Origin of the sequence: Salinisphaera orenii subsp. halophila YIM 95161, assembly GCF_003732545.1 — a bacterium.
Taxonomy (GTDB): domain Bacteria; phylum Pseudomonadota; class Gammaproteobacteria; order Nevskiales; family Salinisphaeraceae; genus Salinisphaera; species Salinisphaera orenii_A.
Genome location: NZ_AYKF01000065.1, coordinates 1 through 54,563 on the forward strand (window position 1 = coordinate 1; position 54,563 = coordinate 54,563).

Below are 54,563 nucleotides of genomic sequence, written 5' to 3' on the forward strand. Positions count from 1 at the left end.
GGGCGTTATGCTGTTGGTCCCATGCGTTTCGAAATACGGCTCGGAATATCGCGATGTCGAAGACGCTGATCATCGTCGGCCTGCTGGTCGTGGCCGTGGGCCTGCTGTGGCCGTGGCTCGGGCGCCTGCCGCTGGGCCAGCTGCCGGGCGATATCGTCATCCGCCGGGAGCACTCGACCTTCTACTTCCCGATCACCACCATGGTGCTGGTCAGCGCGGTGATCTCGCTGCTGCTGTGGCTGTTCGGCCGTTAGCGGCGGGCGAGGCGGATGGCGCCTGCGGAGAGCCGGCGCGCCGACGGCCGCAGCCATGTCGATAACGGCGCAGGGCCGCGTCGTCGCCCGGCCCGGGTGACGCGTCGGTGCGCCGTATTCACTCCGGCGTTTCGTGGCCGTGGCAGCGCCGGTGCAGGGCGTGCACGGCCGGGGCGAGCGTCGGATCCGGCCCGTCGACGGCCACGCCCGGCGCGATCTCGTTGATCGGCAGCGGGCGTACGGGCGGGCGCGCGACGCCCAGGGCGTCGAGCCACGCGACGAGCTGGGCCGCGGAACTGGCGTAGACGATCCGGCCCAGACCGACCCAAGCGTGGGCGGCCGCGCACATCGGGCAGTGTTCGCCGGAGGTGTAGACGGTGGCGCCCGCGCGCGTCTCGATATTTATATGCGCCGCCGCCCAGCGGGCCAGGGCGAATTCGGGATGGCGCGTGGCGTCGCCGCCGGCGATGCGGTTGCGATCCTCGGCGCGCACGGCGCCGCTGGCATCCACCAGCACCGAGCCGAAGGGCTCGTCGCCGGCGGCGACCGCCTCGGCGGCCAGCGCCACGCAGCGCTGCAGATGGTGGCGGTCGGTGGCGTCGATCATGCGGGTCCGGGCCGGTGTGGCCACGTTACGATAGCGTCGTCACGCGAGCGCTGCAGCCGCTTCATTTCCCGGGCGGCGACCACTCGGGGCTGGTGCCGCCGAGGGCCGGATGCACCATTTCGTCGCCGGCGTGCTGGGTGAACTCGACGTTGACGCGCATCGGATCCAGGCCGAGCGTGTCGGCGCAGACGGCGATCAGGCATTCGGCCAGGGCCAGGCGCTGCTCGGCCGGCCGTCCGCGCCGGATGTCGCACATCAACATCGATACCGGAGCCGGCTCGCCGTCGATCATCCGCCAGATGCCGCCCTCGCCGGCTTCGCGCACCGCGACCGTGATACGGCGGATGTCCGCGTCCATGCGCTCGGCATAGGCGCTGGCCAGGCGAGCGGCCAGTTCGCGTTTTTTCGCCGCCGGATGGCGGCCGTTCACATCCAGTTGCAGATACGGCATTTGGCTCCCGGTTCGAGGCGGTCAGTCGGCGCGGGCCGCGCTTGCCAGCGGCGTGTCGCGGATCGGCCAGTGCAGCGCGGCCGCGATCAGCGCCAGCGCGAGCGAGGCCAGCCACGCCTGATCGTAGTCGCCGGTGACCGTGTAGGACCAGCCGGCCGCCCAGGCGCCGAAGAAGCTGCCGAACTGGTGCGACATGAACACCACCCCGAACAGCAGCGACAGATTGCGCATGCCGAAGATCTCGCCGACCAGGCCGCTGGTCAGCGGCACGGTGCCGAGCCAGAGAAAGCCGATGGCCGCGGCGAACAGCAGCGCGCTGGTGGCACCGAGCGGCGCCAGCAGGAACAGCGCGATCACCGCGGCCCGGGCCACATACAGCCAGGCGAGCACATGCTTCTTGCGGTAGCGATCGCCGCAGTAGCCGAAGAAGTAGGAGCCGAAGACGTTGAACAGCCCGATCACCGCCAGTGCGGCGGCGCCGATGACGGCGTCGACGCCGCGATCCGACAGATAGGCCGGCAGATGGGTCGACAGAAAGGCGATATGAAAGCCGCAGACGAAAAAGCCCGCGTTCAGCAGCCAGAAGCCGCTGTGTCCCGCCGCCGCGCGCAGGCCGAAGCCGGCGCCCGGTGCGGCCGCGTCGGGTGCGGCCGCGCGGCCGGTGACGCCGCGCGCCAGCACGACCACGAGCAGCATCAGGCCGGCGAGCACGTAGAGCGTGGCGCGCCAGCCCAGCCCTTCGATGAGCGTCTGGACGACAGGCACTACCAGACACTGACCGACCGAGCCGCCCGCGGTGACGATGCCGAAGGCGCGTCCGCGTCGCTCGGCGGGCACCACGCGGCCCACCGCGCCGAGGATGACCACGAACGTGGTGCCGGCCAGCGCCAGTCCCACCAGCACCCCCAGCGATACGTTGACGCCGGCCGCACTGCCTGCCGTCGCGGTCGCGGCCAGGCCGGCGGCATAGACCAGCCCGCCGGCGGCGATGGTGCGGCCGGCGCCGTAGCGGTCGGCCAGCGCGCCCACGCTCGGCTGGACCAGCCCGAACAGCAGATTCTGGATCGCGATGGCGAGCCCGAAGGCGGCGCGGTCCACGCCCACGTCCTGGGCCATGGGCACCATGAACAGGCCGAAGGCCTGGCGCGCGCCCATCGACAGCGTCACGATCGTGGCGCCGCAGGCGACCAGCAGCCAGGGCGAGGCTCGCCGCCCGATGCCGGGCACCATCATGCCGGCATCGCCCGCAGTGCCGATGTCTCGGCCGCCGTGGCCGATCCGGTCCGTCGCCGGCCGGCCGGGTCGGCGCGCGGTATTCCCGGTGTGGCCTGGAAGGCCCGCGCCAGGTCGCCCTCGATACTCACGCCCTGCATCGCGACCGGCCGTTGCGCGCCGCCGCGGGTATGCCGGTATCGGGGTGCGCGGGGGGCCGTCAGCGCCGTGTCCAATGCGCCTCCAGATCGGCGGCCAGACGCGCGACCAGCGCCCCGGCGCTCTCGGCGCGCGCCATGCCGGCGGCCTGGCCGGCCCACAGCGACATGAACTCCGGCCGGTCGCGGGCGCCGGCCGTGGCGCGGATGTCCTTGGTCCAGGCGTTCTGGACCGGATAGTCCGGCAGCTCGTGCTCGAATGGGCCGAGCGTGTCGATGAAGCGATTGCGCAGCCCGCGCGCCGGCTTGCCCGAGAATGCCCGGGTGACGGCGGTCGGGGTGTCGCCGGCGACGAGCACGGCCTGCTTGTGGGCGGGTTTCGCGCCGCTCTCGTCGCAGGCCAGAAAAGCGCTGCCCATCTGCACCGCCTCGGCGCCCAGTATGCGGGCGGCGGCCATGCCGCGGCCGTCCATGATGCCGCCGGAGGCGATCACCGGGACCGAGACCGCGTCGACCACCTGCGGCACCAGCGCCATCGTCCCGACGAGCCCGTCCGCGGCGTCGCCGAGGAAGGTGCCGCGATGACCGCCGGCCTCGGCGCCCTGGGCCACGATCATGTCGACGCCCGTGGCCTCGAGATGCCGCGCCTCGACGACGGTGGTGGCGGTGCCGACGACGCAGGTGCCGGCAGCCTGCAGACGCTGAATGCGCGCGGCGTCGAGTGCCCCAAACGTGAAGCTGAACACGGGCACGCCCGCCTCGATCACGGCCTCGAACTGATCCTCGAAGTCGGGCGCGTAGCGGGCGGGCGTGTCCGGGCGCGACAGGCCGAGTTCGGCGCGGAATGCGTCGAGATGGCCGTTGGCCCGGTCGATCCGTGCGGCATCGGCAGTGAACGGCTGCGGGATGAACAGATTCACCGCGAACGGGCGGGCCGTGCGCGCCCGGGTCTCGGCGATGGCCTCTGTCACGGCCGCCGGGCTCAGATAGCCGGCGCCGATCGACCCCAGGCCGCCGGCCTCGGCGACGGCGGCGACGAGTGCGGGCGTGGTGGTCCCGCCCGCCATCGGCGCCTGGATGATGGGATGGGCGATGCCCAGGATGTCGGTCACACGGCTGGCGCTCGCTGTCATGCGGGTCTCGAACGTTGAATCGGCGCCCCGGATGATCGCGCCTCGGCGCCCTCAGCGCCAGTGCACGACCAGTCCGCCCGCCGCGCCGGCGACCGGGTCCGACGCCGGTACGCCCAGCGCCGCGATGCGCGCCCGCGCCGCGGCGGGCTCGGTCTCGCCCGGCCGGCAGAGGTCCCAGTCCTGCTGATCCGGCGGATAGGCCGCGGCGAGACCGAAGTCGGCCGTGGCGGACAGCCGACAATGGCCGGTGCCGGCGGGCAGGATCAGCACATCGCCGGCAGCGAGGTCGACGACGCGCCCGGCCTCGCCACCGAGCACCAGCCGGGCCGCGCCGGCGTGGACCGCCAGCGCTTCGTGCGAGACCGAATGATAATGGTGGAAGTCGAAGACACCGCCACGCCATTGCGGCGGCCAGCCGTTGGCGGCGAAAAGCCGCTCGAAGCCCGCGGGATCGACGGCGCGGGCGGCGCCGGACCGGTAGTGCAGGACCGGCCAGCGGCCGTTCGGGGTCCGCCCGTCATCGTCGAGCCGATAGGTCGCCGGTTCGGGCGGCTGCGCGCCGAATACAGCGGCGTTCGGCGCCGTCGAGTGAGGTTGTCGCGGCATGGCGAGATGGCTTCAAGGCGATGGGGTCGAGCCTGCCGCAGACGTGACCGCCGGTACAGCCCCGCGGCCGGCTGGTGGGCCGGGCTCGAAGTGCGGCCACGTCGGCGGCCGTCGCCATGCCGCCCGTCGGCCCGGCGTAGCGGCTTGCCCTGATCCGCTGCGCCGCGAGCGCTGCATGCGCCGCCGGGCGCGGTGATTGGCCGATCGGGCGCCGATACAACGGCACGTGGACTCACCGGAACGTCGCATGCGAAACGCGCGGGGCTCGGATAGTATGAATGCCGACAACGTCGCGAGGGGCGTCGCGCCGCCAAGGCCGACGGGCGAGTCGAATGGGCCAGGAACAGGCGACGCCGATGGATCGGCAGGGGCATGGTTGGTCCCGGGCGCTGCGCGTGCTGCTCCAGGCCGTGCATTCGCCGGAATATCTCGACGCCAAGGCCCGGGATTTCGGCGCCTTCACGCTCTGGGCCCTGCTCATCACCGCCGTGTTCGTGCTGGGCATGATCCCCTGGGACTATGCGATCGACGCGACGCGCGCCTGGCACGTCGTCTGGCTGCGCGTGATGCAGTGCGGCGCGCTGCTGTTCTGGGCGATCGCCAGCGTCCGGTATGTGCACGGCCGCGCCGCGCGCATCGCCGCGCTGGCCGCGCCGCTGTTCATCGAGGCCACCTTCATGGTCGTCCTCGACCGCCTCGACGGCGGCACCTCGTACGGCATGGGCGGCTTCCTGTATTTCTTCATCTTCGCGCCGTTTCTGCTGCTGGCGCAGCCGCTGGGGCTCGCCGCGCTGGTGCTGACGGCGATCACCGTGTTCCCGCCGCTGGCGGCGTGGTTCGGGCTGCAGACCGGACTCGACTGGTGGATCTATGCCGCCTACATGGGCACCGGGTTCGTGCCGGTGCTCGCGATCCGGCTGCTGCTCGAGGTCATGTACTGGCACGTGTTCCGCTATCGGCGCGAGGTCGAGCACCAGGCCCTGACCGACGGTCTCACGCGGCTGCCCAATCGCCGCCAGTTCCTCGCCGCGGGGATGCGCAGCCTCGACTCGCACGGCGAGAGCGGCCAGCCGGCGAGCCTGTTGTTCATCGACATCGACCGCTTCAAGGGCATCAACGACACCCACGGCCATCGCACCGGCGACGCCGCCATCTGCCACGTGGCCCATGCGCTGCGTGCCCTGTGCCGCGAGGAGGATCTGATGGCGCGCTATGGCGGCGAGGAGTTTCTGGTGCTGCTGCCACGCACCGGTCCGGCGGCCGCGGCCGAGATCGCCGAGCGCCTGCGCAGCGCGGTCGTCGCCGCGCCGTTTCCAATGCCGGATGCGCGCGCCTCGCCGCTGGGGCTGACCGTCAGCATCGGCATCGCCAGTTACGATCCCCACGACCTCGGCGATCTGACCGATATCGATCGGCTCATCCATGCCGCGGATCGGGCGGTCTATGTCGCCAAGCGCGGCGGCCGCAATCGGGTCGTCAGCGTCGGCGACGGGCCGGCGCCGGACGATGTGTCGGCTCAAGGCCGATCGTAGCACTCGGGTGCGGGCGCCGCGCCGAAGGGCGGCGTGATCCGTGAACGGTAGTAAACGGGGCCCGTGGACGCCGCCACCCCGCGCAGGGATGCAGCGAATCGTCGGCGTTCGAACGCCCGTTAGCGCCAGCGCCAGCGCCAGCGCCAGCGGCCTGGCTTGAGGTGCGCCTGCCGGGCGTGGATGAGCGCTGTCCGGGCCCGGCCCGCCGCGATCATTCGCGGCCGACGTTTGCCAATTCGCGGCACGCGCCGCCGCGAGCGCTGACGCGCATGCCCGGCCCTCGTGCCCGTATCGACGGGCGCCAACGGTGCACGCATGCCACGCCACGCCACGCCGACACGCCGGGCCCGGCCGCGCGGCGAGCGCTCAGCCGTCGTTCGCCGCGGTCAGATCCAGCGATGAATAGACCGGCCCGGTCATGGGCTCGCTGACCGTCAGCTCGCCGCGGGTCCACAGCGTGTCGCCGTCACCGTCGGCCACGGTGGCGCTGAGCGCGTACTGGCGGCCGTCTTCGAGTTTGCTGCCGTCCACGGTCAGCTCGTAGGACACCGGGCCTTCAGTGACCGAACCGAGCGCCTTTTCCGCCACGAGCTCGGGATCGCTGTAATCGCCGCTGACCTGCACCAGCGCGACGCGTGCGGTCCCGTCGTCCGGCCACTCGGCTTGCGCTGGGGCCTCGAGTTCACCGGTGAACATGGCCTGCTGGCTGTCGTCCAGCGCGAACGCGGCGCCCGCACTGGCGAGGGCGATGAGTCCGGCGCCGGCGGCCGCGAGCGTCGATTTCGGGGCGAAGCGGGGATGGTGTGGCATCTCTCCTCCCGGTTGTCGATTGGGTCTGGTTTCTGCGCCGGGCGCGCTCCGGCACCTGTTCCGGGACGTTGCAATCGGGCCGCGGCCGTGGTCGATTGGGGGCATGAGCGAACCGTTTCGTTACCGTTTCCGTGTGCGCTACAACGAGTGCGACGCCCAGCGCGTGGTCTTCAACGCGCGTTACGCCGACTACGTCGACCTGGCCATGACCGAGTTCATGCGCGCGCTGGGCTGCGGCTATACCGAGCTGCTCGCCCGCGGCCTGGACAATCAGGTGGTAAGGCTGACACTGGACTGGCGTGCGCCGGCGCGCTTCGACGAGGTGCTCGAGGCCCGGGTCACGGTCGCGCGTCTCGGCCGAACCTCGTTCGAGCTCGGCCACGAGATCGTGCATGCGGATGATCGCCGCACGCTGTGTACCGCCACCGCGGTCTACGTGCTCATGACCACCGATCCCTTCGCCAAGACGCCGCTGCCCGAGGATCTGCGGACCGCGCTCGCCGGCGGCGCCCGGGATCGGGTGATCGACCAGAGCGGCCGCGGCTGACCCGCACGGGCTCGGCTGCGGCGTGGTGTCGTCGCGGACTGGCATTCAAATTGCTTTTCGATCCGGCAGGTCAGACCAGCGCGGGACACGAAGCGATGATGCGAAGAGCGACATCCGGCCGGGATGCGGCGCTGCCGGGGCGATGAGCCGTACTGCCGCCACGCGCCTGGCCATGCGGCCGCCGAACATGACCGCGCTGGCGTTGACCGCGGGCGGTTCGCGCGGGGCCTATCAGGCCGGCGTGCTCCAGCGCATCGGCGAGATTCCGTCGCTGGCCGAAGGGCCGGCGCCGTTCGACATCATCACCGGCGCCTCGGCCGGGGCGATCAACGGCGCCGCGCTGGCCGGCTATTCCGCGCGGCTGCAGTACGGCACCGCCCGTCTGGCCGGGCTGTGGGCGGGGCTGACCGCGGATCGGGTCTATCGCACCGGCCTGAGCGCGATGGCACGCAACGCCCTGCGTTTCGCCGGCGACGCGGCCCTCGGGCGGCTGCTGGGCGGTGGCCGCGTCCAGGCCCTGCTCGATGCGGCGCCGCTGCGCGAGCTGCTCGCGCGCGAACTGCCCCTGGCCGGCATCGGCCAGGCCGTCGCTCAGCGGCGGCTGTACGCGCTGGCGGTGACCGCGACCGGCTATCACTCCGGCAAGTCGTACACCTTCATCCAGGGTCGGCCCGGGCATCCGCTCTGAGAGAAGAGCCGGCGCATCGCCCTGCCGTCCACGATCGGCGTCGACCATGTCTGCGCCTCGGCGGCGATACCGCTGGTGTTTCCGCCGGTGGCGCTGGCCACCGGGAATGCGTCGGCGTGGTTCGGCGACGGCGCCATGCGCCTGACCAACCCCCTGAGCCCGGCGATCCGGCTGGGGGCGAAGCGCGTGCTGGCCATCGGCATCCGTTGCCCGGACAGCGCCCGCGCGCTCACCGACGCCGAGTTCGCCCATGCCTCGGCTTCGGCCGCCTGTCTGCCGCCGCGGCCGCCGCTGGCCCAGATCTGCGGCACCTTCCTGAACGCGCTGTTTCTGGATCATCTGGACGCCGACATCGATCATCTCGAACGCATGAACGACCTGGTCGCCGCCTACGGCCGCGGCGCCGACGCCGGGCCGCCCAAGCACACCGTCGCCGAGCCGATGCGCGTCGTCCATCCGCTGGTGATCTCGCCCTCCGAGGATCTGGCGGTGATCGCCGCCGATCTGGCCGATCGCATCCCGGCGTCGGTGCGCTTTCTGCTGGAGACGCTGGGCACGCCGGACGCGCGTAGTGCGGATCTGGCCAGCTATCTGCTGTTCGACCCGGCCTATACCCGCGCGCTCATCGACATCGGCTATCGTGATGCCGATGCCCGTATCGACGAGATCGAGGCCTTCCTGCGCGGCGAGACCGCCGACGCCGCCGCGGTGGCGCGTTAGCGCCCCGGTCGTCGGCCCGCGCGCGCTGTACGAGACCGCCCGGGTGGGTCGCCGGATACGGCGGGCGCCGTGACGGTCGGATGTCTCGATCGCGCGGATTTGCGGGCCTACGGAAGGCAACGTCGTGCGCGGCGATCGGCGCGAACGCAGTCTGCGTTCCGCTCGGGCCGTACGCCCGATCGACGGGTCTGGCGCCTATTCGCCCGTGGCTCCGGACGAGGGTTCGGCGTCGCCGCCTTCGCCGCCGGCGTCGAAGTAGTTGAAGGTGCCGCACAGCGCCGGTTTCTCGCCGGCGCTCAGCGGGTCGCGCGAGAAGGCGGCGAGCTGGAGCGTGGCCTGACTCGCGGTGCCGGTTTCGGCCAGGGCAATGTAGCGGGTTTCGCCGTCGCGGCACAGGCCGCCGTTGGGGGCGTCCGCGCCCACCTGCTCGCTGTCGACTGCGCGCAGGGTCACCGGGGTGTCCGGGGCGATGAGCAGCACGTCGGCGAAGCGGGCATCTCCCGAACCGGAGGGATAGCCGTCGCGTCCATAGACGGTCTCCGGTGCGCCCAGGGCGTAGCGCAGGCCCTTGGCTGCGGTCAGCCCGGCGTCGTCGATCTCGATCGCGCCGGTGAAGGCCATGGCGGTGTTCGACAGCGGGGTGTAGCGGCCGTGGAAGTTCACGGTCGAGCCCGGTTCGGGCCGGGCGGTCGGCGCGGCGTCGTCGGCGGCCGCGCCGCCGCCGAGCACGCTGCAGCCGGTCAGCAGCACTACGGCCGCACCCAGAACCGCGAGAGCGGCGTTGTGGGCGGGACGATGGCCAGGGCCGGGAACGACGGATTCGGTCATGGTGTGGCGGTCCTTCCGGCCTCGGCCGGTGCAGATGACGGGCCCGGCTCGATCAGGTCGCCGTCGGGGGCGGGCACGCCGCGGCGGATCGCGCGCGGGAAATCCGCCGCGGCGTGCCCGTCGACGTCGGCGGCGACGGCGCGGGCGTTGATGTGGCCGCGGGCCCGCAGTTCGGCGAGCGGGCGGGAGGTGTCGAGTGCGCCGAGATCGTAGATATAGTCCGGCAGATAGCCGGAGGCAAGCAGGCGGTAGTCGCTCGGCAGCCCGGGCACGATCGCTTTGACCATGTCGTAGACGATGGTGGTGCAGTTCGACAGAACGGTGTTGTAGAAGCGCGGCTCGCGGCGCAGCGATTCGGCCTCGTCGAGATAGGCGAGGAACAGGTCGCGCAGCGCCGCCCGCGGCAGGGCCACGCGGTAGAGGTAGACGTCCTCGCCGCGCACGTTCGAGCGGGTGCGCACGATGTCGCGTTCGTCGGCGGCGATCAGCACCAGCTCGGACTGCTTGAACAGACCGCCGATGGCCGAGAACGAGGACTCGCGCGTGCGCCGCACCTCCACCGAGAACACCAGCTGGCGGCCGTCGGTGAAGCCGAAGCTGACCAGCGTGTGCGCGATCGCCGGGCCCATCCAGTGGGACGCGATCAGGTCGGCCGAGCGCAGTTGCGACAGGTCGTAGGTGCGGGTCTCCCAGCGCGGGGTGAAATCCTCGCGGGTGCGCCAGTCGAAGTTGCGCACGTTGTGGAGCGTCACGCGATCGCCGTCGCGTTCGGATTCCAGCAGGCGTGCGACGTCGGGCGCCCAGTCGCGGTCCATGGCCGGCCGGATGGTCTGCCACCAGCCGATCAGCGCGACGAAGACCAGCGCGAAGACCAGCAGCGACGGCCAGCGCAGTTCGCGCAGCGGCGGCGCCAGCAGGCTGGCGAGCGCGACCAGCGTGAGGGCCAGCCAGAGCGCGAGCAGCACTGCGGCGAACCCGCGCGGCCCGCGGAACCACAGCGCGCCGCTGCCCCAGGCGCCGAGCAGCGTCAGGCCGAGGGCGAGCGGCAGGCGCCAGAGCAGGCTCGCGCTCAGCGCGGCCATGGGTGCTCCGGCGTGCCGACGGGGGTGGGCGACGACTCGAACATGCCGTCCATGCTAGCGAAGCCGGGGCCGGGTGTGGCGCCGGCGCTCAGTAATAGCGTTCCGAGGGTTTGGGCGGCACCCACTGATAGAGCCAGGTCTCGGTGAGCGTGCGATCGCCGTCACGCAGGTAGAGCCGCATGGACAGCGGTTCATCCGAGGCGGTCTCGGGAATCCAGTCGAAGATCGCGCGGTAGCCGTCGATGGGTTCGAACCGCCGTGCCTGGACCATGCCGAGCCGACCGCGCGAGACGCTGATCTCGGCGACCACGTCGGCGTCGTCGGGCAGGTCGTCGAGGGTATCGCCGACGAAATCCACGGCGAATCGGCGGGCGTACTCCGCAGGCGAGCGATCACCCGGAATCCAGCCCTCCGGGACGTTGCCCATGCCGGTCCAGGTCTTGTCCACCTGCGCGAGGGTCGGGCTGACCGGCGGCAGTGGATACCAGTACAGCCGGTAGCGATAGTCCAGCCGCTGGCCGGCCTCGACCGGGTCTCCGGGGATCCAGAAGGCCACGATGTTGTCGACGGTCTCGCCCACGGTCGGCAGTTCCACGAGCGCGATCTCGCCGGCGCCCCAATCGCTGGTGGGTTCGACCCACAGGCTCGGGCGACGGTTGTACCAGGCGACGTCGTCGCGATAGTTGTCGAAGTCGTGGTCGTGCTGAACGAGGCCGAAACCGCGCGGATTCTCGTCGCTGAAGGCGTTGTACTGCAGCGTTTCCGGGTTGAACAGCGGGCGGCATATCCACTCGCCGTTGCCGCGCCACATCTCCAGCCGGTCCGAGTCGTGAATCTGCGGGTGGATGGTGTCGCGGGCCTGGCTCTGGCTCGTGCCCTTGAGGAACATGCTGGTCATGGGGGCGATGCCCAGCCGCTCGATCGGCCGGCGGGTGAACAGCGTCATGTCGACATCCAGGACCGCGCCCTCTTCGCGCAGATCGATGTCGAAGCGATAGGCGCCGGTGACGCTCGGCGAGTCGAGCAGGGCGTAGACGGTGACCGTGGTCGCCCCCGGCTCCGGCTGAACGAACCAGAAATCGGTGAAGTCGGGGAACTCCTCGCCCGAGGCCAGCGCGGTGTTCACCGCCAGCCCGCGCGCCGAGAGGCCGTACTGTTCGTTCTTGTCGAGGAAGCGGAAATAGCTCGCGCCCAGAAACGCGCCGGCCTCGTCGACGTGCCCGTCGCGGATCGCGCTGGCGAGCACGAAGCCCGCGAAACCGAGATCGCGGCCTGTCAGCGGCGCCCGGTCGACGCCGGCCTGGCCGTAGTTGAACAGGGACGGGCTGAAATGGATGGGCCGCGCCATGTCCGTGTCCGGATCGAGGGCGTGCATGTGTACCGGCACGTTGAAATGCATGCCCACGTGGAAGAAGGTCATGCGCAGATCGAAGGCGTCGTCGCCTGACCAGAGCGCCTGGGCAGGGTCGTAGCGGATCTTCTGATAGTTCAGCGGCTCGAGATCGGCCAGCGTTGCCGGCAGCTTCTCGACGTGCGACTCGTACGGCCGCTCGGCGAGTTCGCGGGCCCGTTGCCGGAGCCGCTCGCCGTCGAACGGCTGCGCCTCCGAGGCGTCGCCCAGGCGGGCGAATGCGGGCAGGCCCGGCAGGCCGAGCGAGGCCAGCGCCAGAGAGGTCTTGAGCAGGGTGCGTCGATGCATGGACTCGCCTTCGGTGGGCTTCCTTTAGGGACAGGCGATCGGGCCCGGGGTTCCGGCGCGGATGTGCGGATGCGCTACCTCACCCGGTCGACCCTCGGCTTGCCGGCACCTCGATCGCCCCGGCGCCGTTTGGCGCGCGGTCGTGCCGGACGCCACGGCTCAGGGCAGGAAGTCGCTCAGGAAGGCGTCGGCCTCGTTGCGGAGCTGGCCGCGCAGTTCGATCATGCGGCGGGCGTAGTCGTTGAGCCGCCGCTGATGATCGGTCTCGGGCGTGAAGGCGGGCACGGGCTGCTTGCCGCCGCTTTCGTCGAGGGCGACGAACACCAGAATGCAGTGGGTGGTGAAGCGCCGCTGGCGCTGGCGCGGATTGCGGGCGTGCACGCTCACCGAGATGTGCATGCTGGTGCGGCCCGTGTGCATCAGTTCCGCGCGCAGCGTCACCAGATCGCCCACGCTGATCGGTTCGAGAAAACGGATGCCGCCGACGTAGGCGGTCACGCAGTAGCTCGCGCTCCAGTTCGCCGCGCAGGTGTAGCCGGCGTGGTCGATCCACTTCATCACGTTGCCGCCGTGGACGTTGCCGCCGAAATTGACGTCGGAGGGCTCGGCCAGAAAGCGCAGGGTGATCTCGGCGGCGGGGGTGTCGGTCACGGTCGGCTCGGCGCGGGGGCGTGCGGCCGAGTCTAGCGGGTCGCGGCCCGCCGGGCGAAGCGTCGCCTCGCGGCCCGCTGGACGGCCCGGGGCGATACGCCGGTCGCCCGGCGTCGCGTCGTGCGGCGCGAGCGCCTAGACTGAGCGCGTCATTCCATCGCGAGACCCGCCATGAAGCTCATCGGATCCGGCACGTCGCCCTATGTCCGCCGCACCCGCCTGCTGCTGGGCGATCGACCCTACGAGTTCGAGAGTCTGGACATCTACGGCGCCGACCGCGACGCCCTGCGGGCGCGCAACCCGGCGCTCAAGATTCCGATGCTCGTCGACGGCGGCCGCACCCTCTACGACTCGCGGGTGATCGCGCGCTATCTCAGCGACAAATTCGAGCACGCGCCGCTGAGCTGGGATCAGGAGAACCTGCTCACGCTCGTCGATGCCGCCAACGATTCGATGGTCGCGCTGGTGCTGTCGCACAAGTCCGGCCTCGATATCCACGACGGCGCGACGTTCCACGAGCTCCAGCACGAGCGCATCGGGCGTGCGATGACCGCACTCGAGGACGTCGCCGCCGACGGCGCCTTCGACGCCTGGGATTACCCGGCGATCTGCGTCTACTGCCTGGTCGACTGGGCCGAGATGCGCGAGATGTTCGATTTCGCCGAGCACCCGGCGCTGCGCGGCGTGCGCGAGCGTCATCGGGGGCAGCCGATGGTGGCCGAGACCGATCCGCGTCGCGCCGGCTGAGGCCCCGGCGACGGTTTGACAGCCCCTGCGGGCCGGCACAGGCTGATCCGAAGACCGCCCGCGGTCGTGAGGAGCGCAGGACCATGAGCCGACTCTACGGCCCGGCCCACCGGGCCCTGCAGGATCAGTTCGACACCCGCGAACTCGCCGACCGCATCGAGGATGTGGCCGCCAGCCCGGGTGTCGAGCCCGCGGCCCGGGCCTTCATCGAATCGCGCGACATGTTCTTCCTGTCGACGGTCGATGCCCGCGGCTGCCCGACCGTGTCCTACAAGGGCGGCGCGCCGGGTTTCGTGCGGGTGCTGGACGAGACCACGCTGGCGTTTCCCAACTACGACGGCAACGGTATGTATCTGTCGATGGGCAATGCCGACGCCCATCCCGAGGTGGGCCTGCTGTTCATCGACTTCGAGAAGCCCTTCCGCCTGCGCGCCCAGGGTCGGGCGACGGTGGCCGCCGACGATCCGCTGATCGGCGACTGGCCGGGCGCCGATCTCGTGGTGCGGGTGGCGCTGCATGCGGTCTGGCAGAACTGCCCGCGCTACATCCATCGCTATCGCAAGCTGTCGAACTCCCGCTACGTGCCGGACGCCCGCGCCCGGGCGCCGCTGGCCGGCTGGAAGCGCATCGACGGCCTGCAGGACGTGCTCACCGACGCCGACCGGGCCGAGGCCGCCCGCGAGGGCCACATAACCGAGGACGAGTGGATCGACAGCATCCAGCGCGGCGATCCGCGCGCATAGGGGCTGGTCCGGCCGCTCACGCCACCGCGCCGTTTCTCGGATCCGGCGAAATCGACGCTGCCGCGGCGCGGCCCGGGGGCGACGCGTCCCGGCCCGTCGAGCGGACGCGGCCGAAGAACGCGCCCGAGCCGCGACCCGAGTCGCGCCGGCGGTCCTTACGGGCCCGCGGCGCGCCCGGCGGCGGACGGGTCGTCGATCGCCATCGCCGTGCCGACCTCGGCCACCTTCGTCTGCTTGTCGTAGGCGCACAGCCGCTGCTGCCGGCGGTCCGTGCCGGGCCCGCGGCCGGTCAATCGGGCCAGACCGTAGTGCTGTGAGCCGAATGGGTCGACGGTGATCGTCTCGACCTCGAAGCCGTCGTCGTCGGCCGCCGCCCGGCAGCCGGCCTCGACGTCGGCACGGAAGGCCTGCCAGGCCGCTTCGGTCGAGGCGAGGGCGCCGGTGGACACGAGGCCGGCGAGCGCGAGCAGGCGCGCCGCGCGCTGCCGGCGGTGATCGAGTATTCGCATTGCGCGGGTTTTCGAACGGGTGTCGCGGCCCCGCATCGTCCGCTCAGGCGGACTCCTCGCTGAACGGATGCGCTTCGAGTTGGACCCGGGCGACGTGCAGCCCGTGCATGTCCACGATGCCGCCGTAGCGCCGGTCGCCGCGCTGATAGAACTCGAAGCGATAACGGCGCTTGATGAACCCGCGGCCGAGGCCGATGCGGTCGAAGGCCAGTTCGTCGATGAAGGTCATGCGCGCTTGTTCGCAGGCCGCGAGCGCGGCCCGGCGGGCTCGCGACCGGGCGCCGAGCGACTGCCACCAGAAGATGGCGACGAGCGCGGTGCCGATCAGCCAGGGGAAATAGTCGAACAGCACGGTCGAGCCCGCCTCAGGCGTCGGCCGCCGGGGCGTCGTCGGGCACGACGCGGGCGGCGCCGTTTCGGATCTCGTCGATCCCGCGGCAGCCGGCCAGCGCCATGGTCAGCTCGAAATCGGCGGCCAGATTGTCCATGACCTCGCCCGCACCGGCTTCGCCGGCCAGGGCCAGGCCGTAGGCGTAGGGGCGGCCGAGTCCGACCGCGGTCGCCCCCAGCGCGAGCGCCTTGAACACGTCGGCGCCGCCGCGCACGCCGGAATCCAGGATCACCGGCAGCTCGGGCGCGGCGGCCGCCACCGCGGGCAGCGCGTCGAGGCTGGCCACCGCACCGTCGACCTGGCGGCCGCCGTGATTGGACACGATGAGCCCGTCCACCCCGTGATCCGCGGCCATGCGCGCGTCGTCGGCGTCGAGCACGCCCTTGAGCACGATCGGCAGGCGCGTGCGATGACGCAGCCAGGCCAGCTCGCCCCAGGTCAGATTCGGCCGCGAGTAGGTCGCGATGAAGCGGCGCACCGCGGCCAGCGCCCGGCCGCTGGTCAGCGCGGCCAGACTGGAGCCGGGATAGTGGCGCGCCGCGGCGAGCACGTTGCGCAGGGTGGTCAGGTTCACCGGCGGCCGCGGGCCGTCGTCGGCGGCGGCGTCCAGGCCCGCGGTGAAGACCGGGTCCGAGGTGTACTGGGCGATGCCCCGGCCGAGCAGAAAGGGCAGGTGGGCCAGATCCAGGTCGCGGCTGCGCCAGCCGAGCAGCGTGGTGTCGAGCGTGACCACCAGCGCCTCGCAGCCGCAGGCTTCGGCGCGGGCGACCAGCGATTCCACCAGCGCGTCCGATTTCGACCAGTAGAGCTGGAACCAGCGCGGCGCGCCGGGGGCGACCGTCTCCATCGCGGCGGCGCAGTCCTCCATCGAACGGCTGGCCTGGTTGGAAAAGATCATGGGCACGCCGCGCGCGGCCGCGGCCCGGGCCACGGCCACGTCGGCGCCCGGGTGGGCGGCTTCGAGCACGCCGATGGGGCAGAGCAGGAACGGCTGCGGGTAGCGCCGGCCGAACAGGCTGATCGCGGTGTCCCGGTGCGCCACGTCGCGCAGCATGCGCGGAACGATGCGCCAGCGCTCGAAGGCGCGGCGATTGGCGGACATTGTGGACTCGCGCCCGGCGCCGCCGGCGATATAGGCGAAATCGGCCGCCGCCATGCGTCGCTGGGCGGCGGCCTCCAGCGCGGTCTCGGCCACGGGTACGCGCGGGCGACGGCCGGCCATGCCCGCCGAATAGATCGCCTGCTGGCGGGCCACCGGGCCGGTACGCGGGTTGTCGGCGGTCATGTCGGTGTTGCTCGGGTCATGGCGGGTGGCGGCGGGCGCGGGCTCGGCCCGACCTTAGCAAGCGCGGTGCATGCCGTGCCCGCGCGGTTTCGGCGACTCGGCTAGAATCGACGGGGCCGAGGGTCGTCGGCCGCACTGCAAGGGGGATGGAACGTGGGTCCGCTGCTTGACGAAATCGCCATTTTTCTGGCCGCCGCCGTGATCGCGGTGCCGATCGCCCAGCGTCTGGGCCTGGGCTCGGTGCTGGGCTATCTGGCGGCGGGCGTGATCATCGGGCCCTGGGCGCTGGGTCTGATCGGCGACGTCGAGCAGGTGCTGCACATCGCCGAGTTCGGCGTCGTGCTGCTGCTGTTCATCATCGGTCTGGAGATGCAGCCGCGCCGGCTGTGGGCGCTGCGCAAAACCATCATCGGGCTCGGCGGCATGCAGGTGGGCCTGAGCGCCGCGGCGCTGGCGCTGGCCGCGTCCCTGGTGCTGGAAATGCCGCCCGTGCCGGCGATCGTCGCGGGCCTCGCCCTGGCGCTGTCGTCGACCGCCTTCGCCCTGCAGCTGCTCGCCGAGCGCGGCGAACTCACCGCCCGACACGGGCGCTCGGCGTTCGCGATTCTGCTGTTTCAGGACCTCGCCGTAATTCCGATTCTGGCGCTGCTGCCGCTGCTGACCGCGGGCAGCGAATCGGTCAGCTTCCTCGGCGCGCTCTGGGAGACGGTCAAGATCGCGCTGGTGCTCGCGGCCATGGTGGTCGGCGGCCATTATCTGCTGCGGCCGATCTTCCGGCTGGTCGCCGCGACCCGCATGCACGAGATCTTCACCGCCATGACGCTGCTGATCGTGGTGGGCACGGCGGTGGTGATGGAGGCCACCGGCATCTCGGTGGCGCTCGGCGCCTTCGTGGCCGGCGTGCTGCTCGCGGATTCGGAGTACCGGCACGAACTGGAAGCCAACATCGAGCCGTTCAAGGACCTGCTGATCGGCCTGTTCTTCATCGCCGTGGGCATGTCCATCAACCTCGGTCTGATCGCCGCGCAGCCGCTGTTTCTGCTCGCGCTGACGGCGGGCCTGATCGGCGTCAAGGCTACGATCCTGTTCGTGCTGGGCCGGCGACACGGCCTGAGCTGGCCCGCTGCCCGCGGTCTGGCGGCCTATCTGCCGCAGGGCGGCGAATTCGCGTTCGTGATCCTGTCGACGGCGGTCGCCGGCGGGCTGTTCGTGCAGGCCGAGGCCGATCTGCTGGTCGCCACGGTGACCCTGTCGATGGTGATCACGCCGCTGTTCGTCAAGCTGGTGGCCTACTACAACACCTGGCGCATGCCGAAAAGCGAGCCGGCCTTCGAGACCCCCGAGGCCGCCGAGCATCCGGTGTTCATCGCCGGCTTCGGCCGCGTCGGGCAGATCGTGGCGCGGCTGCTTCGGGCCAAGCATGTGGGCTTCACCGCGCTCGAGATCAACGCCGATCAGGTGGACTTCGTGCGCAAGTACGGCAATAAGGTCTACTACGGCGACGCTTCGCGCCTGGACCTGCTGCGTGCCGCGGGCATCGAGCAGGCCCGGCTGTTCGTGCTCGCGATCGGCAATCGGGAGGCCTCGCTGCGTACCGCGCGCACCGTGCGCGAGCACTATCCGGACATCCAGCTCATCGCCCGCGCCCGCAATCGCAAGCACGCCTACGAGCTGATGGACCTGGGCGTGACCGTGCTCCAGCGCGAGACCTTTCTCTCCAGCCTCGAGCTGGCCGGCGACGCGCTCAAGGCGCTGGGCTTCAAGCCCGACGAGATCAAGCGTGCCAAGACCCTGTTCCGCGCCCACGATGAGAAGCGCCTGTTCGAGCACTATCACGCGGCCGACGACGAGACCCGCTACGCCAAGCTGGTGATGGAGGCCGCCCAGGAACTGGAGGAACAGTTCGAGCGCGACGCCGCCGAGCACGCCGGCGAATAGCGGCTGGTCCGCCCCGGCGACGCCCGCCAGGGCACGGGGGCGAGGCGTGGCTAGACGCGGGCCCGGCGGGGCAGCGCGGCGCCCTGCGCCGCGAGTGTGGCCGCGGTGACGAGTCCCCAGACGGCGTTGAAGATCAGCACGAAGACCGGCGTGAGCGTGCCGAGCGCCAGGCCGAGCACGCCGGCGTCGAGCTTGAACGGGAACACCACGAAGCACTGGACCAGTGACGGCCCGAGGCTGAGCAGCAGCCCGCGCAGCATCAGCGGCAGACCGGCGGCCAGCGGCGTCAGGAACAGCCAGCCCCAGATGCCGCCCCAGATGATCGGTCCGTAGAGGAAGGCCGGGCCGAGCGACGGCGCGATCCCGACGCCCGCAGCCTGGGTGATGCCCAGGGTGCCGAACAGCCAGATGGTGAGCGCGGTCGCCAGGCCGCCGAGCGCGCCGGCGGCGAAGCCGAGTGAGAGTTTCGAGATCATGGGGTCATCCCCTCGCGACGTTGTTGGTATTTTTAATTACCCAACAAACCTATCACGAGACAGCTACGGACGGCGGACACCCTCATGCTGGCGCAGATACTCGGTAAGGGCGAAACCCGACAACAGCCAGAATCCGCCCACCAGCAGACCGGCGGCGATATCGCTGACGTAGTGCACCGAGAGCACCGCGCGACTGGAGGCGATGAGCGCGATCAGGACGGTGCCCCAGTAGCCCAGTTCGAAACGCCGGCCCATGCCCGGCAGGTCGCGGGCGATGGCGTAGATGATGAAGCCGTAGACCGCGATCGCCCCGGTGGCGTGCGCGCTCGGGAAGGACGGCGTCGAGGCGGTGGCGAAGGTCACGAAGTCCGGCCGGTCGCGGTCGAAGGCGAACTTGCCCGCGTAAGTCAGCGCCTGCGAGCCGACGACCGCGAGCACCAGCCCCGGAATGTAGCGGTGGCGCCCGTGTGCCCAGAGAAACCCCGTGGCCACCAGCATCACCGCGACCAGGGTCTCGGTGTTGCCCAGGCCCGTGATCCAGCCGAACAGATCGACGACATGCGGGTTGCGGATGACGCCGAGCGCGTCGTTGAACCGGCGGTCGAAGGCAATCAGCTCCTCGCCCTCGACGAGATCCTCCACCAGGCCCACACCCAGAAATATCAGATACAGTGCCAGCGCTGCGATCAGCGTCAGCGGCAACCCGGAGAAGCGGTCGACCGCGGTCCGTGCCGCCACCGCCCGCGTGGTGGCGGGGAACCGGCGCTGGAACCAGCCGCCCAGCCGCGGCCGTCGCGCCAGCCCGGTGAGGCCGCGGCCCACGCGCGGGCCCGAGAACGCGAGCGCCCGCCAGAGCCACCAGGCGATGAAACGGCTCGCGACGAGGGTGGCGACGAGCATCAGCAGCAGTTGCCAGAATGGCAGCGGGGACATCGAATCCTCGGGGATGGGCACGGCACGGCAGTATAGCGGGGGACAGGGGATGGATTACACGCGTATGACGGTGCGCTGGGTTGCGCGGGCCGGCTATGGCGCGCGCGGTCTCGTCTATCTCGCGCTCGGTGCGCTGACGTTCAACGCCGCGCTGGAGTTCGACGAGGTGGAGGACGTGCACGGCGCCATGCGCGAGATCGGCCACCAGACCGGCGGCGACATCGTGCTGTTCGGACTGGCCGCGGGGCTGCTGGCCTACGGTCTCTGGCGCTTCGTGCAGACCACGCTGGATGTGGACGGCCACGGCTGGCGGCCCACCGCGCTGGCGATCCGGGGCGGGCTGCTGGTGAGTGCCGCGCTGCATATATCGCTGGCCTGGGGCTGTATCCAGATCGCCATGCGCTGGTCCGGCGACAACGGCAAGCCGGTCCAGCGCGCGGTCGAGCGCATTCTCGACTGGCCGGCGGGCCGCATGCTCGTGATCGCCGGGGGGCCGCGATCGTCGGTGCGGGCGTGGCGCATCTGGTCAAAGCGGTGCGCTGCGGCTACCGGAAATGGTTCGAGGCCTCGCCGCGGGCGATGGCCTGGATCGATCCCGTCGCCCGTTTCGGCCTGTTTGCCCGCGGGCTGTTGTTCCTTGGGGTCGGTGCATTCGTGCTCTATGCCGCGCTCACGCTCGATCCTTCCGAGGCGCGCGGCGTGGAGGGGGTCATGCTGTGGATCCAGGAGCGGCTCTACGGGCGGATCATGCTCGCCGGCCTGGCCCTGGGTCTGATCGCGTTCGGCGCCTACGGCCTCATCGAGGCGTTCGTGCGCCGGGTCGGTCTGGGCGCGGCCCTGCGCTAGGCGCGATGGATACCGGCGTGGTGGCCGTGGACATGCGTTCGGCATGCCGGCGCCGGTACGGGGCCACGCAGTCGGAGCGCGGCAGACTCGCGGCCGGTCGGCTGCGCCCCGGCGTCGGATGCCAGCGCGGACAGATCGGTGACGTCGAGCGGCCTCAGCCGGCGGCGGTCCGTTCGATGAACATGGCGTCGCCGTAGCTCAGGAACCGATATTCCGCGTTCACTGCGTGGGCGTAGGCCTCGAGCACGCGTTCGCGCCCGGCGAAGGCGGCGACCAGCATCAGCAGACTGGACTGCGGTTCGTGGAAGTTGGTGAGCACGGCGTCGACGACGTGAAACGGGTCGCCCGGCTTGATGAACAGCGCGGTCTCGCCCGAAAACGGTGCGATGCGGCCCTCGGTGCCCGGCTGGCGGGCCGCGCTTTCCAGGCTCCGCACCACGGTGGTCCCGACCGCGACCACCCGTCGCCCGGCCGCCCGGGTGCGCCCGATCAGGGCGCAGAGCGCGTCGTCGACCGCCACGCGTTCGGCATGCAGGCGCTGGCTGCGCACGTCGCCCTCGCGCAGGCGCTGATAGGTGCCCGAGCCCACGTGCAGCGTGGCGTAGCCGAAGGCCACGCCACGCGCGGCGAGCGCCTCCAGCAGCGGCGTGTCGAAGTGCAGCCCCGCCGTCGGCGCCGCGACCGCGCCCTCGTGCCGGGCCCAGAGGGTCTGGTAGCGCTCCAGATCCGCCGGGGTGTCGGCACGCCGGATGTAGGGCGGCAGCGGCACGTGGCCGTGGGCGTCCAGCAGCGCGGCGACCGTGCCGGCCTCCAGCGTCAGGGTGTAGAGCTCGCCCCGACGGGCGGTGACCTGCAGCATGAAGTCGCCGATGGCGATCCGCGTGTCCGCGCGCGGCGGTTTGTTCGCCCGGATCTTGGCCGAGATCCGGACGCTGTCGAGCACGCGTTCGAGCATGACCTCGACCCGACCGCCGCTGGCCTTCTGGCCGTACAGGCGTGCGGCCAGCACCCGGGTGTCGTTGAAGACCAGCAGATCGCCGGGCTCGAGCAGGTCGACCAGATCCGTGATCGCCCGGTCCGCGCGTCCGCCCTCGCGATCCAGATGCAGCAGTCGCGAGGCACTGCGCCGTGCCGGCGGCCGTTGGGCGATCCGCTGCTCGGGCAGGTCGTAGTCGAAATCGCGCTTGTCCATCAACACGGGCTCGGTCGGCGGCTGGCGCGGATTCTGGCGCCCGGCGCCGGCTGCGGCAAGCGCGGCAGCCGCGCGGGCCTGGTTCGCGCACGGGGGTCGCGCGGGCCGCGTGATGCTACCAGTGCCGACGATACGCGGGCGCGACGGGCCGACGCTGAGGCTGGCCGGTCGCGTGCCGAGGGCTGCCGCGTCCGCGTCAACGTCGGTTCCATGCGGCGAATATCGGCGTGCGGGCTGCAGGTCGATCAGGCCGGGCCCCGTCGCCCGCCCACCGCGGCCCGCGTCGGCTTCCACTACGGATCGACGACCCTGCCGATACGGCGCGGCGCGCGGCTCGCCCGACCGTCCGCATCGTGCCTGCGACCGGCCGGCCGGGGGGCATCGTCGGTGCGGGCCACGGGCGATGTCACTGCCTGTCCGGCCGATGCGCCGGTCGGGCCATACGGCCGGTGTCGGGCGTATCCGGTTCCGCGATGCCGCCGGTCTGGACGCGTACGGCGCGTCCCCGTGCTGTGGCGGATCCCGCGCCTGCGCGAACCGGCCGCCGTGCGGCGCGAGCCGGACTCGGACGTTGGCATTCGCTACGAGCCTGGGGCGCAGGTCGACGCAGACAGCTGTCAGCCTGCAGGGCCAAGGCGCGCCGCGACGGACAGGGGCGCCCGGGCCGGGCCGCCCGCAGCCGGGGGAGCGGGCTGATCCGGATCGGGGCGCGACGCGGAGCGGATCCGCCGCTATGCTGACTATCGCTACGACATCGACGACCGCCCGACGGCGGTGGAGGCGCCATGAAAACGTTCACGACGGCCCGGGCGCTGGGTCTGCTGCTGCTGGCGGCGGCGCTGGTCGGCTGCGCCCATCAGCGGCCGGTGCTCTATCCCAACGACACGCTGTCTCGCCAGGGCGAGGACGCCGGCCAGGCGGCCATCGACGCCTGCCAGCGGCGGGCCGAGGCGGCCGGACTCGATTACTCGAAGGGCGGCGTGGCGCGACGCACCGCCGAGAGCGGTGCGGTCGGTGGCGCCGGCGGTGCCGTGGCCGGCGCGATCTACGGCAGCGTCGGCCGCGGCGCGGCCGCGGGCGCAGCCGGCGGGGCCACGGCCGGGTTGATCCGGGGGCTGTTCGATCGCAACGACCCGGCGCCGGTCTATCGCGCCTACGTCAACCGTTGTCTGGGCGAGCGGGGCTACGAGCCGGTGGGCTGGGACTGAGCCGCCGCCGCGCCCCCGGCGGCCGTGTTAGGTTTGGACATGTCGATTCGACGTTCTGCACAGGGGTAATGATGTACCAGTCGATTCTCGTGCCGGTCGATGGATCGGCGCACTCGCATGTCGCCGTGGAGCTGGCAGCCGAACTGATCAGCCGTCCCGAGGGCCGTGTCTATCTGCTCAACGTCCAGCCGTCGGTCGGCAACACGCAGGATCTGCTCGGCCGTGCCGCGAGCGCGCCCGCCGAGGCCAGCGAGGCAGCGAAAAGCGACGGCGAGAGCCTGCTGCAGCGGGCGATCGAGGAGGCCGGTGTCGCGCCCGACAACGTCGAGTTCGACGTCAAGGCCGGGGCGCCCAGCGACACCATCGTGCACGAGGCCGGGCGCCTGGGCGTGGACGCCATCGTGATCGGCAGCCGCGGCGCGAGCCGCCTGTCCAGCCTGATACTCGGCAGCGTGGCCTATCGCGTGCTGCACGCCGCCGACTGTCGGGTCGTTCTCGTGCGTTAGGACCCGTCGACACTTCATAAAAGCGCCGCGTTGGAGACCGCACATCGTGTGCGGCAACGCGCAAGTCGCCGATCGCGGCGCGCCTCGATCCAGACGGGCAACGTCGCGGCGCCTCATGATTGTTTAATGGGCGGCCCAACCCGAAGGGCCAGGCGCTCATGAATCGACCGGAATGCGGCAATCCAGTGTTGTCGCACGCTGGCGAGAACGACTGCTCGCCGCGTACGACGCCTCGTCCTGCCGCCCATAGTCGCCTTTCAGGAGCGCTTGGCGCAGGCTCGTAGGACGTATTGAAAGGCCCTGGAGCGGCGGCCGCGGCCGCAAGGCGCTATCATCCAGAGCGTGTCTTCATGCCTGGGGTGGCCATGCGTGTGATCCGGGAATTCAAGACCTTCGCGGTCCGTGGCAACGTCGTTGATCTGGCGGTCGGTGTCGTCATCGGGGCGGCGTTCGGCAAGATCGTGTCGTCGCTGGTGGCCAACGTGATATCGCCGCCCCTGGGGCTGCTCGTCGGCGGCGTGGACCTGTCCAATCTGCGGGTCACCCTGCGTGACGCGGCCGGTCAGACGCCGGCGGTGACGCTCGATTACGGCCTGTTTCTGCAGAGCGTGTTCGATTTCGTGATCGTCGCCTTCGCGATCTTTCTGGTCGTGCGCGCCATCAACGGGCTCAAGCGGCGCGAGGCCGAGGCGCCCAGCGCGCCGCCGGCGCCCTCGCGCGAGGAGGTGCTGCTCACCGAGATCCGCGATGCCCTGCGCGAGCCGCGCGGGCCCGCGGATTCCGGCGGGCCATGAGCACCGCGGCCGAGGAGCGCGCGCGCACGCCGTCGGAGTCGGGTGTGGACGCGCACATCTACAAGGTCTTTCCCAACGACATGAACGCCAACGCCACGGTGTTCGGCGGCATGATCATGGCCACGGTCGACCGCATCTGCCTGGTGGTCGCCGAGCGACACAGCGGTCGCGTCTGCGTGACCGCGTCGGTGGACGACGTGCATTTCATGGCACCGGCGCGCACCGGCGATACGCTGATCTTCTCCGCGGCCTGCAATCGCGCCTGGGACAGTTCGATGGAGATCGGCTGCCGGGTGATCGCCGAGGACAGTTATCGCCGCGAGTCGCGGCATGTGGTCTCGGCCTATTCCACCTTCGTGGCGCTGGACGCGGACGGCCATCCCGCGACGGTACCGCCGCTGGCGCCCGAGACCGAGGCCGAGCGGGCGCGCCACGCCGAGGCGGGGCTGCGCCGCGAGACCCGGCTGGCCCACGCCGAGCGTGTTCGGGCGCGTCGTGGCGGCGCGGCCACGCGCGGCTGAGCGATCGGTGCGGTGCGCCGCGACCGTGGGCCGTGACGGTCTTCGCATCGTGAATGCTCTGCGGCGCGTAGCCAGTTCGAAGGTGCGGCCGGCCGGACGCACCGCAATCGGGGAGACGTGTCCATGCAGTGGCTGCTGATCGCACCCTGGCTGGTTCTGTTCGCCTACTGTGCGCTGGTACTGGCGATGAGCCCGCGCCGGGTCGGCCCGCGCGCCTTCTTCGACGGTGGCTCCGAGCGGGGCGTGCCGCCGGGCCCGTTGCTGCTCGGGGTGTCCGCGGCGATTTCTTGGGTCATGGCCAAGAGCCTCGACAACGCCATGAACCTGTCGGCGGCGTTCGGGCTCTGGGGCGGACTGGCCTACGCCGCCTACTGGCTCGCCTTCATCGTGGTGGCCATCGCCGTCTATTATCTGCGCACGCGCGGCGGTTTCACGTCGCTGGCCGAGTTCCTGACCTGCAAATACGGCGGCTTTGCCGCGAAGATGTTTCTCGCGGTCATCGCCATACGGCTGTTCAACGAGGTCTGGTCCAATACCAAGGTCACGGCCCAGTTCTTCGGCCCGGAGGGCAGTGCGGGCTACTGGAGCGCGGCCGGTATCGTCACCGCGGTCACCGCCTTCTACTCCTGGCGCGGCGGGCTGCGCTCCTCGATCCTCACCGACGCCATGCAGATGCTGCTGATCGCCGTGCTGCTGGTGGCCACCCTCGCGGTGCTCGGGCCGGGCCTGCTCAGCCACGGCGTGCCGCGCGTGGGCGCGGGCGTCACGCCCGCCATGCAGGCCGGCGGGCTGACCTTTCTGGCGCTGGCGCTGGTCCAGGTGCTGTCCTACGGGTTTCACGACCCGGTGCTGACCGATCGCGCCTTCATCAGCCCGCCGCGTTCGATGCTGCTGGGCTTCGTGCTGGCGGCCGTGTTCGGCGGCGGGTTGATCGCACTGTTCAGCGTGGTCGGGCTGTATGCGCTGGCGGTCGGCGTGGAGACCGGGACGTCGGTGGCGGTCGCCGTGCCGGCCGCCATCGGTGTGTGGATGTCGCTGCTGTTCAACGCGGTGATGCTCACCAGCGCCGGCTCGACGCTGGATTCCACCTTCTGTGCCACCGCCAAGTTCGCCAGCCGCGACTGGCCGGGCCGCAGCCGCGAGACGCCGGACATGCCGCAGCTGCGCTTCGGCCGACGGGCGCTCATCGCGATCGCTCTGCTGGGCAATATCCCGCTGCTGTCGCTCTATATCGACGGTGTCGGGCCGGCGGTGATCGCGGCCACGACCATCAGCGGCACCGCCATCATGGGTCTGGCGCCGATCTTTCTGCTCGCCTGGATCCGGTCGGCGGGCGCGCTGTCGTTCCATCTCGCGCTCTGGCCGGGCGTGTTCATCGGGGTGCTGCTGGTGCTGCAGGATTTCGCCGGCCTGGCGGTCATCCCGGACGCCCTGGCGATCGGCAGCGGCCGGTACGCCCAGACGCTGGGCATCAACGTCTGGGGACTGTTGCTGTGCAGCGCCGGCTATCTGCTGGGGGCGGTGCTGCGCGCGGGGGCGCCGCTGCCCGCGCCGGCCGGTCGCGGTTCGGCCTAGGTGTCCAGTCGCGCCAGACGCTCTTTGCGGCGAGATGACGCTTAGTGCGTGCCGCGCGGTCACGTCTGTGCCCGTCTGCGACGACGCGGGGTGGGCGTAAACAGCGCTTGTCCCATCGGGTTGGGTCGCGATGAACCCCTCATCATGGCGCCCCGCGGCGTCGCACGTCTCGCTCGTGGCGGCCCGAGGGCGGCGAGCTCGCCTTGCAGGACATGATGGGCGGCCTTCAACGCGGCATTCGCATGACAGCCCTCGCCTGCGCGGCGGCCTGCGCGGTCGGCGCGGCACGGCGTGCCGCCGGGATGCAGGGCCTGTCGCCGAGAAGTCGATACCGGTTCGCCGCCGCCGCGGGCCAACGGGCATCTTGATCAGGTACGAGCCTCAGCCCGGCTCTACCATCGTCTTCGTATCCAAGTCCCGTTTCCGCAGCGACGCCGACGTATCGTGACGACGGGTGTCCGGCGCAGCGCGCCGGTGCGGCCAGCATGTTCGAGCGTCGCCAAAGCGACGTGCGTTCCCGCTGGAAACCCGTCGCCGCGGCGCGTTGGCGTGAACCGGCATCGCCGGTGCTGTGTCGGTGCTCTTCTGTCGGTCACCTTTCTCGGGCAAGCGAGAAAGGTGACTTGCCCATCAGCGCGCAACCCGGGCCGAGTGGCGGCGTCTAGCAGCGCCAACGCGCCGAAAGATCCTGCATATCGGCTCCGACTGAGCTTTATACATGACCAAGACGGGCATTGGCCGAGGGGAGGCAGGCCGGTGACACCGACCCGGCGTGGGCCCCAATGTGCCCGTGTCGTGCGGCACGGCAGTGCACGCCCGGTACGCTCGCTCACGATGGCGCCCGCGAGATGACCCACAGCCGAGCGCCGGCCCGGCCACTGCCGTCGAGCCCGCCAGGTCAGGGGTTGGCGATTGCCGGGCGTAGGCTGCCCGCCTGCTCGGCGCACCGCGGGTGGGGCGTCTGCCGGGCGGTTTCTTTCGGGGCTAGCGCAGACGCCGGGTCCAGAGGCGCAGGGCCGTGGCGTAGGCCAGCGCCATCTGGCGGGCGACCGCGCGCTCGACCGCGGCGCCGATGACGGGCGTGGTCGCCCGCAGTCGGGCACTCCATTCGACCAGGGTGGCCCGGTCGCCGCGCGGCTCCAGCAACAGTCGAGCGCCGAGATGCTCGATGGGCAGTGGCGATTCGATGATGCGATAGCCCAGCGCCCGCCCGGGTGCGTACTCGGTGATGCGCTCGACAAGCGTCAGGCCCGGCAGCCGCAGCACGCGCTCGGCGCCGACGCCGTCGCGGCTGTCGTCGCCCCGGCGGCGCAGCGTGGCCGAGCGCACGCCCGGCAGGCGGGCGTAGCCGGCGTGGTCGGCGAGTACCGCGAACACGGTCGCGGTGTCGGCGGGCAGGGTACGGGCCACGTGCAGATGCTGCATGATCGATTCGAGCGGGCGGATTCCCGCGCATGCTAGCGCGTGTGTGCGTTCTCGGCCCGGCTGTAGCGCCAGATGGTGGCCGGCGGCAGATTGCGCCAGATGAAGCGCGCGACCTCGGCGCGATAGCCCCAGGCCGCCAGCCGGGCACGCGGCACCGGCGAGCCGGGCAGGTAGGTGATCTGGGTGAAGCTCGCCTCGGGATCGGCCTGGGCGAAGCAGCCGTCCAGCACCGCGCGCTGGGCGGTCGGGGCGAAATTGAGGATGGGCAGGGTCGAGACGATCGCGGCCACACGCTGCACGCCGCGGTCGGCGAACAGGGCGGGCAGGTCGGTGGCGTCGTGCAGGGCGGCCAAGCGCGTGCCGACCCGCTCGCACAGCCGCGCGTGCAGCGTCGGATTGGCCTCCACCGCGAGCAGCCGCTCCGGGGCGACGCCGGCCGCGAGCAGCGCTGTGGTAACCGGGCCGGTACCGGCGCCCAGTTCGACGATGATGCCGTCGGCGGCGCGGGCGTCGGTGATCAGCGCCGCGCAGACGGCCCGGCCGCTGGGCGCGGCGGTCGCGATGGTCAAGGGCGCCCGCAGCCAGAGGCGCATGAGCAGTCGGGCGTCGGATGCCGGCACGAGGCGCTCCCGAGGGATGGTCCGGTCCGTTGTAACCGCGGTGCATGACGCGGCGATGACGAGCGCGCACGACGCGGATTTTGTTCTAGACTGACTCGAAACGCCGACCGGGGAGAACCATGTCCGCATCCGTCACCCGCTGGGCCCTGCCCTGCGCCGCCCTGATGTGTCTCGGCGCCGTGGCCTGCACCACGGCACCCGAGCCGGCGCAGCCGGGTCCGCTCGATGAGCCCATCGATGCCTTCGAGACCATCGGCGAGCCGGTTCGGCCCGGCGCGAGCGACCGGGATCGCCGCAATCTGTCGACCGACATCGAGCGGCTTCAGAACGCCCGCAGCAAGTATGAGAACGAGCAGGAGCGGCTGAGCGCCGAGGCCCGGCGTCGCCAGGCCGAATGCCGCGCCCGGGCCGACTCCCGTGAGGTGCCGATCGAGGACGGCAGCGGCGATCCCGCGGCCACCTACTGCCAGCCGGCCGAGGACGGCGATCGGTAGAGGCCGCTGCGGGTCCGCTTGTACCGCTGGCCGGCGTCACCACGTTCGACACATGAGCGATACCGCAACCGTCAGCGACCGCGAGGTCTTCGCGCTGGACTGGATCAACCGCCAGGCCGCGCTCGGCGAACCCTGGTTCTTCGCGCAGGTACCGACGCCGCTGGAGACGCCGTACCCGATCGCGTTCAACGACGACGTCGCCGCCCTGCTGGACATCGACGCCGAGGCCGCGCGCGAGCAGGGCTACGCCGAGACGCTGTCCGGCAATGCGCTGCCGGCGGGCACGAACCCGGTCTCGCATCGCTACGGCGGGCACCAGTTCGGCGTCTGGGCCGGCCAGCTCGGCGACGGTCGCGCGATCACCATCGGCGACGTGCGCAACGCCCGCGGCCAGGCCTACGAGATCCAGCTCAAGGGCGCCGGCAAGACGCCGTTCTCGCGTTTCGCCGACGGCCGCGCGGTGCTGCGCTCGACCATCCGCGAGTATCTGGGCAGCGAGGCCCTGGCCGCGCTCGGCGTGCCGACCACCCGTGCCCTGGCGATCGTGGGCAGCGATGCGCCGGTCTATCGCGAGACCGCCGAGACCGCGGCGGTGATGACCCGCGTCGCGCCCAGTCTGGTGCGCTTCGGCAGCTTCGAGATCCTGTTCGAGAACCGAAACTTCGACGCCCTGGCGCCGCTGGCCGATCACGTCATCGGCGAGCATTTTCCCGAACTCGCCGGGATCGAGGACGACGGCGAGCGCTACCGGGCGTGGGTCGAGCGCGTGATCGCGCTGACGGCCGAGCTCATCGCCGACTGGCAGGCCGTGGGTTTCTGCCACGGCGTGCTCAACACCGACAACATGTCGGTGCTGGGGCTCACGCTGGACTATGGCCCCTACGGCTTCATGGACAGCTTCGACCCGCACTGGATCTGCAACCACACCGACGCCGGCGGGCGCTATACCTACGACCAGCAGCCGCATGTGGGGCTGTGGAACCTGGGCCGCTTCGTGCAGGCGATCCTGCCGCTGCTCTCGGGCGAGCCCGACGAGGCGGTCGAAATCGGCCAGACGCTGCTCGAGGCCTATCGCGGCCGGTTCGACGCGGCCTACATGCAGCGCATGCGCGCCAAGCTCGGCCTGCCCGATGCCCGCGACGACGACCGCGCGCTGGTCGACGATCTGTTCAGGACCATGGCCGCCGACGGCGCCGACTTCACGCGCGCGTTCCGGGCGCTGGGCCATGTGTCGGCGGCGCCCGGGGCGGCGAATGCGCCGTTCGTGGACGAGTTCGTCGACCGCGATGCGGCCGCCGCCTGGCTGGATCGCTGGCGCGCGCGTCTCGGCGGCACCGGGGCCGACGACGTGGCCCGCGCCGAGCGCATGGCCCTGACCAACCCCAAGTACGTACTGCGCAACTATCTGGCACAGCAGGCGATCGACCGGGCCGCGGACGGCGACTACAGCGAACTGCATCGGCTGCATGCGGTACTGCGGCATCCCTTCGACGAGCAGCCCGACAACGCCGACTACGCCCGTCTGCCGCCGGACTGGGCGCGCGGGCTGGTGCTCAGCTGCTCGTCGTAGCTGCGGTGCCGGCGATCACGGCTTGACGTCGGGCAGGTCGCGCAGCGGGTGATCGCCGTCCCAGGGCGCGCGGAAATGGGCGTCCACGTAGTCTGCAGGCACTTCGGACACCGACTCGAAATGCCAGTGCGGGGTCCGGTCCTTGTCCACCAGCAGGGCCCGCACGCCCTCGGCGAAGTCGGGGTGGCGGCAGCACTGCAGCGCGATCTTGAATTCGCGCATCACGCACTGCTTGAGCGACAGATAGCGCCCGCCGCGCAGCTGGCGGTAGATGATATGGGCGGTGACCGGACAGCCGGCGTCGAGATTGGCCGCCGCTTCCGCGAGCCACGGATCCGGGTGATCGGCCAGCCGGCGGATGCCGCCGACCATGCCCGCGAGCGTGGCCGCGTCGGTGGCCTCGCGGATGGTTTCCACATGCTCCACGAGCCGCGACGGCCCCAACCCCGCCGGCCGGTCGATGGCGAAGCGACGCAGCACCCGGTCGACCGCGGCATGCGGCTGGTGCCAGTCGTCGATGCGCTGGAGCGCCTCGACGACCTCGGCGTGAGCGCCGTGGTCGATCGCGCGGTCGGCGAGTCCGGCCACCAGCGCGTCCCGGGGTGACAGCGTGATGCCGGTCAGGGCCACGAACAGCCCCAGCCGCGGCGGCAGGCGGTTGAAGAACCAGGTCGCGCCGCAGTCGGGAAACAATCCGATCTTGATCTCCGGCATGGCCAGTCGGGAGGCCGCGGTGACCACCCGGTGCGAGGCGCCCGAGAACAGCCCCATGCCGGCGCCCATGACCAGGCCGTTGCCCCAGGCCAGACAGGGGGTGGCGAGCATGTGGACGGCGTGGCAGAGGCGGTATTCCAGCGCGAGAAAGCGCGCCGGATAGTCGGGGTCGCCCTGTCCGGTCATGCCCCGGTAGAGCGCGACGATGTCCGAACCGGCCGAGAACGCCCGCTCGCCCGTGGATTCGATCAGGATGCAGCCGATGGTGCGATCGCTGTCCCAGGCGGTGAGCTGCCGGTACAGCGGCTCGAGCATGTCGAAGGTCAACGCATTGAGTGTGCGCGGATTGTTCAGCCGGACCCGGCCGATCCGACGGCCGCCGGCGGCCTCGATCTCATCGAACAGGATGGGGGCGTCGCTCATGTCTGGATCATCACCTGCTGCACGGCGCGGCGAATGCTGGCCTGTTTGTCACGATGGGACAAGTGTCGAAAAATCGATCACCGACCCGCCTGCAATCTACAAACGCGCGACGCTATGATAATTTGTCAGTGCCCGACCGAACGATACACCGGTCGTACCAACGCAAAACAAGGAGTTTTGATATGACCAAGACGCTGCTGAAATCCGCTTTCGTGATTGGCGTGGTCACTGCCGCCGCCGGCTGTGCGAGCAATTCCGACGCCACCCAGTCCCAGATCGACCAGGCCATGCGCAAGGCGGAATCCGCCCAGACGACGGCCAACGAAGCGCAGCGTACGGCCAACCGCGCGATGCAGACCGCCCAGGAGGCCAAGTCCGCTTCGCAGGCGAACTCGCAGCGCATCGAGCGCATGTTCGAGTCCTCGCAGCGCAAGTAAGGCGCGCCGCGTCTTAGCGCCTCAGGGCGCCGCGAAAGCCCCGCTTCGGCGGGGCTTTTTCGTGGGCGCTATTCGTCGTCGCGGATCTCCACCCCGATCGGCTCGGGGATGCCGTCGGCGGTCTCGACGATCTTCTGGGCGCGGTCCCAGTCCACCGGCGAACTCTGGCGCGACTCGGTGGCGCCGATAACCGCCTCGACCCAGGGCGTGAAGGAGCGCACCGGCGCATCGCCGCTGGCGTCCGGCGGATGGGCTTCGATGTAGAGCGTGTTGCCCTCCCGACCGATCTTGTAGGGCTCGCTGATGATGTTGACGGGCGTGCCCGGCTCGACCATCGAGAACAGCGACGCGATGTCCTCGGGATAGAGCCGGATGCAGCCGTGCGAGACCTTGAGCCCGATCCCGGCCGGCTTGTTCGTGCCGTGCAGCAGATACGACGGCATGCCCAGATAGAGCGCGTGCTGGCCGAGCGGGTTGTCCGGACCGGCGGGCACCACGTCCGGCAGTTCCTCGCCCTGGGCCGCGTGTTCCTTGCGGATCGAGGCCGGCGGCGTCCAGGTGGGGTCGGCCTTCTTGCGCACGATCGTGGTCTTGCCCAGCGGGGTCGACCAGCCCTCGCGGCCGATGCCCAGTGGATGCGTCACCACCCGGCCGGCGTATTCGCTGCCCTCGGGCGGGAAGTAGTAGACCCGCATTTCGGGGATGTTGATCACGATGCCGCGGCGCGGCACGTCCGGCAGCACATAGCGCGTGGGAATGACGACCTCGGTGCCCTCGCCGGGCAGCCAGGGATCGACCTCGGGATTGGCCAGCCGCAGTTCGCGATAGCCCACGTTGTAGCGGCGCGCGAGTTTGACGAAGGTATCCTCCTCGCGCGTCTCGATGTGCTGCAGTGCGCCGACGAGATCGTCGCCCTCGGCGGGCATGTCGTAGATGGCGGCCTGCGCGGGAAGCGCGGCGAGCAGCGCGAGCAGGAGCAGGCAGGCGGGCCGGAGGGCGCGCAGTGTCATAGCGTCGTTCCGTCGGAGGCGGCGTGGCGAGGTGGCGCGATGCGGTTCAGGTATCGTGACTTTAACCCGGATCCGCGTGCCCGCGCCCGCGAGCCCGGTCTAGGGGGCGAGCCGTTCGAGGGCCCAGGCATCGTTGTCGCGACGGTAGCGCAGCCGGTCGTGCAGGCGGCCGTGCCGGGCCTGCCAGAACTCGATGCTGTCGGCGACCAGCGCATAGCCGCCCCAGTGCGGCGGGCGGGGGACGTCCCGGCCCTCGAACTGCGCCTCGGCCCGGCTCAGGCGCTGGTCCAGCTCGGCCCGGCCGGGAATGACCTCGCTCTGCGGCGAGGCGTGGGCCCCGATCCGGCTGATGCGCGCGCGCCGGGCGAAATAGGCGTCCGCGTCCTCGGGCCCGAGCTTGTGGACCGTGCCGGTCACCCGGACCTGGCGCTCGATCGGCTCCCACCAGAACACCAGGGCCGCATCCGGGTGCACGGCCAGGGCCGCGCCCTTGCGGCTTTCGTAGTTGGTGTAGAAGCGAAAGCCGTCGGCGTCGAACCCCTTGAGCAGCACGATGCGCGCCGAGGGCCGTCCGTCCGGATCGATGGTGGCCAGCGTCATGGCGCTGGGCTCCTTCAACCCGCAGCCGCGGGCGGCCTCGTACCAGTGGCCGAACAGGGCCAACGGATCGGCCGGTACCGCGTCCTCGTTGAGGTCGTCGCGGTCGAGATCGCCCTGCCAGGCACTCGGCGCGTCGCTCATGCGGGCTAGTCCTCGAGCGTGAAGCCGACCTTCACGGAGACCTGCCAGTGCGCGATCTCGCCGCCCTCAACGTGGCCGCGGGTCTCGGTGACCTGGAACCAGCGCATGTGCTTGATCGTCTTCGAGGCTTCCCGGATCGCCTTGCGCACGGCGTCTTCCTGGCTGGTCTCGGAGGAGCCGGTGAGCTCGACGGTCTTGTAGACGTTGTCAGTCATGATGAAAGTCGGTTGCAACGGATTTGGCGCTTAGCCTACGCCGCGCGTCGTTCGCGCTCAAGAACGCGGGCACGCCGGGCCGCGATGCCGAGCAAGCGCTCGATATGGTACAAAAGCGGCCCGTTTTTCATCCTTTTCGCGAGCCCAGCATGAAAGCACTGCGCATAGTCGACACCGATGACGGCACCCGCGGCGAATTGACCGATGTGGCCCTCGATACCCTCTCCGAAGGCGATGTGGTCATCAAGGCCCGCTATTCGTCGCTGAACTTCAAGGACGCGCTGGCGATCACCGGCCAGGGCAAGATCGCGCGCAAGCGCCCGCTCAACGCTGGCATCGACGTCGCCGGCACGGTCGAATCGAGCGAGGATGCGCGCTTTTCACCCGGCGACGAGGTGCTGGTGACGGGCTGGTTTCTCAGCGAGACCCGCGACGGCGGCCTGGCCGAATACGTGCGCGTGCCGGCCGACTGCGTGACCGCCCGGCCCGAGGGCCTGAGCCTCTGGGAGACTATGGCGATCGGCACCGCCGGCTTCACCGCGGGCATGGCGATCAAGCGCATGCGCGACAACTTCCAGGCGCCCGAGCAGGGACCGGTCGTGGTCACCGGCGCGACCGGCGGCGTCGGCATGTTCGCCATCGACATGCTCGCCGGCGCCGGCTACGAGGTCATCGCGGTGTCGCGCAAGGCCGAGCAACACGGCGACTTCCTCCGTCAGCTCGGCGCGACCGACGTGATCGGCCCCGAGGCGCTCGACCTCGAAGGCAAGCCCATGGGCAAGCCGGTCTATGCCGGCGGCATCGACGCCGTGGGCGGCGAGCTGCTGGCCAATTTGCTCGGCCACGTGCATCCCTACGGCAACGTCGCGGCCATCGGCCTGGCGGGCAGCCCCAAGCTGCCGACCATGGTCCTGCCCTTCATCCTGCGCGGCGTGTCGCTGCTGGGTATCCATTCGGTGGAATGTCCGCCGGCCTGGCGCGAGCAGATCTGGGCCGCCATGGCCGGCGCGGACAAACCGTCTCATCTGGACAGCATTGCAACGCAAACCGTAGGCTTGCGCGACGTTTTCGACGTGTGCGAGGCCATCATGGCGGGCCGCAACACCGGCCGCACGGTGGTGGATATCCAGGCCTAGGCGGCATCCGGCCATCTTTGATCACGAGGAGTTTGGGATGAGCAACAACGAGAACAGCGCCGGCCTGGCCGGCGTCACCGCCGGCAAGACGGCCGTCTGCACGGTCGGCAAGAAAGGCGTGGGCCTGACGTATCGCGGCTATCTTATCGAGGACCTGGCGGCGAAGGCCGAGTTCGAGGAGGTCGCCTACCTCATGCTCTACGGCGAGCTGCCGACCCAGAGCCAGCTCGACGCCTACAAGCAGCGCCTGATCGGCATGCGTGGCCTGCCCGATGCGGTCAAGAAGGCGCTCGAGCTCACGCCGGGCGATGCGCATCCCATGGACGTCATGCGCACCGGCGCCTCGGTGCTGGGCACCGTCGAACAGGAGAACGATCCCGAGGCCCAGCAGCACAATATCGCCGATCGCCTGCTGGCGAGCTTCCCGTCGATGCTGCTGTACTGGTATCACTTCACCGACAGCGGCAAGCGCATCGACGTCGAGACCGATGACGACAAGATCGGCGGCCATTTCCTGCATCTGCTGCATGGCGAGAAGCCGAGCGCGGACGCCACCAAGGCGATGTCGACCTCGCTCATCCTCTACGCCGAGCACGAGTTCAACGCCTCGACGTTCACCGCGCGCGTGGTCACGGCCACGCTGAGCGACTTCTACAGCGCGGTCACCGCCGCCATCGGCGCCCTGCGCGGCCCGCTGCACGGCGGTGCCAACGAAAAGGCCATGGAACTGATCCAGACCTTCGAGGACGCCGACGCGGCGGAGAAGGGCCTCAAGGAGATGATGGCGCGCAAGGAAAAGATCATGGGCTTCGGCCATCGCGTCTACAAGACGCACGATCCGCGCAATCCGATCATCAAGGAATGGTCGAAGCACTTCGCCGGCGACGATGCCTACAAGCGCAATCTCTACGAGATCTCCGAGCGCATCGAACAGGTGATGTGGGACGAGAAGAAGCTGTTTCCGAACGCGGACTTCTACCACGCCACGGCGTATCACTTCCTCGGCATTCCGACCCACCTGTTCACGCCCATCTTCGTGATCTCGCGGCTGACGGGCTGGGGCGCGCACATCTTCGAGCAGCGCGCCGACAACCGGCTGATCCGGCCGAACGCGGAATACGTGGGCCCGGAGATCCGCGACTTCCGCCCGATCGATCAGCGCGGGTCATAGAATGCGGCGCCCGCTTCCCGGCGGGCGTGGCACCCGGTAGTCTCGGCCCCATGAGCGATCAATCGGCGGCGGGGAGATGCAGATGATTCTGGCGTACTGGTGCGTGCTGATCGCGGCGTTCATGCCGGTGGCCTTCGTCGCCTATGCGAAGTTCGCCGGCGGCTCGCGGCGGATGGATCTGGCCGATAACCACCACCCGCGGGCGTGGCTGGAGCAGACCGAGGGCGCGCAGAAACGCGCCTACTGGGCCCAGCTCAATTCGTTCGAGGCCTTTCCGCCGTTCGCCGCGGGCGTGATCATCGCGGTGATCTCCGGCGGCTCGATCGGCGCGATCAACGTCTTTGCGGTGCTGTTCGTGCTGCTGCGCATCGCCTACGGCTGGTGCTATATCACCGATCGGGCCACGGCGCGCAGTCTCGTCTGGTTCGGTGCCACCGCCTGCACCATCGCGCTGTTTCTGGTCGCCGCGATCGGCTAGGGCGTCGCGGCGCCCGGGCGAACGCCCGCGCCGCGCGCGCGATGCGCGCCTGACGGGTGGCCCGGCGATGTTCGGGCCGGTGGACTTTCGTTGCCGCCCTTCCGAGGCCCGGGTCGGGGCGCGGACCGGCCGATGCTCGATTCGTTTCGATGCTGCGGGCACGGCCGCGCGATCGCCCCGGTTTGACGCCCTGCTCCGGGCCCGGGGCGCACGGCGGCGCCCGGCCGGGCTCACGAGGCATGACCGAGCTGTCGCATCGCCTGCCGGTCGGTCGCTTCGGCGCCTCGCCTCGGCCGCCGAGCGTCCGGAACGCGCGGCGTCATGCCCTTCGCGCTCGGGGATCGCTATCATGCAGGATGGCCGGTACACGCCGGCTCGATCGTGGTCGTGGCCCGGCACGCCGGGTCGCCGATGAAAAATCGAACGACAAGAGCACTACGAGCGAGGGATGGGATCGGCGTCGCCCCGGGGCGGTGTCATCGGCTTTTGCATGCGGCGCCCTTCAGGGGTGCGAGAGGAGCGAGATGCGGACCAAGCGACTCAATCTGGTCGATATGGCCTGGCTGCGGGTGGAATCGGCGCGCGCGCCGATGCACGTCGGCGGCCTGCTGACCTTCCACAAGCCGGCGGATGCGCCGGCGGACTTCTGCCAGCAGGTCGTCGATGCCTGGCGCAGCCACAGCGCGGCCTACCGGCCGTGGAACCAGCGGCTGCGTCCCGGTCGGTTCAACTATCTGTCGCCCGAATGGGAGCTGCTCGACACCATCGACGTCGACTATCACTTCCGCCATTCCGCGCTGCCCGCGCCGGGCGGCGAGCTGGAGCTCGGCACGCTGACCTCGCGCCTGCACAGCCATCCGCTGGATTTCTCGCGTCCGCCCTGGGAATGCCATCTGATCGAGGGGCTGGAGAACGAGCGCTTCGCGATCTACCTCAAGATGCACCATTCCCTGATCGACGGTGTCGCCGGCATGCGGCTGCTGGCGCGCGCGCTGGCGGAGACGCCGGACGAGCCCGAGCGGCCGCCGTTCTGGGCCATCGAGCCGAAGCAGCGGCGCTGGAAGAAGGCGCCTGAGGAGACGCCGCCGGGGCTGTATCGCGCCGTGGCCGAACTGACCTCGGGCGCCCGCGAGCAGGTCACCTCGCTGCCCGGCTTCGCCAGCGTTCTGCGCGACATGCTCAGTGCCGCGCGTTCGAAGACGCGCAGCCTCGGCCTGCCCTTCGCCGCGCCGCAGTCGATCCTCAACGGCCGGATCGACGCCACCCGGCGCTATGCGACCCAGCTCTATCCGCTGTCCGAGCTGCGCATGCTGGCGCGGGCCGCGGGCGTGTCCGTCAACGACATCGTGCTCACCATCTGCGGCACCGCGCTGCGCCGCTATCTGCGCGAGCTGGGCGAACTGCCGGCCAAGCCGCTCACCGCCGGGATCCCGGTGTCCGTGCGCCCGGCCGACGACGAGGATTGCGGCAACGCCATCACCTTCATCATCGCGAGCCTGGCCACGGACGTGGCCGACATTCGCGAGCGGCTCGAGATCGTGTCCGCCTCCACGCGCCAGGCCAAGCAGAACCTGGAGAAGCTCTCGGCCGCCGCGATCACCCAGTACACGGTCGCGCTCATGGCGCCCTACGTGCTGTCGCTGGTCTCGGGCATGGCCGGGCGTACCCGGCCGGTGTTCAACGTCACGGTCTCCAACGTGCCGGGCCCGCGCAAGCCGCTCTACATCCGCGGTGCGCGCATGGAGGCCTTCTATCCCACCTCGCTGGTCACCCACGGCCAGGCGCTGAACATCACCGTGCACGGCTATGCCGACACCATGGGCTTCGGTTTCATCGGCTGTCACGACAGCCTGCCTTCGATGCAGAACGTCGCGGTCTATGCCGGCGAGGCGATGGCGGAACTCAAGGCGCTCTATCTGGACGGCGCCGGCGACGCGCCGCGACGCAAGCAGCCGAGCCGGCGCTCGCCGCGCGGCTGAGGTCGCGCGGCCGGGCGGCCGGTCCCGAACCCCGGCCTAGGCAGGCGGCGTGCGTTCCGGCCACGCGTGGCCCCGTATCGCCGTGCCGAGGCACCGCAACCGCGCGCCACCGGCCGGCTGGAACGTGCGTTCGGGGCGGCCGGTGCTCGTGGGGCCGGCCTGCGCCGAGCACGTCGGTTCGATTGCGAAAGGCGCGACGCTGGCCGGGGTACCCGACCGCGCCGCCGAGTCCGGGCAGCCCGGGCGCGGTGGCGACGCCCCGGCGGCCGCCGATCGATATGTCGATGCACGCACGCGGCCGGACGGTCGTCGGGGCCGAGCGCGGTCCGGGGGAATGCCTCGTCGCCGCCCCGCGCCGCATCGGGGTGTCGCCGTGCCGCGGCAGCCGGGTCGAGACGGTATCGGTGTATCATGCGGTCGACCGTCGACCGAATATGCGGGCGTCATCGCGGTCACGGAAGGTTCTTGCTCCGCGTCCCGGCCTTCGGGATCGCGGCCGGGAACCCCGCGATGCTCGGCGGCCTCGTGGCCGACCACGCCACGACAGCGAGCTGCGCCGGCGCCGGACATCGCCGGGTTTTATCGCGATCCGGTGTCATCGGCGACGCCGGGCGAGGTCGGCACGCATGACGGTGCGGGGTCGCGCCCGCGTTAAGAAACGGGAACGGACATGCCCCTGGTACTCCTCATCGTCGACCTGCCGGCAGCCTATCGGCAACGGATCGCCGACCGTTACGAGCTGGCGTGCCTCGCCCCGGGCGAGATCGTGCCCGACAATCCGCTGTGCCGGCGCGCGGCGGTGGTCTGGACCAACGGCATGGTGGGGCTGTCCGATGCCGCCATGGCGGCGCTGCCGGCGCTGGAGATCATCGTCTGCCAGGGCGTGGGCCATGACGGCGTGGACCGGGCGGCGGCGCAGCGGCGCGGCATTCCGGTGGTGGCGGGGCGCGGCGTGAACAGCACCACCGTGGCCGACCACGCGATGGCGCTGCTGCTGTCGCTGCTGCGCCGCGTGCCGCACTACGATCGCTGCGTGCGTGACGGCCAGTGGCTGGCCGTGCGCGAGCTGGAGCCGGTGCTGACCGGCCGTCGGGTGGGCATTCTGGGCTTCGGCCGCATCGGCCGCCTGATCGAACGACGGCTGCAGGGATTCGACTGCGAGATCGTCTATCACGCCCGGCGCCCGGCCGAGGCCAGGGTGGCCGACTACGCCGCCTCGCCGATCGAGCTGGCCGAGCGCTGCGAGCTGCTCGTGCTCTGCTGTCCCGGCGGGCCGGCGACGCACCATCTGGTCGACGCCGCGGTGCTCGAGGCGCTGGGCCCGAACGGCTGTGTGGTCAACGTCGCCCGCGGTTCGGTGGTCGACACCGAGGCGCTGGTCACGGCGCTCGAGAACGAGCGCATCGCCGGGGCGGCGCTGGACGTCATCGAGGGCGAGCCCGACGTGCCCGCGGCCTGTCGTACCCTGCCCAATCTCATCTGTACGCCCCACGTCGGCGGCCTGTCGGCGGTCGCATTCGACGAGATGGTGACCCAGGGGCTGGCTAGCCTCGCGGCCCATTTCGCCGGCGACGACTCGTTGCCCGGGCAGGTGACGCCCTGAGGGCGGATCCGCGCCGGCGGGGTGCTCAGCCGTTGCCCGGCGGCCCCCCGGGCTGCAGTCGCTGGAGGGCGCCGGCGTAGCCCGAGAAGCGCTGCGCCAGATGTTCCAGGATGGGCGCGATGTCCAGCTCCCGCGCCAGACGATGGTCGGCGGCGCGTTGGTAGGCGCTGCAGCCCATGTCGCGGTAGTAGTCGAGCCCGAGCGCACTGCGCCCGTAGCGCTGGCGGTGTTCGATCCAGCCGCGGCCGATGCCGGCGAGATACAGCGCATAGTTGCCCATGTGCGCGTGCACCAGAAACTGCCGTTCGGGCCCGCTTTCCGCGGCTTCGGCCATGAGGTCGACGAGATACTCGAAGGTCTCGTGCTCGCCGGGCTGGATGCGGTAGAGCCGGTCGGTGCGCACGAACAGACTCAGGAGATTGGCGAGATAGCGCTGCACGCGCCGCTGCAGATAGGTGCGCGGCCGTGGCAGGTGGCGGCGCAGCAGCACGTGGAAATACAGCTGGGGCGAGATGTCGAGCCAGCCGCCGGCCGCACCGGTGACCTGCCGATAGACCGCCTCGCCCTCGATCAGCGCCTCCACCGCCGGCGAGGCGCCCGGGGCGAGCAGGCTGTCGTCGTCGCTCGGGTGGCCGGCGGCGGCGAGCAGGAAGGCGATATCGCCGGGCCGCAGCCAGATCGCGTCGGCGTGGGCGAAATCCGGCACCCGCGGGACCGGCGGCCGGTTGGCGTCCGGGCGGGCGGCATCCGCGCCGCGCCGCGCGCTGCTGAAATCCACGGGTACGATCTTGTCGCTCATCGAAAGCCCTCCGGTGGCCCTGTCCGCATTCTTGCGCACTGGGCGCGGCTTGCCCAGCGCGCGGCGCCCGGACCGGCGCCGATTGGGAGGCCGAATCCCGGGGCGGGGCCGCCCGGTCACGGCGGGTTCGCCTCGAAACGCTATACTGATGCGGGAATGGATCTGAATTCGCAACCATGCGCCCCCTCGGGCGCGAGCCGCCTGGTATGACCGACAACGCCTCCGACGCGTCCCGGGCCGAACCCCGGGGCGGACACAACTTCCTGCGCCAGTTGATCGCCGATCAGATCGCCCGCGGCGAGCACCACGGCGAGGTGGTGACGCGCTTTCCGCCCGAGCCCAACGGCTATCTGCACATCGGCCACGCCAAGTCGATCTGCCTGAACTTCGGTCTGGCCGAACACTTCGGCGGCAAGTGTCGGCTGCGCTTCGACGACACCAATCCCGAGAAGGAGGAGCAGGAGTACATCGACTCGATCCAGGCGGACGTGCACTGGCTGGGCTTCGACTGGGAAGGCGCGGTGCGCTTCACCTCCGACTACTTCGATACGCTCTACGATTACGCGCTGCACCTGATCGAGCAGGGCCATGCCTATGTCGACGAACTGAGTTCCGAGCAGGCGCGCGAATACCGCGGCGACTGGAACACTCCGGGCACCGACAGCCCCTATCGCGAGCGCAGCGTCGAGGACAATCTGGCTGCCTTCGAGAAGATGCGGGCCGGCGGCTTCGCCGAGGGCGAGGCCGCCCTGCGCGCGAAGATCGACATGGCCGCCGGCAACATGAACCTGCGCGACCCGATCATCTATCGCGTGCGCCACGCCGCGCACCACCAGACCGGCGACGCCTGGTGCATCTATCCGTCCTACGACTTCGCCCACGGCCAGTCGGACGCGATCGAGGGCGTGACCCACTCGATCTGCACGCTCGAGTTCGAGGACCATCGGCCGCTCTACAACTGGTTCATCGAGCACCTGCCGGTGCCCGCGCGGCCGGTCCAGTACGAATTCGGCCGGCTGCATCTGAACTACACCATCACCAGCAAGCGCCGGCTCCGGCGGCTGATCGATGCCGGCATCGTCGACGGCTGGGACGATCCGCGGATGCCGACGCTGTCGGGCATCCGCCGGCGCGGCTACACCCCGGCCTCGATCCGCGCCTTCTGCGAGACCGTGGGCGTGTCGCGCTCGGACGGCGTGGTCGACACCGCGGTGCTGGAGAACGCGGTCCGCGACGATCTCAACCACAACGCGCCGCGCGCGATGTGCGTGATGGACCCGCTCAAGCTCGTCATCACCAACCTCCCCGAGGAGGCGGTCGAGATGCTCGCCGCCCCGGGCCACCCGAACCGCGACGATCTGCCCGCGCGCACGCTGCCGTTCACGCGCGAGGTCTTCATCGAGAAGGCCGACTTCCGCGAGTCGGCGAACAAGAAGTACAAGCGCCTGGTGCTCGGCAAGCGGGTGCGGCTGCGCAACGCCTATGTCGTCGAGGCCACGGACGTGGTCCGCGACGACGCCGGCGAAGTCATCGAAGTCCATTGTCGCTACGATCCGGACACCCTCGGCGACAACCCCGCCGACGGCGTCAAACCGCGGGGCGTGATCCACTGGGTCTCGGCCAGCCACGGCCGGCGGGCGCTGGTGCGCGCCTACGACCGGCTGTTCGCGACTCCGAATCCCGGCCGCGAGACGGGCGATTTTCTGGACGATCTCAACCCGGCCTCGCTCGAGGTCCACGCCGGCTGCTGGATCGAGCCCGGCCTGGCCGAGGTCGAGGCCGAGCAGCGTGTCCAGTTCGAGCGCATCGGCTATTTCGTGGCCGATCGCTTCGATCACCTGCCCGGGGCGCCGGTGTTCAACCGGGTGGTGCCGCTGCGCGACAGCTGGTCGAAGATCGACGACGGCCGCTGAGGGCTGTGCCGATGCCTCGCGCCACGGCGCCGACGGACTGGGCCGCCTGCGAGCGCGAACTCGCCGCGGGTGCGGCCGCGCTCGGCCTCGAGCTGGGCACGGGCGTGCGCGCGCGGTTGCTGGATTATCTCGCCGAACTGGCCAACTGGAACGCCACCCACAACCTCACGGCCGTACGCGAGCCGCGGGCGATGGTGGCCCGGCATCTGCTCGATAGCCTGGCCGTGCTCGAGGCGGTGACGGGCCCGCGGCTGGCGGATGTAGGCACCGGCGCCGGGCTGCCGGGGCTGGTGATCGCGCTGGCGCGGCCGGAGATCGCGGTCACGCTGATCGAGTCGAGCGCGAAGAAGGCGGCCTTTTTGCGTCACGTTCGCCGACGTTTGCAGCTCGCCAACGTCGAGGTCGTGCGGGCCCGCGTGGAAGCCCATGCGCCCGCGACCGGTTTCGATTGCGTCATCTGCCGCGCCTTTGCCGCGGCGGACGACTGCCTGCGCCTGGCCGGTCATCTGGTGGGCCCGGGCGGGCGCTTCCTGCTGATGAAGGGGCGGGACCCGGTCGCGGAACTGGGGGCGCTGCCGCCGGCGTTCCGGCATCGCGAGACGCGCGCGCTGACGGTGCCCGGGCTGGATGCCGCGCGGCATCTGGTCGTTCTCGAGCCCGTTCGGGCCTGATCGCTGCCCGGATGCGCGCGCGCCGGGCCGCCCGGGTCGGCGCGCGGGCCGCATCGTGCTTTAGGATACGCGCTCATGAGCAACATCATCGCCATCGCCAATCAGAAGGGCGGCGTCGGCAAGACCACGACCGCGATCAATCTGGCCGCCGCGCTCGCCGAGGCGGAGCAGCGGGTGCTGCTCGTCGACATGGACGCCCAGGGCAACGCGACCATGGGCGTGGGCGTCGACAAGAACGCGCTCGAGGCCACGGTCTGCGATTTCCTGCTCGGCGACAAGGGCGTGGCCGAGGCCCTGGAGGTCGTGCTCGACGGCGCGTTCTATCTGCTGGGCGCCAACGGCGACATGACCGCCGCCGAGGTCGGTCTGCGCGATCGGCGCAACGGCCGTCTCGCGCTCAAGCACGCGATCGCCGAGATCTCGGACAGCTTCGACTATGTCGTCGTCGACTGCCCGCCGGCCCTGTCGATGCTCACGATCAACGCGCTGGCCGCCGCGCGCGGCGTCATCATACCCATGCAGTGCGAGTACTACGCGCTGGAGGGGCTGTCGGCGCTGCTGGAGACGATCGAGAGCGTGCGCCAGATGATGAATCCCGAGCTGACCATCGAGGGCGTGCTGCGCACCATGTACGACGCCCGCAACCGCCTGACCGGGGACGTCTCCAATCAATTGATCGAGTATTTCGGCGATGCGGTCTACGAGACCGTGATCCCGCGCAACGTGCGGCTGGCGGAGGCGCCGAGTTACGGCCTGCCGATCATGCATTACGATAACGCCGCAACCGGGGCCGCGGCCTATCGTGCGCTGGCCGCGGAGATCCTCGGCCGCGACGACAGCGAGATCGTCGGGGCCCCCCAATCCGGCGCGCGGCGCGCGGTGTCGTCGCTGTTCGGTCGGCGGCGGCGCGCGCGCTAGCGGTCTCATCGGGAAGACGCAGTTATGGCACAGAAGAAACGCGGGCTCGGCCGGGGGCTGGAGTCGCTGCTGTCCAAGGACCTCGAGGAGGCCGCCGAGGCCGGCGTCGCCGCCGAGCTCACCGAGGTCGGCCTCGACGCGCTTAGGCCGGGCCGCTATCAGCCGCGCCGCGACATGGACGCCGAGGCGCTGGAGTCGCTCGCGCAGTCGATCCGCTCGCAGGGCGTGGTCCAGCCTCTGGTCGTACGCGACACCGGCGACGGCTACGAGATCGTGGCCGGTGAGCGCCGCTGGCGGGCCGCGCGGCTGGCCGGGCTGGAGACGGTGCCGGCGGTCGTGCGGGCGCTGCCCGACGAGACCGCGATGGCCGTCGCGCTCATCGAGAACATCCAGCGCGAGGATCTCAATCCGCTGGAAGAGGCCGAGGCGTTGCGCCGGCTGATCGAGGAATGCGGCCTGACCCATGCCGCCTGCGCCGAGGCGGTGGGCCGTTCGCGCGCGGCGGTGTCGAATCTGCTGCGCCTGGCCGAGCTGGTGCCCGAGGCCCAGGCGCTGCTGCGCAGCGGCGACATCCAGATGGGGCACGCGCGGGCGCTGCTCGGCGCGCCGGCCGCGCTGCAGGCCGATCTCGCGGCCCGGGTGGCCGCCCGCCAGCTGACCGTACGCCAGACCGAGGCACTCGTGGCCTCGGCCATGGCCGAGGCCGATGACGGCGAGACGGCGCCGCGCCAGAGCAACCGGCTGGTGCGCTTCGAGCGCGAGCTCGGGGACACGCTCGGCGCCCGCGTCACCGTGCGCTCGCAGCGGGGCGGGCGGGCCCGTGTGGTGATCGACTATGCCAGTGCCGGCGAGCTGGAAGCGCTGCTGGAACGGCTCAAATAATCGGCATTTGCCTGTATCAGGCAGCTTTTTGCTGCAATTGACCTTCGTTTTTTCTTTGTCTATAGTCCGTCGAGCGCCGTGACCGACACGAGGAGAGAATGTGTCGGGACGGTCGCCGCGGTGGGGGATTCTCTAAGATGAACCGGCCACGTCTGCGTCACATGAGTCTCGCGTTCGCGGTGCTCGGGGCGCAGCTGACCATGGGGCTCGTGTGTGCCGCCGGCTTCGGCGGGTTGCGCGGGGCCGACGCTGCAGCGGCTGCCTTTTTCGGCGCGATCGTTGCCGCAGTGCCCGGTTTCTGGATGGCGCTCTGGATGCTTCCGCGCCGTCGGGCGATCGATGCACGCAAGATGGCTCGCGCCTTCTACATGGGCGAGTTCGGAAAACTCGGATTGACCATAGGGCTGTTTTTCGCGGCAGCCCTTTTGTTTGGTCAGCAGTTTCTGCCGCTGCTCGTCACCTACGTGGCCTGTCTGGCGTGCTACTGGCTGGCCCTGATGATGACGCGATAGGTCGTCGGCGAACGCGCCGCGGGTTCGACAGAGGCTTGGATCGAGGAACAATCGCATGGCCAGTGCCGAAGAGGGCGGCAGCACCGCCACCCAGTACATCCAGCACCATCTGACGAACCTCAAGTTCGATCTGAGCAGCATGCAGATCGACGGGCACGCCAGTGGCTTCTGGGTGCTGAACGTCGATAGTCTGTTCTTCTCGATCGTGCTGGGTGTGTTCTTCCTGTACTTCTTTCGGCTGGCGGCCAAGAAGGTCACGGCCAGCGAGCCGAGCGGGCTGCAGAACTTCGTGGAGATGGTGGTCGATTTCACCGATACCCAGGTGCGCGACATCTATCACGGGGACTCGAAGCTGATCGCGCCGCTGGCGCTGACCATCTTCGTCTGGGTCTTCCTGATGAACTTCATGGACCTGATCCCGGTGGACGCGCTGCCGGCGGCGGCCCATGCCAGCGGCATCGAGTATCTCAAGGTCGTGCCCACCACCGATCTGAACATCACCTTCGGGCTGTCGATCTCGGTGTTCCTGCTGATGATGTTCTACGGCATCAAGGTCAAGGGCGGCGTGGGCTTTCTCAAGGAGACGCTGACGCATCCCTTCGGCCCCTGGCTGGCGCCGTTCAACTTCATGCTGTTCCTGGTGGAGACGATCGCCAAGCCGGTGTCGCTGTCGCTGCGACTGTTCGGCAACCTCTATGCCGGCGAACTGATCTTCATCCTGATCGCCACATTCACGCTGGGCGCGGGCGCGAGCCTGCTCGCGATCCCGATGTTCATCCTGCAGGTCCTGCTCGGTGTCGGCTGGGCCATCTTCCATATCCTGGTCATCACGCTGCAGGCCTATATCTTCGGCATGCTCACGATCGTGTATCTGAGCATGGCGCAGCAGGATCACTAGTCGACCAACCCACTGACCCCACTGACTCGTAAACGGAGAGTAGAAAATGCAACAAGCCATTGCTGACGTTCAGGGCATGACCGCCATCGCCGTCGCGATCCTGATTGGCTTCGGCGCCATCGGTACCGCGCTGGGCTTCGGTCTGCTGGGCGGCAAGTTCCTCGAAGGCCTTGCGCGCCAGCCCGAAATGGCCCCGATGCTGACCGGGCGCATGTTCCTGATCGCCGGCCTGCTGGACGCCGTGTCCATGATCGGTGTCGGTATCGCCCTGTTCCTGACGTTCGCCAACCCCTTCGTGGCGGCTGTGCAGTCGGCGGGCGGCGCTTAAGTCGCGGACTTTTTCGCCATCGCCTTGAGTCGAGTTAAGCAAGCCCGGGGTAACCCATGAGCATCAATGCCACACTGCTGGCCCAGATGATCGTCTTCGCGATCTTCGTCTGGTTCACCATGAAGTTCGTATGGCCGCCGATCATGCAGGCCATGCGGGACCGTCAGAAGCGGATCAGCGAAGGTCTGGCGTCCGCGGAGCGCGGCGTTCGCGAGCTCAACGAGGCGACCGCCAAGGCCGAGGAAATGGTCGGCAAGGCACGCGAGCAGTCGCAGGAGATCCTGTCCAACGCTCAGCGTCAGGCCAACGAGACCCTCGATCGGGCGCGCGACGAAGCGCGTGCGGAAGGCGATCGAATCGTCGCCGCAGCCCGAGAGGAGGTCGACCAGGCGGTCGCCTCGGCCAAGGAGGACCTGCGGCGCGAGGTCGGCGAGCTGGCCGTCGTCGGCGCGGAGCGCATTCTCAAGCGCGAGATCGACGCCAAGGCGCACAACGACATCATCGACGATCTCGTCACGGAGATCCGCTAAGCCATGGCCGAGATCCAGACGCTGGCACGGCCCTATGCGGAGGCCGTCTTCGAGATCGCACAGGCCGGAGGCACGCTGGATGCGTGGTCCAACGCGCTGGCCGCGCTCTCGGCCGTGGTCCGCAATCCGGACGTGGCTGCGGTGCTCGACAATCCCGAGATCGACGATCGCGTGCTGGCCGATGCCATCATCGGCATCGCGGACGACGACCTCAACGACGGGGCACGCAATCTCGTGCGTCTGCTGGTCGAGAATTCCCGGCTCCGTCTGGTGCCCGACATCGCCGACCAGTTCGAGTCGCTCAAGGCCGAAGCCGAGAACCGGGTCGACGTGAGCGTGACGTCCGCCGTCGAGTTCTCGGAGGACCAGCAGGCCGCGCTCGCGCAGTCGCTCGAGCAGCGGCTGGCGCGCACCGTGCGCCTGAGCTTCGAGCGCGATGAGAGCGTGATCGGCGGCGCGGTCATCCGGGCGGGCGATCTGATCATCGACGGGTCGCTGCGCGCCCAGCTCGAGCGCATGCGGCAGTCACTGGCGCACTAAGCCCGGCTCTTACAGGCGATCATCCGCCGGCGGCAGGCGCCGCGGCGACAAGGACACAGAGGACAAGGTCAATGCAACTCAATCCGTCGGAAATCTCAGACCTGATCAAGAAGCGGATCGAAAACTTCGATTCCGTCACCGAGTCGCGCAACGTCGGCACGCTGGTCAGCCTGGCGGACGGCATCGCCCGCATTCACGGGCTGGCCGACGCCATGCAGGGTGAGATGCTCGAATTCCCGGGCGGCACCTACGGTATCGCGCTCAACCTCGAGCGCGATTCGGTCGGCGCGGTGCTCATGGGCGAGTACACCCACATCTCGGAGGGCTGCGAGGTCAAGACGACCGGCCGTATTCTCGAGGTGCCCGTCGGCGACGAGCTCCTGGGTCGCGTGGTCGATCCGCTCGGCATTCCGATCGACGGCAAGGGCGAGCTGGGCACGACCCAGACCGCGCCGATCGAAAAGGTTGCGCCGGGTGTGATCGAGCGTCAGTCGGTCGACCAGCCGGTGCAGACCGGTCAGAAGTCGATCGACGCCATGATTCCGATCGGCCGCGGCCAGCGCGAGCTGATCATCGGTGACCGTCAGATCGGCAAGACCGCGATCGCGATCGACACGATCATCAATCAGAAGAACAGCGGCATCAAGTGCATCTACGTCGCCATCGGGCAGAAGAACAGCTCGATCGCGGCGGTGGTGCGCAAGCTCGAGGAACAGGGCGCGATGGATCACACCATCGTCGTAGCTGCAGGCGCGGCGATCTCGCCGGCGCTGCAGTACATCGCCCCGTACGCCGGCTGTTCCATGGGCGAGTTCTTCCGAGACAAGGGCGAGGATGCGCTGATCGTCTTCGACGATCTGTCCAAGCAGGCGGTGGCCTATCGTCAGATCTCGCTGCTGCTGCGCCGGCCGCCGGGTCGCGAAGCCTTCCCCGGCGACGTGTTCTACCTGCATTCGCGTCTGCTCGAGCGCGCGTCACGCATCAACGCCGATTATGTGGAAGAGCTCACCAACGGCGAGGTCAAGGGCAAGACTGGCTCGCTGACGGCGCTGCCGATCATCGAGACGCAGGCGGGCGACGTCTCCGCGTTCGTGCCGACCAACGTGATTTCCATCACCGACGGTCAGATCTATCTCGAGGCCGACATGTTCAACTCCGGCATTCGGCCGGCGGTGAACGCGGGTCTGTCGGTTTCGCGCGTGGGCGGCTCGGCCCAGACCAAGATCATCAAGAAACTGGGTGGCGGCATTCGTCTTGCGCTGGCGCAGTACCGTGAGCTGGCCGCCTTCGCCCAGTTCGCCTCGGATCTGGATGCCGCCACCCGCAAGCAGCTGGAGCACGGCGAGCGCGTTACGCAGCTGATGATCCAGAAGCAGTATCAGCCGCTATCGGTCGCGCTGATGGCCGCCTCCCTGTTCGCCGCCGAGAAGGGCTATCTCGACGACGTCGACGCCGACAAGGTCACCGATTTCGAAGCCTCCCTCCATCAGTACATGGAGACGGAGCAGAAGGAATTGATGGACCAGATCAACGAGACCGGCGACTACGGCGACGAGGTCGAGCAAGCCCTGCACAAGGCGCTGAAACAGTTCAAGGAGACGCACACCTGGTAACGACACCGGGCGTCTTTTTGGCATCGTTTAACGGAGTTTCCGAATGGCCGGCGCAAAGGAAGTCAAGGGCAAGATCAAAAGCGTAGAGAATACGCAGAAGATCACCAAGGCGATGGAGATGGTCGCCGCATCGAAGATGCGCAAGGCCCAGGAGCGCGTCGAGGCGGCGCGGCCCTATGCGGAGAAGATCCGCCGCACCATCGGGCATCTGTCCGAGGCCAACCCGGACTTCGAGCATCCGTTCATGGTCGAGCGCGAGGTCAATCGCGTCGGCATGATCGTCATCTCGACCGACCGGGGACTCTGTGGCGGTCTCAATATCAACCTGTTCCGGCAGGTGCTGGCGGAGATGCGCCACTGGGAAGAGCGCAACGTGCCGGTCGAGCTCGTGGTCATCGGTCGCAAGGCGGCGTCGTTCTTCCGGCGGCTGACCGACATCAAGGCCGAGGTCCTGGATCTGGGCGATCGCCCGCACATCGACGACTTGATCGGCACCATCAAGGTGATGCTGGACGACTACCGGGAAGGCAACGCCGACCGGCTGTTCCTGATGGGCAACCGCTTCGTCAACACGATGACCCAGAAGCCGGAGAGCCAGCAGTTGCTGCCGGTGCAGCCGGCGGACGATGACGACCTGCCGGATCACTGGGACTACATCTACGAGCCGGAACCGGCCGAGCTGCTCGAGGACATCCTCGTGCGCTACGTGGAGGCCCAGGTCTACCAGGGTGTGGTCGAGAATGTCGCCTGCGAGATGGCGGCGCGCATGGTCGCGATGAAGTCGGCCTCCGACAACGCGGGCGACATCATCGACGACCTCCAGCTGGAGTACAACAAGCAGCGTCAGGCCGCGATCACCCAGGAGCTTTCGGAGATCGTGGCGGGCGCCGCCGCCGTGTCGTAGCCCGGGCGCGGCAATCAACGCATTCAAGAGACATACCGGCAGCCCGAGCGCTGCCCATGTGAGGAATCGGAAATGAGTAGCGGTAAAGTCGTACAGATCATCGGTCCGGTCGTGGACGTGGAATTCGATCGCGAATCGTTGCCCAACATCCATGACGCGCTGATCCTCAAGGAAAAGGACCTGGTGCTCGAGGTCGAGCAGCAGATCGGCGACGGCGTCGTGCGCTGCATTGCCATGGGCGTGACCGAGGGGCTGACCCGCGGTGGCACCGTCGAGAACACCGGCGCGGCGATCTCGGTGCCCGTCGGTCAGAAGACGCTCGGCCGCATCATGAACGTCCTCGGTCATCCGATCGACAAGGCGGGCGACATCGGCGCCGACGAGACCGCGCCGATCCATCGCGAGCCGCCGACGTTCGAGGAGCAGGCCGGCAGCCAGGAGTTGTTGGAAACGGGCATCAAGGTCATCGACCTGCTCTGCCCCTTCGCCAAGGGCGGCAAGGTCGGCCTGTTCGGCGGCGCCGGCGTGGGCAAGACCGTCAACATGATGGAGCTCATCCGCAACATCGCGGCCGAGCATTCCGGCTATTCGGTGTTCGCGGGCGTCGGCGAGCGGACCCGTGAGGGCAACGACTTCTACTACGAGATGCAGGAGTCGCAGGTCATCGACAAGGTCGCCCTGGTCTACGGCCAGATGAACGAGCCGCCGGGCAACCGTCTGCGCGTCGCGCTCACCGGCCTGACCATGGCCGAGTTCTTCCGCGACGAAGGCCGCGACGTCCTGCTGTTCATCGACAACATCTATCGTTACACGCTGGCCGGCACCGAGGTCTCGGCGCTGCTGGGCCGCATGCCCTCCGCCGTGGGCTATCAGCCGACACTGGCCGAGGAGATGGGCCTGCTGCAGGAGCGCATCACCTCGACCAAGACCGGCTCGATCACCTCCGTGCAGGCGGTCTACGTGCCCGCGGACGACCTGACCGACCCGTCGCCGGCCACGACCTTCGCGCATCTGGACGCCACCGTCGTGCTGGCGCGCTCGATCGCGGAGCGCGGCATCTATCCGGCGGTGGATCCGCTGGATTCGACCTCGCGCCAGCTCGACCCGAACGTGATCGGCCAGGAGCACTACCAGACCGCACGCGATACCCAGCAGACGCTGCAGCGCTATCGCGAGCTCAAGGACATCATCGCCATTCTGGGCATGGACGAGCTCTCCGAAGAGGACAAGCTGTCGGTCTCCCGCGCCCGCAAGATCGAGCGCTTCCTGTCGCAGCCGTTCTTCGTGGCCGAAGTGTTCACCGGCGCGCCCGGCAAGTACGTGCCGCTGTCCGAGACCATCCGCGGTTTCCGTGGCATTGTCGACGGCGACTACGATCATCTGCCCGAGCAGGCCTTCTACATGGTCGGCACCATCGACGAAGCCGTGAAGAAGGGCGAGGACATGGACAAGCAGGCGGCCTAGGGTCGTCTTGGATCGCGCATCGGCGCGCGGCCGTACGGGCCGCGCGCGCCACAGGGCAGGGTTATGAAAATACATGTCGACGTTGTGAGCGCGGAAGGCGAGATCTATTCGGGATCCGCCTCCATGGTGTTCGTCGCCGCCGAACTCGGCGAGGTCGGCATCGCGCCGCGACACGCGCCGCTGTTGACGCGGATGCGTCCCGGTCAGGTGCGCGTGCAGCAGGAAGGCCAGGACGAAGTCACGTTCTTCGTCTCGGGCGGGGTGCTCGAAGTGCAGCCCCATCTGGTCACCGTGCTTGCCGACACCGTGGAGCGCGCCGCGGACATCGACGAGGCCGAGGCCGAGAAGGCCAAGAAGCGCGCCGAAGAGGCGATGGCCGAGGCGCACGACCGCGTCGACATGGCACGCGCCCAGGCCGAGCTCGCCGAGGCCGCGGCACGGCTGAGCATCGTCCAGAAGCTGCGGTCGGGTCACTGACGCATCGCGCGCGCCCGCGCGCGCTTTTCACAATACGCGTCAACTATCGGCGCTAACTTGCGGTTTCAGCGAATCGCGACTAGATTGGTGCGCTGCAGCGATCCTCTGTGCCGATCCATCATCCGCGTCATGCTTCGCGTCGCTTCACACCCTATCGGTCCGGCCCTGCTGGCAGGGCTGGCCATGGTCTGCGCGACGGGCGCCGACGCCGCGCCGCCACAGACGATCTCGCCGTTCGTCTCCTCGTCGTTCAATCGCACGGTCCACGGACAGTCGCGGGGCGTCGATCTCTCCGTCGGCGGGCGGAATCTCGGTCATGCGCGGGCGTTCGCCGGTCTGGATGCGTTGAGCAACGCCAGTCAGCAGTACCTGACGAGCGGGCTCCAGTGGCGATCGGATGTCGCCGGGACGCCCGCGTTGCGCATGTCGGCGCTCCGGACCGAAGGTCGCAGCGGCGAGCTCGGGCGCAGCCAGACCCTGACGCGGGCGGCCAACCGGCTGGATCTCGGCGAGCGCTGGTTTCTGCCCACGCTCGAGACGGAAGTCGCGCAGGTGAGCAACAGCCGGATGGCCGATGCGCCGGCCTTGGGCGGTCGCGCGGCGCGCCTGGGTCTGGTCGAGACCTTCGATACCCAGAGTTATCGTCTCGGCTTCTTCCAGGCGGATCCGACCTTCAACGCCCTCGGGAGTTCGGTACGTGCCGGCGATGCGGGCTTCGAAGTCGGCGGCAGCCAGGCCGTTGGTGGCGATTGGAAATTGTCGCAGACGCTGCGCCTGCATCAGGCGACGGCGCTGCGATCGCAGGCCGGGCTGGTGCAGGAATGGCGGCTGTCGCGGAACGCGCGGCTCACGGACATCGGCCGCCCTTGGCGGTTCAGCGCGCAAGTCGGCAACCCCGGTCTGGGCACGCACGCGGACCATGCGCCGATGGCACTGCAGTTGCTGGTGCCAACCGCACGCGTCAGCGACTGGCGTCTGGATACGAGCGTCGGCTGGTACGACCCGGTGATGGCCGCGCCCGGCGGCTTGCCGGTCAGCGGCTCGATGTGGCGGGTCTCGGCCACGCGCGGACTCAGCCTGGGCGGTCTGTCGGCGGAAGTCTCGCCAAGTCTCGCCGTCGGGGGCAGTCGTTTCGACGATCGTGAATACGGTGGCCGTGCCGGCTTCACGCTGGGGCTCGCCGATCGGATCGATCGTGTCGATCTGAGTGTGGATTATCTCAGCGACGGCTGGGGCGCGGCGCCGGAGGACGACGGCGATGTGCAGCTGATGCTCAATTATCGCCAGAGCACGGCCGCCCTCGTGCCGCGACTTCACTCGATGGCTCGCGCCCTGCGCCTGCCGTGGGTGCCGCGCTATTGAGTGGCGCGCGCCCTTCGAATCGACGAATTTGTTAGATTGAACGCTGAATCCGGCGGAGCCGAGTCGATCGCGCCGCGGGGATGCGGGGCCACAC

General features: G+C 69.8%; 59 protein-coding genes and 1 pseudogene. 37 read left to right on the top strand and 23 right to left on the bottom strand.

Annotation, left to right across the window (positions count from 1 at the left end; all coding sequences use genetic code 11):
- The first annotated feature begins 53 nt into the window (after positions 1-53).
- Positions 54-254, top strand: a complete 201-nt coding sequence (locus SAHL_RS04460) for a DUF2905 domain-containing protein (RefSeq protein WP_123590203.1) — start codon at positions 54-56, stop codon at positions 252-254.
- A gap of 118 nt (positions 255-372) precedes the next feature.
- Here the strand turns inward: SAHL_RS04460 and SAHL_RS04465 are convergent, their stop codons facing one another.
- From SAHL_RS04465 to SAHL_RS04485, 5 genes are all read right to left on the bottom strand, one after another.
- A complete protein-coding gene (locus tag SAHL_RS04465; protein ID WP_184947356.1) occupies positions 373-861 on the bottom strand; it encodes a nucleoside deaminase in 489 nt (162 codons plus the stop codon).
- Between the two features lie 61 nt (positions 862-922).
- Positions 923-1,312, bottom strand: coding sequence for a tautomerase family protein (locus tag SAHL_RS04470; RefSeq protein WP_123590204.1), 390 nt, complete (start codon positions 1,310-1,312; stop codon positions 923-925).
- 21 nt (positions 1,313-1,333) lie between these two features.
- Positions 1,334-2,545, bottom strand: a complete 1,212-nt coding sequence (locus SAHL_RS04475) for an MFS transporter (RefSeq protein ID WP_123590205.1) — start codon at positions 2,543-2,545, stop codon at positions 1,334-1,336.
- A gap of 199 nt (positions 2,546-2,744) precedes the next feature.
- Entirely contained in the window at positions 2,745-3,815 is a 1,071-nt protein-coding gene (locus SAHL_RS04480) for an NAD(P)H-dependent flavin oxidoreductase (protein ID WP_123590206.1), read from the bottom strand.
- Positions 3,816-3,866: 51 nt separating this feature from the next.
- Positions 3,867-4,421, bottom strand: coding sequence for a cupin domain-containing protein (locus tag SAHL_RS04485; RefSeq protein ID WP_123590207.1), 555 nt, complete (start codon positions 4,419-4,421; stop codon positions 3,867-3,869).
- 332 nt (positions 4,422-4,753) lie between these two features.
- On the opposite strand from SAHL_RS04485, the gene SAHL_RS04490 reads away from it, so the two are divergent.
- Positions 4,754-5,953 carry a GGDEF domain-containing protein gene (locus SAHL_RS04490; protein WP_123590208.1) on the top strand — a complete coding sequence of 400 codons (1,200 nt, stop codon included), beginning with the start codon at positions 4,754-4,756 and terminating at the stop codon, positions 5,951-5,953.
- 366 nt (positions 5,954-6,319) lie between these two features.
- Here SAHL_RS04490 and SAHL_RS04495 read toward each other — a convergent pair whose 3' ends face one another.
- Complete coding sequence (locus tag SAHL_RS04495; protein WP_184947358.1) at positions 6,320-6,763, bottom strand: YbaY family lipoprotein; 444 nt, start codon at positions 6,761-6,763, stop codon at positions 6,320-6,322.
- A 103-nt stretch (positions 6,764-6,866) separates the two neighbouring features.
- Here SAHL_RS04495 and SAHL_RS04500 point away from each other — a divergent pair, with 103 nt between their 5' ends.
- The 3 genes from SAHL_RS04500 (at position 6,867) to SAHL_RS17985 (ending at position 8,718) form a co-directional block, all read left to right on the top strand.
- On the top strand, positions 6,867-7,310 hold the full coding sequence (locus SAHL_RS04500; RefSeq protein ID WP_123590210.1) for an acyl-CoA thioesterase: 444 nt from the start codon (positions 6,867-6,869) through the stop codon (positions 7,308-7,310).
- A 142-nt stretch (positions 7,311-7,452) separates the two neighbouring features.
- Positions 7,453-7,998 (top strand): patatin-like phospholipase family protein, encoded by a 546-nt coding sequence (locus tag SAHL_RS17980; RefSeq protein WP_221177830.1) that lies wholly within the window; start codon positions 7,453-7,455, stop codon positions 7,996-7,998.
- 75 nt (positions 7,999-8,073) lie between these two features.
- Positions 8,074-8,718 carry a hypothetical protein gene (locus SAHL_RS17985; RefSeq protein ID WP_221177831.1) on the top strand — a complete coding sequence of 215 codons (645 nt, stop codon included), beginning with the start codon at positions 8,074-8,076 and terminating at the stop codon, positions 8,716-8,718.
- Between the two features lie 195 nt (positions 8,719-8,913).
- Here the strand turns inward: SAHL_RS17985 and SAHL_RS04510 are convergent, their stop codons facing one another.
- The 4 genes from SAHL_RS04510 to SAHL_RS04525 form a co-directional block, all read right to left on the bottom strand.
- Positions 8,914-9,546 (bottom strand): hypothetical protein, encoded by a 633-nt coding sequence (locus tag SAHL_RS04510; RefSeq protein ID WP_148045482.1) that lies wholly within the window; start codon positions 9,544-9,546, stop codon positions 8,914-8,916.
- Positions 9,543-10,628, bottom strand: a complete 1,086-nt coding sequence (locus SAHL_RS04515; protein WP_123590212.1) for an Lnb N-terminal periplasmic domain-containing protein — start codon at positions 10,626-10,628, stop codon at positions 9,543-9,545. The genes SAHL_RS04510 and SAHL_RS04515 overlap by 4 nt, the downstream gene beginning before the upstream one ends.
- 88 nt (positions 10,629-10,716) lie before the next feature.
- Entirely contained in the window at positions 10,717-12,327 is a 1,611-nt protein-coding gene (locus SAHL_RS04520) for an OpgD/OpgG family glucan biosynthesis protein (RefSeq protein WP_123590213.1), read from the bottom strand.
- 159 nt (positions 12,328-12,486) lie between these two features.
- Positions 12,487-12,978 (bottom strand): acyl-CoA thioesterase, encoded by a 492-nt coding sequence (locus SAHL_RS04525; protein WP_123590214.1) that lies wholly within the window; start codon positions 12,976-12,978, stop codon positions 12,487-12,489.
- Between the two features lie 171 nt (positions 12,979-13,149).
- Between SAHL_RS04525 and SAHL_RS04530 the strand changes: the two genes are divergently transcribed.
- Both SAHL_RS04530 and SAHL_RS04535 read left to right on the top strand, forming a co-directional pair.
- A complete protein-coding gene (locus SAHL_RS04530) occupies positions 13,150-13,725 on the top strand; it encodes a glutathione S-transferase family protein (protein ID WP_123590215.1) in 576 nt (191 codons plus the stop codon).
- An 83-nt stretch (positions 13,726-13,808) separates the two neighbouring features.
- Complete coding sequence (locus tag SAHL_RS04535) at positions 13,809-14,468, top strand: pyridoxamine 5'-phosphate oxidase family protein (RefSeq protein ID WP_123590216.1); 660 nt, start codon at positions 13,809-13,811, stop codon at positions 14,466-14,468.
- 155 nt (positions 14,469-14,623) lie between these two features.
- Here SAHL_RS04535 and SAHL_RS04540 read toward each other — a convergent pair whose 3' ends face one another.
- Genes SAHL_RS04540 through SAHL_RS04550 form a run of 3 tightly spaced genes read right to left on the bottom strand, consistent with a single transcriptional unit; the run spans position 14,624 to position 16,653 of the window.
- On the bottom strand, positions 14,624-14,977 hold the full coding sequence (locus tag SAHL_RS04540; protein ID WP_123590217.1) for a hypothetical protein: 354 nt from the start codon (positions 14,975-14,977) through the stop codon (positions 14,624-14,626).
- Between the two features lie 43 nt (positions 14,978-15,020).
- On the bottom strand, positions 15,021-15,329 hold the full coding sequence (locus SAHL_RS04545; protein ID WP_123590218.1) for a DUF3301 domain-containing protein: 309 nt from the start codon (positions 15,327-15,329) through the stop codon (positions 15,021-15,023).
- Positions 15,330-15,342: 13 nt separating this feature from the next.
- Positions 15,343-16,653 (bottom strand): alpha-hydroxy-acid oxidizing protein, encoded by a 1,311-nt coding sequence (locus tag SAHL_RS04550; protein ID WP_123590219.1) that lies wholly within the window; start codon positions 16,651-16,653, stop codon positions 15,343-15,345.
- 153 nt (positions 16,654-16,806) lie between these two features.
- Here SAHL_RS04550 and SAHL_RS04555 point away from each other — a divergent pair, with 153 nt between their 5' ends.
- Positions 16,807-18,591 (top strand): monovalent cation:proton antiporter-2 (CPA2) family protein, encoded by a 1,785-nt coding sequence (locus tag SAHL_RS04555; RefSeq protein WP_123590220.1) that lies wholly within the window; start codon positions 16,807-16,809, stop codon positions 18,589-18,591.
- 50 nt (positions 18,592-18,641) lie between these two features.
- On the opposite strand, the gene SAHL_RS04560 is transcribed toward SAHL_RS04555, so the two are convergent.
- The gene (locus SAHL_RS04560) at positions 18,642-19,067 is read right to left on the bottom strand and encodes a hypothetical protein (RefSeq protein ID WP_123590221.1); all 426 of its coding nucleotides are present in this window, start codon (positions 19,065-19,067) and stop codon (positions 18,642-18,644) included.
- A gap of 63 nt (positions 19,068-19,130) precedes the next feature.
- Positions 19,131-20,000: a phosphatase PAP2 family protein gene (locus SAHL_RS04565; protein ID WP_123590258.1), complete on the bottom strand. Its 870-nt coding sequence runs from the start codon at positions 19,998-20,000 to the stop codon at positions 19,131-19,133.
- Positions 20,001-20,064: 64 nt separating this feature from the next.
- Between SAHL_RS04565 and SAHL_RS18505 the strand changes: the two are divergent.
- Positions 20,065-20,478 (top strand): annotated as a pseudogene (locus SAHL_RS18505) (DUF1206 domain-containing protein); the annotation flags it as partial.
- Between the two features lie 35 nt (positions 20,479-20,513).
- Complete coding sequence (locus tag SAHL_RS18150; protein WP_123590223.1) at positions 20,514-20,846, top strand: DUF1206 domain-containing protein; 333 nt, start codon at positions 20,514-20,516, stop codon at positions 20,844-20,846.
- Between the two features lie 154 nt (positions 20,847-21,000).
- Here the strand turns inward: SAHL_RS18150 and queA are convergent, their stop codons facing one another.
- Positions 21,001-22,038 carry a tRNA preQ1(34) S-adenosylmethionine ribosyltransferase-isomerase QueA gene (gene queA, locus SAHL_RS04585; protein WP_123590259.1) on the bottom strand — a complete coding sequence of 346 codons (1,038 nt, stop codon included), beginning with the start codon at positions 22,036-22,038 and terminating at the stop codon, positions 21,001-21,003.
- 785 nt (positions 22,039-22,823) lie between these two features.
- On the opposite strand from queA, the gene SAHL_RS04590 reads away from it, so the two are divergent.
- The 5 genes from SAHL_RS04590 (at position 22,824) to SAHL_RS04610 (ending at position 26,642) form a co-directional block, all read left to right on the top strand.
- Positions 22,824-23,246, top strand: a complete 423-nt coding sequence (locus tag SAHL_RS04590; protein WP_123590224.1) for a hypothetical protein — start codon at positions 22,824-22,826, stop codon at positions 23,244-23,246.
- Positions 23,247-23,317: 71 nt separating this feature from the next.
- On the top strand, positions 23,318-23,752 hold the full coding sequence (locus tag SAHL_RS04595; RefSeq protein ID WP_123631269.1) for a universal stress protein: 435 nt from the start codon (positions 23,318-23,320) through the stop codon (positions 23,750-23,752).
- 365 nt (positions 23,753-24,117) lie between these two features.
- On the top strand, positions 24,118-24,546 hold the full coding sequence (gene mscL, locus SAHL_RS04600) for a large-conductance mechanosensitive channel protein MscL (protein WP_123590226.1): 429 nt from the start codon (positions 24,118-24,120) through the stop codon (positions 24,544-24,546).
- Positions 24,543-25,067: an acyl-CoA thioesterase gene (locus tag SAHL_RS04605; RefSeq protein ID WP_123590227.1), complete on the top strand. Its 525-nt coding sequence runs from the start codon at positions 24,543-24,545 to the stop codon at positions 25,065-25,067. The genes mscL and SAHL_RS04605 overlap by 4 nt, the downstream gene beginning before the upstream one ends.
- Before the next feature lie 123 nt (positions 25,068-25,190).
- Positions 25,191-26,642: an SLC5/6 family protein gene (locus SAHL_RS04610; RefSeq protein WP_123590228.1), complete on the top strand. Its 1,452-nt coding sequence runs from the start codon at positions 25,191-25,193 to the stop codon at positions 26,640-26,642.
- 984 nt (positions 26,643-27,626) lie between these two features.
- On the opposite strand, the gene SAHL_RS17755 is transcribed toward SAHL_RS04610, so the two are convergent.
- Positions 27,627-28,067 carry an SRPBCC family protein gene (locus SAHL_RS17755; protein WP_184947365.1) on the bottom strand — a complete coding sequence of 147 codons (441 nt, stop codon included), beginning with the start codon at positions 28,065-28,067 and terminating at the stop codon, positions 27,627-27,629.
- A 32-nt stretch (positions 28,068-28,099) separates the two neighbouring features.
- The gene (locus SAHL_RS17760) at positions 28,100-28,687 is read right to left on the bottom strand and encodes a class I SAM-dependent methyltransferase (protein WP_184947368.1); all 588 of its coding nucleotides are present in this window, start codon (positions 28,685-28,687) and stop codon (positions 28,100-28,102) included.
- Between the two features lie 119 nt (positions 28,688-28,806).
- On the opposite strand from SAHL_RS17760, the gene SAHL_RS04620 reads away from it, so the two are divergent.
- Positions 28,807-29,181: a hypothetical protein gene (locus tag SAHL_RS04620; protein WP_123590229.1), complete on the top strand. Its 375-nt coding sequence runs from the start codon at positions 28,807-28,809 to the stop codon at positions 29,179-29,181.
- 52 nt (positions 29,182-29,233) lie between these two features.
- Positions 29,234-30,751 carry a protein adenylyltransferase SelO gene (locus SAHL_RS04625; RefSeq protein WP_123590230.1) on the top strand — a complete coding sequence of 506 codons (1,518 nt, stop codon included), beginning with the start codon at positions 29,234-29,236 and terminating at the stop codon, positions 30,749-30,751.
- A 15-nt stretch (positions 30,752-30,766) separates the two neighbouring features.
- Here SAHL_RS04625 and SAHL_RS04630 read toward each other — a convergent pair whose 3' ends face one another.
- Complete coding sequence (locus tag SAHL_RS04630) at positions 30,767-31,888, bottom strand: enoyl-CoA hydratase/isomerase family protein (protein ID WP_123590231.1); 1,122 nt, start codon at positions 31,886-31,888, stop codon at positions 30,767-30,769.
- 182 nt (positions 31,889-32,070) lie between these two features.
- Here SAHL_RS04630 and SAHL_RS04635 point away from each other — a divergent pair, with 182 nt between their 5' ends.
- Positions 32,071-32,325: an Lpp/OprI family alanine-zipper lipoprotein gene (locus SAHL_RS04635; protein ID WP_123631262.1), complete on the top strand. Its 255-nt coding sequence runs from the start codon at positions 32,071-32,073 to the stop codon at positions 32,323-32,325.
- Positions 32,326-32,393: 68 nt separating this feature from the next.
- Here the strand turns inward: SAHL_RS04635 and SAHL_RS04640 are convergent, their stop codons facing one another.
- The 3 genes from SAHL_RS04640 to SAHL_RS04650 all read right to left on the bottom strand — a co-directional run bounded on the left by SAHL_RS04640 (position 32,394) and on the right by SAHL_RS04650 (position 34,291).
- Positions 32,394-33,335, bottom strand: a complete 942-nt coding sequence (locus SAHL_RS04640; protein WP_123590233.1) for a L,D-transpeptidase family protein — start codon at positions 33,333-33,335, stop codon at positions 32,394-32,396.
- A 99-nt stretch (positions 33,336-33,434) separates the two neighbouring features.
- Positions 33,435-34,076, bottom strand: a complete 642-nt coding sequence (gene pdxH / locus SAHL_RS04645) for a pyridoxamine 5'-phosphate oxidase (RefSeq protein ID WP_123590234.1) — start codon at positions 34,074-34,076, stop codon at positions 33,435-33,437.
- 5 nt (positions 34,077-34,081) lie between these two features.
- Complete coding sequence (locus SAHL_RS04650) at positions 34,082-34,291, bottom strand: dodecin (protein WP_123590235.1); 210 nt, start codon at positions 34,289-34,291, stop codon at positions 34,082-34,084.
- A 149-nt stretch (positions 34,292-34,440) separates the two neighbouring features.
- Between SAHL_RS04650 and SAHL_RS04655 the strand changes: the two genes are divergently transcribed.
- The 5 genes from SAHL_RS04655 (at position 34,441) to SAHL_RS04675 (ending at position 40,658) form a co-directional block, all read left to right on the top strand.
- Positions 34,441-35,427, top strand: coding sequence for an acrylyl-CoA reductase family protein (locus SAHL_RS04655; RefSeq protein ID WP_123590236.1), 987 nt, complete (start codon positions 34,441-34,443; stop codon positions 35,425-35,427).
- A 37-nt stretch (positions 35,428-35,464) separates the two neighbouring features.
- On the top strand, positions 35,465-36,598 hold the full coding sequence (gene prpC / locus SAHL_RS04660) for a bifunctional 2-methylcitrate synthase/citrate synthase (protein ID WP_123590237.1): 1,134 nt from the start codon (positions 35,465-35,467) through the stop codon (positions 36,596-36,598).
- Between the two features lie 82 nt (positions 36,599-36,680).
- Positions 36,681-37,076, top strand: coding sequence for an MAPEG family protein (locus SAHL_RS04665; protein WP_123590261.1), 396 nt, complete (start codon positions 36,681-36,683; stop codon positions 37,074-37,076).
- Positions 37,077-37,600: 524 nt separating this feature from the next.
- A complete protein-coding gene (locus SAHL_RS04670) occupies positions 37,601-39,055 on the top strand; it encodes a WS/DGAT/MGAT family O-acyltransferase (RefSeq protein ID WP_123590238.1) in 1,455 nt (484 codons plus the stop codon).
- A 670-nt stretch (positions 39,056-39,725) separates the two neighbouring features.
- Positions 39,726-40,658 (top strand): NAD(P)-dependent oxidoreductase, encoded by a 933-nt coding sequence (locus SAHL_RS04675; RefSeq protein WP_123590239.1) that lies wholly within the window; start codon positions 39,726-39,728, stop codon positions 40,656-40,658.
- 25 nt (positions 40,659-40,683) lie between these two features.
- On the opposite strand, the gene SAHL_RS04680 is transcribed toward SAHL_RS04675, so the two are convergent.
- The gene (locus tag SAHL_RS04680) at positions 40,684-41,457 is read right to left on the bottom strand and encodes a hypothetical protein (protein ID WP_123590240.1); all 774 of its coding nucleotides are present in this window, start codon (positions 41,455-41,457) and stop codon (positions 40,684-40,686) included.
- Between the two features lie 206 nt (positions 41,458-41,663).
- On the opposite strand from SAHL_RS04680, the gene SAHL_RS04685 reads away from it, so the two are divergent.
- The 14 genes from SAHL_RS04685 (at position 41,664) to SAHL_RS04750 (ending at position 54,469) form a co-directional block, all read left to right on the top strand.
- Entirely contained in the window at positions 41,664-43,370 is a 1,707-nt protein-coding gene (locus tag SAHL_RS04685; protein ID WP_123590241.1) for a glutamine--tRNA ligase/YqeY domain fusion protein, read from the top strand.
- A gap of 11 nt (positions 43,371-43,381) precedes the next feature.
- Positions 43,382-44,041, top strand: a complete 660-nt coding sequence (gene rsmG, locus SAHL_RS04690; RefSeq protein ID WP_123590242.1) for a 16S rRNA (guanine(527)-N(7))-methyltransferase RsmG — start codon at positions 43,382-43,384, stop codon at positions 44,039-44,041.
- A gap of 75 nt (positions 44,042-44,116) precedes the next feature.
- The gene (locus tag SAHL_RS04695; RefSeq protein WP_123590243.1) at positions 44,117-44,959 is read left to right on the top strand and encodes a ParA family protein; all 843 of its coding nucleotides are present in this window, start codon (positions 44,117-44,119) and stop codon (positions 44,957-44,959) included.
- Positions 44,960-44,983: 24 nt separating this feature from the next.
- Entirely contained in the window at positions 44,984-45,841 is an 858-nt protein-coding gene (locus tag SAHL_RS04700) for a ParB/RepB/Spo0J family partition protein (protein WP_123590244.1), read from the top strand.
- A gap of 161 nt (positions 45,842-46,002) precedes the next feature.
- A complete protein-coding gene (locus SAHL_RS04705; protein ID WP_184947372.1) occupies positions 46,003-46,353 on the top strand; it encodes an ATP synthase subunit I in 351 nt (116 codons plus the stop codon).
- Positions 46,354-46,408: 55 nt separating this feature from the next.
- Complete coding sequence (gene atpB / locus SAHL_RS04710) at positions 46,409-47,251, top strand: F0F1 ATP synthase subunit A (RefSeq protein WP_123590246.1); 843 nt, start codon at positions 46,409-46,411, stop codon at positions 47,249-47,251.
- A gap of 46 nt (positions 47,252-47,297) precedes the next feature.
- Positions 47,298-47,579 (top strand): F0F1 ATP synthase subunit C, encoded by a 282-nt coding sequence (gene atpE, locus SAHL_RS04715; RefSeq protein ID WP_123590247.1) that lies wholly within the window; start codon positions 47,298-47,300, stop codon positions 47,577-47,579.
- Between the two features lie 56 nt (positions 47,580-47,635).
- The gene (locus SAHL_RS04720) at positions 47,636-48,109 is read left to right on the top strand and encodes a F0F1 ATP synthase subunit B (protein ID WP_123590248.1); all 474 of its coding nucleotides are present in this window, start codon (positions 47,636-47,638) and stop codon (positions 48,107-48,109) included.
- A 3-nt stretch (positions 48,110-48,112) separates the two neighbouring features.
- Positions 48,113-48,649 (top strand): F0F1 ATP synthase subunit delta, encoded by a 537-nt coding sequence (locus tag SAHL_RS04725; RefSeq protein WP_123590249.1) that lies wholly within the window; start codon positions 48,113-48,115, stop codon positions 48,647-48,649.
- A gap of 71 nt (positions 48,650-48,720) precedes the next feature.
- Positions 48,721-50,262 (top strand): F0F1 ATP synthase subunit alpha, encoded by a 1,542-nt coding sequence (gene atpA / locus SAHL_RS04730; protein WP_123590250.1) that lies wholly within the window; start codon positions 48,721-48,723, stop codon positions 50,260-50,262.
- A gap of 43 nt (positions 50,263-50,305) precedes the next feature.
- Entirely contained in the window at positions 50,306-51,166 is an 861-nt protein-coding gene (gene atpG, locus SAHL_RS04735; RefSeq protein ID WP_123590251.1) for a F0F1 ATP synthase subunit gamma, read from the top strand.
- Positions 51,167-51,238: 72 nt separating this feature from the next.
- Entirely contained in the window at positions 51,239-52,630 is a 1,392-nt protein-coding gene (gene atpD, locus SAHL_RS04740; RefSeq protein WP_123590252.1) for a F0F1 ATP synthase subunit beta, read from the top strand.
- Between the two features lie 63 nt (positions 52,631-52,693).
- Positions 52,694-53,107: a F0F1 ATP synthase subunit epsilon gene (locus SAHL_RS04745; protein WP_123590253.1), complete on the top strand. Its 414-nt coding sequence runs from the start codon at positions 52,694-52,696 to the stop codon at positions 53,105-53,107.
- 129 nt (positions 53,108-53,236) lie between these two features.
- Complete coding sequence (locus SAHL_RS04750; RefSeq protein ID WP_148045486.1) at positions 53,237-54,469, top strand: hypothetical protein; 1,233 nt, start codon at positions 53,237-53,239, stop codon at positions 54,467-54,469.
- The last annotated feature ends 94 nt before the right edge of the window (positions 54,470-54,563 follow it).

Coding starts and splice junctions, on each gene's coding strand:
- SAHL_RS04460 (WP_123590203.1), top strand. CDS start 54: ATGTCGAAGACGCTGATCATCGTCGGCCTGCTGGTCGTGGCCGTGGGC.
- SAHL_RS04465 (WP_184947356.1), bottom strand. CDS start 861: ATGATCGACGCCACCGACCGCCACCATCTGCAGCGCTGCGTGGCGCTG.
- SAHL_RS04470 (WP_123590204.1), bottom strand. CDS start 1,312: ATGCCGTATCTGCAACTGGATGTGAACGGCCGCCATCCGGCGGCGAAA.
- SAHL_RS04475 (WP_123590205.1), bottom strand. CDS start 2,545: ATGATGGTGCCCGGCATCGGGCGGCGAGCCTCGCCCTGGCTGCTGGTC.
- SAHL_RS04480 (WP_123590206.1), bottom strand. CDS start 3,815: ATGACAGCGAGCGCCAGCCGTGTGACCGACATCCTGGGCATCGCCCAT.
- SAHL_RS04485 (WP_123590207.1), bottom strand. CDS start 4,421: ATGCCGCGACAACCTCACTCGACGGCGCCGAACGCCGCTGTATTCGGC.
- SAHL_RS04490 (WP_123590208.1), top strand. CDS start 4,754: ATGGGCCAGGAACAGGCGACGCCGATGGATCGGCAGGGGCATGGTTGG.
- SAHL_RS04495 (WP_184947358.1), bottom strand. CDS start 6,763: ATGCCACACCATCCCCGCTTCGCCCCGAAATCGACGCTCGCGGCCGCC.
- SAHL_RS04500 (WP_123590210.1), top strand. CDS start 6,867: ATGAGCGAACCGTTTCGTTACCGTTTCCGTGTGCGCTACAACGAGTGC.
- SAHL_RS17980 (WP_221177830.1), top strand. CDS start 7,453: ATGAGCCGTACTGCCGCCACGCGCCTGGCCATGCGGCCGCCGAACATG.
- SAHL_RS04510 (WP_148045482.1), bottom strand. CDS start 9,546: ATGACCGAATCCGTCGTTCCCGGCCCTGGCCATCGTCCCGCCCACAAC.
- SAHL_RS04515 (WP_123590212.1), bottom strand. CDS start 10,628: ATGGCCGCGCTGAGCGCGAGCCTGCTCTGGCGCCTGCCGCTCGCCCTC.
- SAHL_RS04520 (WP_123590213.1), bottom strand. CDS start 12,327: ATGCATCGACGCACCCTGCTCAAGACCTCTCTGGCGCTGGCCTCGCTC.
- SAHL_RS04530 (WP_123590215.1), top strand. CDS start 13,150: ATGAAGCTCATCGGATCCGGCACGTCGCCCTATGTCCGCCGCACCCGC.
- SAHL_RS04535 (WP_123590216.1), top strand. CDS start 13,809: ATGAGCCGACTCTACGGCCCGGCCCACCGGGCCCTGCAGGATCAGTTC.
- SAHL_RS04540 (WP_123590217.1), bottom strand. CDS start 14,977: ATGCGAATACTCGATCACCGCCGGCAGCGCGCGGCGCGCCTGCTCGCG.
- SAHL_RS04550 (WP_123590219.1), bottom strand. CDS start 16,653: ATGACCGCCGACAACCCGCGTACCGGCCCGGTGGCCCGCCAGCAGGCG.
- SAHL_RS04560 (WP_123590221.1), bottom strand. CDS start 19,067: ATGATCTCGAAACTCTCACTCGGCTTCGCCGCCGGCGCGCTCGGCGGC.
- SAHL_RS04565 (WP_123590258.1), bottom strand. CDS start 20,000: ATGTCCCCGCTGCCATTCTGGCAACTGCTGCTGATGCTCGTCGCCACC.
- queA (WP_123590259.1), bottom strand. CDS start 22,038: ATGGACAAGCGCGATTTCGACTACGACCTGCCCGAGCAGCGGATCGCC.
- SAHL_RS04590 (WP_123590224.1), top strand. CDS start 22,824: ATGAAAACGTTCACGACGGCCCGGGCGCTGGGTCTGCTGCTGCTGGCG.
- SAHL_RS04595 (WP_123631269.1), top strand. CDS start 23,318: ATGTACCAGTCGATTCTCGTGCCGGTCGATGGATCGGCGCACTCGCAT.
- mscL (WP_123590226.1), top strand. CDS start 24,118: ATGCGTGTGATCCGGGAATTCAAGACCTTCGCGGTCCGTGGCAACGTC.
- SAHL_RS04605 (WP_123590227.1), top strand. CDS start 24,543: ATGAGCACCGCGGCCGAGGAGCGCGCGCGCACGCCGTCGGAGTCGGGT.
- SAHL_RS04610 (WP_123590228.1), top strand. CDS start 25,191: ATGCAGTGGCTGCTGATCGCACCCTGGCTGGTTCTGTTCGCCTACTGT.
- SAHL_RS17755 (WP_184947365.1), bottom strand. CDS start 28,067: ATGCAGCATCTGCACGTGGCCCGTACCCTGCCCGCCGACACCGCGACC.
- SAHL_RS04620 (WP_123590229.1), top strand. CDS start 28,807: ATGTCCGCATCCGTCACCCGCTGGGCCCTGCCCTGCGCCGCCCTGATG.
- SAHL_RS04625 (WP_123590230.1), top strand. CDS start 29,234: ATGAGCGATACCGCAACCGTCAGCGACCGCGAGGTCTTCGCGCTGGAC.
- SAHL_RS04630 (WP_123590231.1), bottom strand. CDS start 31,888: ATGAGCGACGCCCCCATCCTGTTCGATGAGATCGAGGCCGCCGGCGGC.
- SAHL_RS04635 (WP_123631262.1), top strand. CDS start 32,071: ATGACCAAGACGCTGCTGAAATCCGCTTTCGTGATTGGCGTGGTCACT.
- SAHL_RS04640 (WP_123590233.1), bottom strand. CDS start 33,335: ATGACACTGCGCGCCCTCCGGCCCGCCTGCCTGCTCCTGCTCGCGCTG.
- pdxH (WP_123590234.1), bottom strand. CDS start 34,076: ATGAGCGACGCGCCGAGTGCCTGGCAGGGCGATCTCGACCGCGACGAC.
- SAHL_RS04650 (WP_123590235.1), bottom strand. CDS start 34,291: ATGACTGACAACGTCTACAAGACCGTCGAGCTCACCGGCTCCTCCGAG.
- SAHL_RS04655 (WP_123590236.1), top strand. CDS start 34,441: ATGAAAGCACTGCGCATAGTCGACACCGATGACGGCACCCGCGGCGAA.
- prpC (WP_123590237.1), top strand. CDS start 35,465: ATGAGCAACAACGAGAACAGCGCCGGCCTGGCCGGCGTCACCGCCGGC.
- SAHL_RS04665 (WP_123590261.1), top strand. CDS start 36,681: ATGATTCTGGCGTACTGGTGCGTGCTGATCGCGGCGTTCATGCCGGTG.
- SAHL_RS04670 (WP_123590238.1), top strand. CDS start 37,601: ATGCGGACCAAGCGACTCAATCTGGTCGATATGGCCTGGCTGCGGGTG.
- SAHL_RS04675 (WP_123590239.1), top strand. CDS start 39,726: ATGCCCCTGGTACTCCTCATCGTCGACCTGCCGGCAGCCTATCGGCAA.
- SAHL_RS04680 (WP_123590240.1), bottom strand. CDS start 41,457: ATGAGCGACAAGATCGTACCCGTGGATTTCAGCAGCGCGCGGCGCGGC.
- SAHL_RS04685 (WP_123590241.1), top strand. CDS start 41,664: ATGACCGACAACGCCTCCGACGCGTCCCGGGCCGAACCCCGGGGCGGA.
- rsmG (WP_123590242.1), top strand. CDS start 43,382: ATGCCTCGCGCCACGGCGCCGACGGACTGGGCCGCCTGCGAGCGCGAA.
- SAHL_RS04695 (WP_123590243.1), top strand. CDS start 44,117: ATGAGCAACATCATCGCCATCGCCAATCAGAAGGGCGGCGTCGGCAAG.
- SAHL_RS04700 (WP_123590244.1), top strand. CDS start 44,984: ATGGCACAGAAGAAACGCGGGCTCGGCCGGGGGCTGGAGTCGCTGCTG.
- SAHL_RS04705 (WP_184947372.1), top strand. CDS start 46,003: ATGAGTCTCGCGTTCGCGGTGCTCGGGGCGCAGCTGACCATGGGGCTC.
- atpB (WP_123590246.1), top strand. CDS start 46,409: ATGGCCAGTGCCGAAGAGGGCGGCAGCACCGCCACCCAGTACATCCAG.
- atpE (WP_123590247.1), top strand. CDS start 47,298: ATGCAACAAGCCATTGCTGACGTTCAGGGCATGACCGCCATCGCCGTC.
- SAHL_RS04720 (WP_123590248.1), top strand. CDS start 47,636: ATGAGCATCAATGCCACACTGCTGGCCCAGATGATCGTCTTCGCGATC.
- SAHL_RS04725 (WP_123590249.1), top strand. CDS start 48,113: ATGGCCGAGATCCAGACGCTGGCACGGCCCTATGCGGAGGCCGTCTTC.
- atpA (WP_123590250.1), top strand. CDS start 48,721: ATGCAACTCAATCCGTCGGAAATCTCAGACCTGATCAAGAAGCGGATC.
- atpG (WP_123590251.1), top strand. CDS start 50,306: ATGGCCGGCGCAAAGGAAGTCAAGGGCAAGATCAAAAGCGTAGAGAAT.
- atpD (WP_123590252.1), top strand. CDS start 51,239: ATGAGTAGCGGTAAAGTCGTACAGATCATCGGTCCGGTCGTGGACGTG.
- SAHL_RS04745 (WP_123590253.1), top strand. CDS start 52,694: ATGAAAATACATGTCGACGTTGTGAGCGCGGAAGGCGAGATCTATTCG.
- SAHL_RS04750 (WP_148045486.1), top strand. CDS start 53,237: ATGCTTCGCGTCGCTTCACACCCTATCGGTCCGGCCCTGCTGGCAGGG.